The sequence below is a fragment of the Citrobacter sp. S46_ASV_140 genome, assembly GCF_018919545.1.
GTDB classification, from domain to species: Bacteria; Pseudomonadota; Gammaproteobacteria; order Enterobacterales; family Enterobacteriaceae; genus Citrobacter; species Citrobacter braakii.
This window is the reverse complement of the sequence record NZ_JAHLRC010000029.1, coordinates 1-45,691: the sequence shown is the minus strand read 5'-3', so window position 1 is coordinate 45,691 and position 45,691 is coordinate 1. Positions and strand designations below refer to the sequence as shown.

The window sequence follows — 45,691 nt, the reverse complement described above, 5'->3', positions numbered from 1 at the left end:
GTGTGAGCATCACTGGGAAAATCAGGCTGATCTTGCCAATCTGAGTAGAAAATAGGCAGCGACATGAAGGACATGGGAGATAAAGCACGACATAGTCTGAAAATTATCTCACAAGGAAATATTGCTATGTCTGTCAACATCGCCCTTTTTGGTATCGGCCTCGACACATACTGGCCCCAGTTTACAGGCCTGGAGTCACGTCTTCAGGGCTATCTGCAATCAATTGATGAGCGCCTGACGGCGCAACAAGCCAGCGTGATTAATGGCGGCCTGATTGATAACGTCGATAAAGCCGATGCCCTTATCAGACGGTTGCAGCAACAGCCGATCGATGCTGTCTGTCTTTACATCAGCACCTATGCGCTCAGCTCAACGGTGCTACCGCTTGTGCAGAGTATCAATAAACCGGTCATTATTCTGGCCCTGCAGCCAGAGCCAGGGCTGCCTTATTCAACAATCCGTCAAATTCCCGATCGGGGAGGCCGTACTGGAGAGTGGCTGGCGCACTGTCAGGCCTGCAGCGCCCCCGAACTGGCAAACGTGTTTAACCGTGCGAATATCCGCTTTCAGTTGATTGTTGGCGCATTACAGGGCGATGAGTATGTCTGGCAACAAACGGCGCAGTGGCTACAGGCACTTAACGCTCGTCAAATGCTGGCAAATTGTCAGGTCGGCGTCCTCGGGCACTATTATGACGGCATGGTAGACGTTTACAGCAATATGACGAACTTGTCCGCCAAAATGGGCGTACGCTTTAAGCCACTGGAAATGTGTGAGTTGGCGGAATATCGCGAGCAGGTCAGCGAGGCAGACCTCAACGCCAAACGACAGGAAATGCACCGTGTACTTCAGTTGGATGCGGCATGCGAACCTGCAGAGCTCAACCGCGCACTCACCACTGCCTGCGCCATGGATAAACTAATTGCCCAGAATAAACTCGGTGCACTAGCCTATTACTATGAAGGCCGTAACGGCAACGCTTACGAGAACATCATCACCTCAATCATTCTCGGCAACACGCTGCTTACCCACCGTGGTATTCCCGTAGCGGGAGAATATGAAATCAAAAATGTGCTGGCGATGAAAATTCAGCAACTTCTGGGGGCTGGCGGTTCATTCTCAGAACCATATGGCATTGAATTTAATGATGATGCTGTTTTGTGGGGACATGACGGTCCGGCACACCCGCTGATGGCGGATGGTCCGGTGAGTCTGGTGCCGCTGCCGGTTTATCATGGTAAACCCGGTAAAGGTGTATCTATCCAGATGACCGTAAAATCAGGTCCGGTGACCTTTCTTTCGGTAATTGAAGATGCCGAAAACGGGGTGCGTTTACAGTATGCCGAAGGTGAAGCTGTGCCAGGTGAAGTCCTGGATATTGGCAACACCAATAGCCGCTATCGCTTCCCGTTATCAGCTCGCGAGTTCACCACACAATGGTGCATGGGCGGCCCAGCTCATCATTGCAGCATTGGCCTGGGGCACCATGGCGAGGCACTGGAAAAACTCGCCTGGCTACTGGGTATTCAGGCAGTAAGAATTTGCTAATCCTCTATATTTCCGCCCTTCTCAAAAAAGAGGGGCGGGGCCGCATTTGTGATCAATATCCCTTTCATCCCCTGAATTTTGCCAGCATTACTGATCACACGGCAGCATGCTGAAGGTTAATCTATTGCTCACTCTTTAGACTTTTGAACATCAAAACGGGTGTTTTCATCCTGCCAAATCGATAATTCAAAAGGAAACAGAATGGGTAACGCAATTACGATGGGGATAATATGGCATCTAATCGGTGCCGCTAGTGCCGCTTGTTTCTATGCCCCTTTTAAAAAGGTACAACACTGGTCTTGGGAAACCATGTGGTCTATAGGTGGTTTTGTTTCATGGCTGATCCTTCCCTGGCTCGTCAGCGCGATCCTTCTGCCGGACTTCTGGGCCTATTACAGTTCATTCAGTGCGTCCACCCTGCTGCCGGTATTTTTATTCGGTGCCATGTGGGGGATTGGTAATATCAACTATGGCCTGACTATGCGCTATCTCGGTATGTCGATGGGGATCGGGATCGCTATCGGCATTACGCTAATTGTTGGTACCTTAATGACGCCAATCATTGCCGGTAAATTTGACGTGCTCATTGGCACACCAGGCGGACGTATGACCCTGCTCGGCGTGCTGGTCGCCCTGATCGGGGTGGCGATTGTCACCCGCGCCGGACAGTTAAAAGAGCGCAAGATGGGCATCAAGGCCGAAGAGTTCAATCTGAAAAAAGGTCTGATACTGGCGGTGATGTGCGGCTTTTTCTCCGCGGGGATGTCCTTTGCCATGGATGCGGCTAAACCAATGCACGAAGCCGCTGCAACACTCGGTATCGATCCGCTGTATGTCGCCCTGCCAAGCTACGTAGTCATCATGGGCGGTGGTGCGGTGATCAATCTGGGATACTGCTTCATTCGTCTGGCAAAAATGAAAAACCTGTCAGTAAAGGCCGACTTCTCTTTAGCAAAACCGCTGATTATCAGCAATATCCTGTTTTCTGCGCTTGCTGGCCTGATGTGGTATCTCCAGTTCTTCTTTTACGCCTGGGGCCATGCCAAAATTCCAGCACAGTATGACTACATGAGCTGGATGCTGCACATGAGCTTCTACGTCCTGTGCGGCGGTATCGTGGGCCTGATCATGAAAGAGTGGAGCAATGCAGGGAGACGTCCGGTCAGCGTGCTAAGTCTTGGCTGCGTAGTGATCATTGTCGCGGCAAACATTGTTGGTCTGGGAATGGCCAGCTAACGACACAACCCCCGACGACGATGACGCCACTGCGCTGGCGTCATCCCAACTTTACGGTTAAATACCACCGAAAATCAGTTTCCGTTGAACTACCTTAAATTAACCAAATAATGATGGCGTTACTCACAAAATAACTCCTTTCGAGCGTATAGCTTAAATCCGTTCAGCAATAAAAACAGATACCCGATAACCGGCACCCAAAAGCTCAAACGCAGGCCAATAGCATCAATAACCATCCCCTGGATAAAGGGCAGCACCCCGCCGCCAATGCCCGCCATAATCAAGCAAGCAGAAATAGATGCCGCATAGCGATCAAGGCCGGAGAGCGTGCGAGAGAAAATAATGGGATACATCACCGAGTTCATGAGTCCCGTCGCCAGCAGACAATAGCCGCCAAAACGGTTAGCGAAAACTATCGCGGCAACGGTTAGTAGTACCGCTTCCGAAGAACACAGGCAAAACAACAACTGAGGTCGGCAACAGTGAGCCAGCAAGCCATACAAAAACCGCCCCGCCAATGCACCGCCCCAGTACAACGCGATAAAGGAGGTCGCTTGTGCAAGCGAAAACCCGCCCAAAGATGGGTCGTGAAGATAGCTGAGAGCCGTAGTACCAATGCTGACTTCAACGCCAACGTAAACAAGAATGCCACTCACCCCAGTACGAAACTGCGCATAGCGCCTGAGCGCACGAATCGCAGAAAAAATATTCTCGTGCGCGTCACGAAAATCAGCAATTGAAAAACGGTATAACGCAACCAGCAGTATGCCTCCCACCAGCATCAAACCGAGATACACCCCTGGAACTGAAATGACAGAGCCAGCCAGAACAACCGCCAGGACGACAGGCGCCAGCGCCGCCCCGAGGGAGTTGATGGACGACGCCAGACTGAGGCGTCCAGCCGCACTTTGCGCCTCGCCAAGCCGATTAACATAAGGGTTTGCGACCACCTGCATCGCCGCAACCCCCATCGCCACAATGAAAATCCCCACCAGGCAACCGGCAAATGACGCCAGCCAGAGCGATACGGCAATCACCACCGAACCACTTGCGGCAAGTATCAACGCCAGTAAGAGTGCGCTGCGATACCCTAAACGCGCCATCCAGCCTGAACACGGTAAACAAATCACAAACGGTGCGAGATAAAACGCCACATTTACCAACATCGAGTCTCGCCATGAAAGCGAAAAAACTTGCCGGAAAAAGGGAATCGTGGCGCTATTAATTGCCGTCAGGACGCCCCAGTAAAAAAAGACAGCCGACAGCAGAATGAACGCCCGGCGAGGATTCTGTACCATGATTTATCCCGCCATTTCCTGTGCCAGATGCACGGCGACATCCTGCGGCGACATGCTGCCAAGCAACTGCTCACGGAACTCCACATGCATCAACTTACGCGCCAGACGGGAGAAGATTTTCATATGATCGCCCTTCTCCTGCTCACTCACCGTCAGCATGATAACCAGCGAGACATCCACCTCGTCGCTCCACGCCAGTGGCTCACTCAAACGCATCACCGACACGCTACTGTGCGCGACCGCCGCCGATTTGCAGTGCGGAAGCGCAATCGCAAATCCTAATGCGGTAGAGAAAATCGCCTCACGCTGCCAAATAGCCTCTTCAACGGCTGAGCCGGAAAAGACCCGCTGTTCGACCTCCAGATTATCGGTGAGCACCTTAATCGCCTCCGCTTTACGGGTAATCGCCCGATCGAGCAGGATCAGGGCGGGATCAAACACGGGTTTTGCTTGCGCCGCCACCTGTTGTGAAAGTAGTAGCGCCACGTCCTGACCACTTTCACAAGCTAATGCCCGTTCCAGCGTCTGCTCGCTGTGCGCGAGGGTTAAGGTCATTAAGCGCGCCTTGGCTGGCGCAATACGGCTTGAGGACATGCTGATCTGTCGTAAACCAACGCCCAACAGTAGCGCCAGCGCCGACGGGTCGCCGCCCATCTCGCCGCACAGGCTGATCTCAATACCGGCCCGCTGCGCGCGTGCCGTCATCTCCTTCAGTAACTGTAAAAACGCGGGGTCAAAATAATTGTAGAGATGTCGAACCTGCGCGTTGCCCCGGTCGCAGGCCAGGAAGTATTGCGTCAGGTCGTTGCTGCCAATCGAAACAAAGTCGATATACGCAGCGGCTTTCTCCAGCAGATAAAGCACTGATGGCACTTCCGCCATAATACCCAGCGACCACTGCCCAACCGCCGCCCCCTCGGCCAGCAGTTGCGCCGCTGTTTGCTGGAACTGTTCACGCAGCCACTTCACCTCAGCAAGCGTAGTCACCATCGGCGCCATAATGTGCAACGGTCCGGCGGCGCTGGCACGCAGTAGCGCACGTATCTGAGGACGGAAAATCGACATAAATTCGGGATACAGGCGGATGCCGCGCCAGCCAAGAAACGGGTTTTCCTCCGGCGGCATCGCCAGATAGTCACAGGGTTTATCGCCACCAATATCCAGCGTACGGATCACCACTTTACGCCCCCGCGCCTGTTCCAGCACATGACGATAGGCCTGGTACTGCTCCTCCTCGTCAGGCGGCGCGGCTCGTTCGCAGAACAGCATTTCAGTGCGGAACAGACCAATCCCCTCCGCCCCGGCGGCAAATGCCGCTTCCACTTCCGCAGCCAGCGCGATATTCGCCAGCACCGTCACCCGTTCGCCCTCTTGCGTCGCCCCAGGGCGTTGAATAAGCGGCTGTAAACGCGCCTCAAGGCGCTGACGTTTGTCCTCTTCCAGTTGATACCACCGCAGAGCCTGCTCATCCGGTGACACCACCACCACCCCGTGGCGAGCGTCGAGCAGCAGCGCTTCACCACCGCGAATACGCCCCGCTTCCGCCGCCTCTACGCTCAGCAGCGGAACCCCAAACGATCGCGCCAGAATGACGGTATGTGATGTTTCCCCGCCCGCGCCCATCACCACACCTTTCAGATGCGGGCCGCGCAGCGCCAGAAACTGGCCTGGCGTTATGGGAACCGGACTGATAACGATGGTATCTTGCGACAATGCCGTTTGCGGCATCAGCGGCTGCGCGGTGAGATGCGCCGCCAGACGCAGGCCCAAATCCTGTAAATCCAGCACCCGCTGTTGTAGGTAGAAGCTGCGACTTTCGCGCAGCGGCGCGCTCAGTTCATCCAGCGCCAGCGCCAATGCTGCCAGCGCATTGCGCGCTGTACGGTCGGTAAGTAGCGAGGTTTCGAAGAGCGCATCGTCCAGCAGTTTGACATGAGCCTGTAGCACCGCTGCGGCTTCTCCCTGTGCATGCGGTAATGCGTCGTGCAGCTCGCGGCGTACTTGCTCAAGTGCCGCTGTCAGCGCGGCTCGCTGTACAGCCGGTGCCGCCACCGCCTCTTGTTCTGCCAATTGATACAGATCCGGCACGCCCAGATGCATTGCCACCCCTTGCGCCAGCCCAGCGCTCACGCCGTTACCGCGTACCCACTCCGCGCGGGTCTGCGCCAGAAAAACCGGCAGAGGTTGCTCCACCCGTTCCGGCGTCTGGGCAACGGGTTCATCACACGCGGCAAACTCTTGCCTCACAAACTGAGTCAGCGCCTGATGCGCGGCAGATTCATCCTCGCCCTCAATCACCAGTTCACACGGGTCCTGATACAAAATATCGGTCCCAATCATCGCCAACACGCTACGGGCATCGGCCTGACGCTGGTTACGCAGATTGCCTATTTGAACGCGAGCCTGAAATGCGCTGACGCGCTGCTCTAACGCACTGGCGGGGCGGGCATGTAGACCATTTGGCAACGGGCAGGTAAAACGAATGTTTAACACAATATTATCCTCTGGCTGCAGGCGTAATACGCCATGAGATCGGCGTGCAGGCCGGTATCGTTTCATGCGATGAGTTCAGCGATTTTTCCGCCAGCGTAACTTCGCGCACTGTCGCATCAGCAACCGGCGTTGAGCTGATCTGCGGCTGCGAGCCGGGGTTCCAGCCGCGTAAAATCAGCGCATCTTCACGTTGCGCTTTTTTCAAGGTGCTGAAATGGAGTGGTGTCTCCCAGTGCAGCAGGCTGTAGGCTGTCGGGAATGTCAGCGCGTGTGGATTAGTTTTAAAACGCGCCCAGCCGGAATCCAGCCAGCCAACTGGCGGTGTGCGCCAGGCTTCGACTTCACGCCAGAAGTTCGGGCTTTCACCATCGCACAACGGGATGAGCGCGAAGCGGGCGCTAAATTCGCCTGGGATCTGTGAGTCTGGGGAAGGCAACGCCATACCGGATGCGCGTCCCGGACGCCACGGCATACCGGCACGTCCCAGCCAACCCACGCTACGTAGTAGCGTAATGGCGATAACCGATGGGCGTTCTGCGGGAATTTCATATTCTCGCAGCCCATCCGTCACCACACTGATGCCCTGCTTGCCATCATGCATCATTACCAGACTTTGCATTGGCCACAGCGATGCCGGGGCTTCACCCCAATTTTCCTGCTGCCAGACATCCAGCGTGGCCGGTCGGTTGGCGCGACGAATGAGACCAAACGGTTGATCGGCAAAATGGACATCGGTAAAGACATCAGCAGGAATTTCCACCTGTAAACGATGATCGTGCAAGGTGTTGTTGACGCTAACCTGGAGGTCCAGCGTCGGGCGCTGGTGATCCAGCATGACCACCATGCTGACATCCAGTCGTGCATTACAACGGTGCTCCTGCCTGTCGGCCAGCGTGTGCGGTGCTGCGATAGACCAGCTTAGCGACAACGTGTCCACCAGCGCGCCGCGCTGCCAGTCGGCGTGAAGCAGCGCCCCTGCGCCGGTAACGCGCCAGTCATCCTCTGGTGGAGAATAGTTATAGGTGTCACCGGCATCGCCGCCGTCCACCAGTTGAATAAGGTTCTCCCAGCGCTTACCGCTGCGCTTATCGACCAGAACGACCTGTTCACCTTCCAGCGTCAGGCGTAACCACGGGTTCTCCAGCGCCTCTTCTGTCGAGGACGGCACAGCAAATCCGGGGGCGCACTCATCTTGCAGATACAGGGTGGTATAGCCGCAGGCGGGGAGCGATGCGACCTCCAGTAAAATATCGCACCGCCGATAGAAGACCGGATCGGGGCTATTGGACAGTTCCTGAACAATGACGGACATATCTTGCGATGTCTCACGCATAATCTGCCAGCGGCAGGGTTGTCCCTGCTCGTCAACAATGCGGAACGCCTCACCGGGTAGGTAGAGCGTCAGCGCCACCAGGCCATCGCGCACCGACGGCAGCGCGTTAAAGACGATGATTTTTTTACCCTGTTGCTGCGCCGTAATGCCGTTTGCCAACATCTGCATATTCAGCTCGTACAGGCGCTCGGCTTTTTCCTGACCCGAGAGCAAACGCGCCTTAACCATTGCATTCACGCGATCGGCGTTACACCCACCGATACTATCGTGAGCGTGGGATTTCATCGCCTCGCGCCATATTGTCTCAACGGCTCGCTGCGGATAGGGCAACCCCAGCGTCCAGGCCACACTCAGCAACGGTTCTAGCTGACGGCTGACGAAGTTCTCCAGCCGGACGTTGGCCTGTTTAATATCCATGCGGGTAGAAAAAATACCGCGATGGATACGCATATATTTCGGGCTTAGCAGTTCGCCCTCAAAGATCGCCAGCGGCGTATCCGCCAGTGCGGCAAAGTAACGGCTAAAGTCGCTGCGAATAAAGCGGTACGCCGTTTGTTCCTGATTCAGCGTGTCGAGCATTGCCGGAACGCCGTACTCAAACGGTGACTGATCGTTACCGTTCGGCAGTAGTAGCTGCGTACTGCGGCTAAATGCCGCCTGCTTTTCCATAACCGCAGAGAGGCGCGGCCAGGCCTGGTTGGCATCCGTCGGCAACCACTTAGCGCACCCATAACCCTGCGGTAATACCGCCGTCGTCACCACGCTGCCCCCCTGGCTTCGCCAGCGGAACTCGGTAAACGGCGTGTCGTACTCGCTCCAGCCGCGCCAGATAATCGCGTGGTCGATGGCAAACTGATTAAGGAACATGGGCAACTGTGCGCTCTGGCCAAAGGAGTCCGGCACATAACCGACCGCCATTCTCGGCCCTATCTCGTCACAGTCAGCCTGCCCCAGCAGCAGATTGCGGGTGATGGACTCAGCGCCAACCACCAAAAAATCGGTCTGTGTATACCAGGGACCGATTAACAAACGTCCGGCTTTCACCAGCGCCTGCACGCGTTCGCGGTTTTCTGGTGCCAGTTGGAAATAATCTTCCAGCACCACCGTTTGGCCATCAAGCATAAATGGACCTAATGATTCATCCGCTTCAAGATGTTGGATAAGATCTGCCATAAAATAATAAAGCAGAGCCTGGGAATCATTCTCCGTAAAATACCATTCACGATCCCAGTGCGTATGCTGAATTAAATGAACCGTTTTCATTTCGTTTATTCCTGTTTTAAGGCGTAGGTAACCCGCACGGATATTTACCCGCGCTAAACATAGGGAAATATTAATTCAGTAGTACGTCTAACGGCTGGCTTTAAATTTCGGCGCCACCGTCTCTTTTCTCACCTCAGGCGTGGCTGTCGGGCCACGGAATATCAACAGTGAGCCGCAGGCGATAATCGCCGAGCCGCAGACAATCGAGAGCACATAAATCGGCCATTTTTCTACCGCCAGCCAGCCGTAAAAACCGGAGATCGGCGCATGGTTTACCGCCCCTAATCCTACCGCCATCGCCGCCCCCACCGCCGAGCCAATCACGTTGACGACAATAATTCTTGGGTTTGACAGCGCAAACGGAATGGCGCCTTCAGAAACACCAATCAGCCCCATCAACGTAGAGGCTTTACCCGCCTCACGCAGGGATTCCGGGAAGCGTGACGACCACAGCAGCGTAGCGACACCCAGACCAATTGGCGGCACGATAATCGCCACCTGCGCGGCGGTGTTTGGGTCATAAATACCGGAGGCCAGTAACGCCATTGCCGTCGTCACCGCCGCCTTGTTAATCGGGCCGCCGAGATCAAACCCAACCATGCCGCCAATGACCGCCGCCAGCAGCACTTTGTTCGTGCCGGACATGGATAACAGCCAGCTTTCCATGCCGTGATTCAACGCCGCCAGCGGCGTACCGATAATAAATGCCATCACCACGCAGGTCAGCAGCGTACCGCCGACTGGCAGAATGAAAATAGGCACAGCAGAGGAGAGCGCCTTCGGCAATTTGATGTAGCGGTTCAGGGCGCGAACGATATAGCCCGCGACAAAACCGGCCGCCAGCGCGCCGAGAAAACCCGTTCCCAGGTTACTCGCCAGCAGTCCGCCAATCATCCCCGGCGCAAGACCCGGTTTGTTCGCCAGCGCAAAGCTGATATAGCCGGCCACCACCGGCAACATCAGGGACAGCGCCAGCCCGCCGAAACCATCAAATTTGTGCAGCAACTGCACCACCATGCCGGCCTGCTCGTAGCTGGCATCCCAGATGTTATCAATACCGTAGAGAGAAGCGCCGATACGGGCGATCCCCATTAGCACCGCTCCAGCAATGACAAACGGCAGCATCCATGAAACGCCGGTCATAATGGCGTTCTTGACCTCTATCCCGGTAGACGGTTTGTCTCCCCCCTGAAACTTAGCCATTTGCAACCTCCTGCTCTACTGCTTCAAACACCGCATCGCCAAATTTGATGGGATCAGAGACGCTGCATTCGAGCTTCACCATGCCATCGAAACGCTCTTTCCCGCTAATCGCAACGTCGGCAGCAATGATGACCGCGTCAGCGCGCGCCAGATCCTCTGGCGTAATTTCATTCTCAGCGCCAATGCTCCCCTGCGTTTCCACTTTAACTTCATGCCCACGGTTTTTCCCCGTGATTTCAAGCGATTCCGCAGCCATGTAGGTATGAGCAACGCCGGTCGGACAAGCTGCAACACAAACAATGTACATAATGATTCCTCGTAGATTCAGGCAATAAAAAAAGCACAATGGCGAAAGTGCGCATTGTGCTTTGTGTAGGACTAACAAATTGATAAACCTGGCTTTCACCGTCAGCGCCGCTGGCATGGCGGCAAACTAACAGTTGGTGCAGGCTGGAGTTACGGAAACTGAAGGCCAGCTCGTCACGTTTGCGACGGCACAGCAGCGCCTGCGGGAAATGCAGGCCAAAACGGGCAGGACGATGACAGCGTTGACGTACGCTCGCGCCGATAGCTTCGCTGGCGCAGTCCCACAGGCTGGACCATTCGCGCGCCATTTGCGTATCCATACACTCCTGCTCGGCGATATCATTTTCAGCCAGATCGTTAACGGAATTAAACCAGCAAAAATAATCAAGCATACGTTTAATTTTGCGATCGCAAGATAGCAAAATTAAAAGCAGACTTTTGATGATTATAGAGTTGGTCAACACAAACGTTACTCCGATAAATAAGTTTGCTGAGAATAAAACAAAAATAAAAGAGCAACTGTGATTTATTGCACAGAGCATTCACTCATTATGTCTGATTTAGTCCGAATATGTATCAAAACGCCACTGCAATATATAAACCAGATTTATATATTATGGTGTCACCCGACTACGATGGCGCCATTGCCCTGGCGTCATCCCGACTTCGCGGTTAAATACCACCGAAAAATAGTTACTGTCTTCAAAACCGCACTGCATAGCAACTTCACCAATCAGCTTTTCAGTATGCGATAACAGATACTGAGCATGGCAAATGCGCAGTTGCCGCAGGTAATGGTTGATAGTCATCCCGGTCTGGCTGCGGAACTGCTGGCGCAAAACGCGTTCGCTGCACCGTTCACGCTCGCAAAACGTATCCAGTTCGAACGCATGCTCATGGCTACCGGCTAACGCGGTGATCAGTTTATCCAGCAGCGTTTCACTTGACGTCGCCGGGAGCGTATCCGTGGCATAACGATGACGTTTAAGGTGAGTTACCAGTTGACCAAACAGCAGCTCAGCCATGGTAAAGGCCTGCGCATCGCGCTGATTACTTTCATGCTCAAGCTGGCTTATCACCTGTCTGGCCTGGGTCATGCCAACGCTGCCAAGTCGCCAGTGCGGCTGCCTTGGCGTACCGTCAAATCCGGGGATCGCCCCTTGCCAGTCAACATTCAGCGTTAACCGCTCCGGGCAGTAGATGATATTTTGCAACACAAGGTCGTTAACGGAGGTATAGGAGTGTTTATCTTCGGCGCGAATGTAAAACAGATCGCCACGGGTTATCCGGTACGGACGATCGTTAAGGACATGCAGACCATTGCCGCGCCAGACCAGAACCAGCTCGCAAAACTCGTGGGTATGCTCAGCAAAGACATCCTGCGGATAACGATCGGCCACGGCGACAGCCTGCTGCTCATGCGCAAAAAAGTCTGATTTCAAAAGAACCAGATGATTCGCCATCACATCACCTCAACCTGTACGCTTGCCGGATAAGCGCAGCGCATCCGGCATGAAAGGGTATGATTATCAGCAAACGGACGGTAAAAAACGTTGATAGCTTTCGCGTTACTGAAGGCTGCTTCCCGCTATAAGGTCACGCCCCTGACGAATATCGCGTGGCGACCACTCGAACTCACGGCGAAAAAGCGTCGAAAAGTGGTTACTGTCACCGAAACCGCAGAGATAAGCGATATCAGTCACGCTGTCATCACTGTGGCGGAGCAGATGTCGGGCTTTAATCAGTCGCAGACGGTTAAGGTAGCGCTGCGGCGTCAATCCTGTTTGCTGTTTAAGCTGGCGATGCAGAGTGCGTAAAGAGAGCGAAAACTTCTCGGCCAGCGCCTCCCAACACACCTCTTCGGCAAAGTTATCCTCCAGCCATGCCATCAAAAGGTTAAGCCGTGCATCGTTATCGGTCGCCGCTTCCATCAGGCTGCTTTTACGTAGCAGTACCAGCAACTGCATAAACAAGATCTCGCGATTTGCCGCCGTGGGCGTATCCATCTCCTCGCCGAGCGTCTCCATCTGCCCCACCAGGTGACGAACCTGCTGCAGTACGCCCTGGTTTACGCGCCAGTGGGAGGGATACTGCCCATTTTGTTCCTGAGGCAAAAGCTGATTCAGCCCGGCCAGAAATTGAAACGCATCCGGAGAGCGATACAACACATTGGTCAGACACAGATTGTCAGTATGTTCATATAAATGCCTGTCATGATCGCGGACGAAACACACCGTACCGCCGCTGATGGTGTAAGGCTGTCCGTTGAACACATGGATCCCCGTTCCATGTTCGACCACCACAATTTCATGAAAATCATGATGATGTTCAGGAAACGCGGGCTGAGGAAGCCGCGGTTCAATAGCCACAGGTGCTTTACCTGTCGGAAAAAAATCCACGCAATGCAGTACGGTCATGACGGCTCCCCCTGATTAACGAATATGGCTGAATAGTAATTAAGGGTTCCTACCCTCACCTTAATTTTTTGACGCCAAAGTGCGTAAACACGGTTAATTCTTCAAGAAATGGCGGGAAAGATCGGGAAATGCGGAAGGCGTCACATCCGCCAAAATCCGCGCTATTAGTGGAAACTGTGAACAACATCACGTTCACCTTTGCCATGTTGCCAGCCGCTAATTGGGGCTGTCACTGTCAAGAAGGTACGCTTTATTCGGGGTTCTTAGACTGAGTGCAATAAAACTCAGAAGGACCTCGCCATGACTTTTCGCCATTGTGTCGCTGTCGATCTCGGCGCATCCAGTGGGCGCGTAATGCTCGCACGTTACGACAGTAAACACCGCACCCTGACGCTGCGTGAAATCCACCGCTTCGTTAACTGTCTGCAAAAAACGGACGGTTTTGACACCTGGGACATCGACAGCCTGGAAAACGACATTCGCCTTGGCCTGAAAAAAGTCTGTGATGAAGGCATTCGGATAGACAGCATTGGCATTGATACCTGGGGCGTGGATTACGTATTGATCGATAACGCCGGCCAACGTGTTGGTCTGCCGGTCTCTTACCGTGACAGCCGCACGACCGGCATTATGTCACAGGCGATGGCGCAGCCAGGTAAAGGTGAAATCTACCGCCGTAGCGGCATTCAGTTTCTGCCGTTTAACACCTTGTATCAGCTACGTGCGCTGGTTGAACAGCAGCCAGAACTGCTTGCGCAGGTGGTACATGCCCTGCTGATCCCCGACTACTTCAGCTTTCGCCTGACCGGCAAATTGAACTGGGAATACACCAACGCCACCACCACCCAGTTAGTCAATATCAACACCGACGACTGGGATGACACGCTGCTGGCGTGGACCGGGGCAGACAAAGCCTGGTTTGGTCGCCCGACGCATCCGGGGAACGTCATTGGTCACTGGATTTGCCCGCAGAAAAACCAAATTCCGGTTGTGGCCGTCGCCAGTCACGACACCGCCAGCGCGGTCATCGCTTCACCGCTGGCCGATAAAAATAGTGCGTATCTCTCTTCCGGTACCTGGTCGCTGATGGGCTTTGAGAGCAGAACGCCGTATACCAACGATGCGGCGCTGGCAGCGAACATCACCAACGAAGGGGGCGCGGAAGGGCGCTACCGCGTACTGAAAAACATCATGGGACTGTGGCTGCTCCAGCGCGTTTTAAAAGAGCGCCAGATTACCGACCTGCCAACGCTTATTGCCCAAACGCAAGCGCTGCCGGCCTGCCAATTCCTGATAAACCCGAACGACGATCGCTTTATCAACCCCGACGATATGAGCGCGGAAATTCAGGCGGCCTGTCGTGAATCGGGTCAACCCGTTCCCCAGCAAAACGCTGAACTGGCGCGCTGTATCTTCGACAGCCTGGCATTGCTATACGCTGACATTCTGCAAGAGCTGGCACAGCTGCGTGGTGCAGCATTTAGCCAACTGCACATCGTTGGCGGCGGCTGCCAGAACGCCCTACTGAACCAGCTGTGCGCGGATGCCTGCGGTATTCGCGTGATGTCCGGGCCGATTGAGGCCTCCACGCTCGGCAATATTGGCATCCAGTTGATGACGCTGGACGAGCTTAACAACGTTGATGATTTCCGTCAGGTGGTGCGTGCCAACTACGACCTGACCACCTTCATTCCAAATCCTGAAAGTGAAATTGCCCGCTACCAGGCGCAGTTTCCATCACTACGACAGACAAAGGAGCTTTGCGCATGACCACTCAACTTGAACAAGCCTGGGAACTGGCAAAACTACGTTTCGCCGCGGTAGGCATTGATGTCGAGGCGGCCTTACGCCAGCTCGATCGTCTGCCGGTCTCCATGCACTGCTGGCAGGGCGATGATGTCGCCGGTTTCGAGAATCCGGAAGGCTCGCTCACAGGCGGTATTCAGGCTACCGGCAACTATCCGGGCAAAGCGCGTAACGCCACCGAACTGCGCGCCGATCTGGAGCAGGCACTGAGCCTGATCCCGGGTCCAAAGCGTCTGAATTTGCACGCGATCTATCTGGAGTCCGATACGCCGGTTGCACGCGACCAAATCAAACCTGAACACTTTAAAAACTGGGTTGAGTGGGCGAAAGCAAACCAGTTAGGGCTGGATTTCAACCCATCCTGCTTCTCTCACCCGCTGAGCGCCGGCGGCTTCACGCTGGCCCACGCCGATGACACCATTCGCCAGTTTTGGATTGACCACTGCAAAGCCAGCCGTCGCGTCTCAGCGTATTTTGGCGAGCAGTTGGGTACGCCGTCAGTGATGAATATCTGGATCCCGGATGGCATGAAAGACATTACCGTTGACCGGTTAGCGCCGCGCCAACGTCTGCTTGAAGCACTGGATGAAGTGATCAGCGAAAAACTCGACCCGGCGCACCATATCGACGCCGTCGAGAGCAAGCTGTTTGGCATCGGCGCCGAAAGCTACACCGTGGGCTCCAACGAGTTCTATATGGGTTACGCCACCAGCCGTCAGACTGCGCTGTGCCTGGATGCGGGTCACTTCCATCCGACTGAAGTGATTTCCGACAAAATCTCCGCCGCCATGCTGTACGTACCGCGTCTGCTGCTGCACGTCAGCCGTCCGGTGCGCTGGGACAGCGATCACGTGGTGCTGCTGGATGACGAAACGCAGGCGATTGCCAGCGAGATCGTCCGCCACAACCTGTTTGACCGCGTACACATCGGCCTCGACTTCTTCGACGCCTCTATTAACCGCATCGCCGCGTGGGTTATCGGCACCCGCAATATGAAAAAAGCCCTGCTGCGCGCGCTGTTAGAACCGACCGAGCAACTACGTCAGCTTGAAGCCAGCGGCGACTACACCGCTCGTCTGGCCCTGCTGGAAGAGCAAAAATCGCTGCCGTGGCAGGCCGTCTGGGAGATGTATTGCCAGCGTCACGACACGCCAGCAGGAAGCCAGTGGCTGGACAGCGTGCGCACCTATGAGAAAGAGATTTTGAGCAAACGTAGCTAACCGTGACACCAGGCTTACAGGCCGGATAAGACGCCCCACGTCGCTATCCGGCAATGAATGAAAGACGATTGCCGGATGGATCTTCACTTATCCGGCCTACGTAAGACCCGATAACGATCGGGCAATCAACAGGATCACCGAATATGCAAAACATGACTAATTCCTGGTTCGTCCAGGGGATGATCAAAGCCACTTCCGACGCGTGGCTGAAAGGCTGGGACGAACGTAACGGCGGCAATCTGACGCTGCGTCTGGATGAGGCTGACATTGCGCCATTTAGCGCCGATTTCCACGAAAAACCGCGCTATATCGCGCTAAGTCAGCCAATGCCTTTGTTGGCTAACACACCGTTTATCGTCACCGGTTCCGGTAAATTTTTCCGTAACGTTCAGCTCGATCCCGCGGCAAATTTGGGCGTGGTGAAAGTAGACAGCGACGGCGCGGGCTACCACATCCTCTGGGGCCTGACCCACGAAGCGGTGCCAACCTCCGAGTTGCCGGCTCACTTCCTCTCCCATTGCGAGCGTATTAAAGCGACGAACGGCAAAGACCGCGTGATCATGCACTGCCATGCTACCAACCTGATCGCCCTGACCTACGTGCTGGAAAACAACACCCCGCTGATTACCCGCAAACTGTGGGAAGGCAGCACCGAGTGTCTGGTGGTGTTCCCGGATGGCGTCGGCATTCTGCCGTGGATGGTGCCGGGTACGGATGAAATCGGCCAGGCAACCGCCGAGGAAATGCAGAAACACTCGCTGGTACTGTGGCCGTTCCATGGCGTGTTCGGCAGCGGTCCCTCCCTCGACGAAGCATTTGGCTTGATAGATACCGCAGAAAAATCCGCCGAAGTTTTAGTCAAAATCTATTCGATGGGCGGTATGAAGCAGACCATCACGCGTGAAGAGCTGGTAGCACTGGCTAAACGCTTTGGCGTGACTCCGCTGGCAAGCGCCGTAGAGCTGTACTGATACCTGCCAACTCAACGCCGGATGCGGCTTCGCTTTATCCGGCCTACATGACGATGCACGTTTCACCGTCGGCCCGATAAGCGTAATGCCATCGGGCACCAGGGATTTTTTTTAAGGAGAATAGTGATGAGCTTTATGTTGGCACTGCCAAAAATTAGCCTGCATGGCGCCGGCGCGATTGCCGATATGGTGAATCTCGTGGCGAATAAACAATGGGGCAAAGCGCTGATCGTCACCGATGGTCAACTGGTGAAGCTGGGCCTGCTGGATAGCCTGTTTGCCGCACTGGATGAACATCAAATGTCTTACCACCTGTTTGATGAGGTGTTCCCGAATCCGACAGAAGAGCTGGTACAGAAAGGTTTTACGGCATATCAGGGGGCAGAATGTGACTATATTATCGCCTTCGGCGGCGGCAGCCCGATCGATACCGCCAAAGCGGTGAAGATCCTGACCGCCAACCCTGGCCCTTCTACCGCTTACTCCGGCGTGGGCAAAGTGAAAAATGCGGGCGTGCCGCTGGTTGCCATCAATACCACTGCTGGTACAGCAGCAGAGATGACCAGCAACGCGGTCATTATCGACTCAGCCCGCAAGGTCAAAGAGGTGATCATCGACCCGAACATCATCCCGGATATCGCCGTGGATGACGCCAGCGTGATGCTGGAAATCCCAGCCTCCGTTACCGCCGCAACCGGCATGGACGCCCTGACTCACGCGGTGGAAGCCTATGTTTCCGTTGGCGCGCATCCGCTCACCGACGCCAACGCCCTGGAAGCAATTCGCCTGATCAACCTGTGGCTACCGAAAGCGGTCGACGATGGTCATAACCTCGAGGCCCGTGAGCAAATGGCGTTTGGTCAGTATCTGGCGGGTATGGCATTCAACAGTGCTGGCCTGGGTCTGGTGCATGCGCTGGCTCACCAGCCAGGCGCGACCCACAACCTGCCGCACGGCGTCTGCAATGCCATCCTGCTGCCGATTATCGAAAACTTTAACCGCCCGAACGCCGTGGCGCGTTTTGCCCGAGTGGCGCAGGCGATGGGAGTGGACACCCGCGGGATGAGCGACGAAGCGGCAAGCATGGAGGCCATCACCGCGATTCGTGCCCTGAGCAAGCGTGTAGGTATTCCGGCTGGTTTTAGTTCCCTTGGCGTGACGAAAGAGGATATTGAAGGCTGGCTGGATAAAGCGTTGGCCGATCCATGTGCGCCGTGTAACCCGCGCACTGCCAGCCGCGATGAGGTCCGCGAGCTGTATCTGGAGGCGTTATGATCCGCAAGGCCTTTGTGATGCAGGTGAATGCCGACGCGCACGTTGAGTATCAACGTCGGCACAATCCCATCTGGCCAGAACTGGAAGCGGTGCTGAAAGAGCACGGTGCCCATCACTACGCGATTTATCTCGATCAGGAACGCAACCTGCTGTTCGCCACCGTCGAGATTGAGTCAGAAGAGCGCTGGAACGCCGTTGCCAACACCGATGTTTGCCAGCGTTGGTGGAAACATATGCGTGACGTTATGCCCGCCAATCCGGACAACAGCCCGGTCAGCGCTGAGCTAAAAGAAGTGTTTTATCTGCCTTAACCGCTCTGTTTCCTCCCCTGACGGGGGAGGAAACTTTTTCTCCCGTCAGCAGCATTGCGTTCGTTTTATCATCCACGCCATTTCCCCACGACCCGGCACCTGCTCAGGCGTGCCGATGCTGAAAGTCTCCGGCGTCACCAAACTGGAAGATGGGACGGCATTTAACTACTCGTGTAGCTACAACCGCGCCGACAAGTTCAAAATCAAAAATAACTGGGTGGGAAAATAAAAAGCCTGATGACCAGGCTCTAAGAAAAAAGCGCCTGAATCCAGGCGCCTGAGAACGGAAAATCAGAAGAAGTATTTGAAACGGAGACGCGCGCCGTAACGGTCGTCGTCGTCGGTATAATTCTCCGGATTGCTGTTATCGCTGTTAATCATCGAATAATAAGCGCCGAGATAAATATTAAAGTTCTGCATATCCATCACATTCGGAATTAAATAAGACGCGTGAATGGTATGAATATCGTAAGTGCCCTCATTGTAGAACCAGTCATTATCATCGTGATCGATCAGACCGTTAAATTCGTCGATCTTGTTATGAGCATAGATATAGCCCAGTTCAAAGCGCTTCCACAGAGCGTTGGCCGCCGCCGTAAAATCTTTTTCGTTATCCGCATCGAGATAAGCGGTGTTCAGGTTAAACACCAGGCCATTTTCCGGATCGGCTTTCAGACCGTTCCAGGTCATCGTCATACCGTAACCGGTACGATCGGACTGATCGACAAAGTTGCCCTGAGCATCGGTATATCCATAGGCGTTATTGATAACGTTCGATTCCATGGCCGCAGAAATCGTCAGCGCATCCACCGGCGTCCAGGCGACGACCGGGCGCAGATAAGCCACGTTTTTCTCCTGCTCCATTTCACGACCATGATAGCGGCTATCCTGATAAAGCGAGGTACCATCTTCCAGCAGGGTATTTAACTCGAAATACCAGTTATCGAGCTGTTTGCTCATCAGGAAGCTGCCGCCGGAATCAGAACGGCCACGACCTTCTTTCATCATGTAGATGTAGCCGCTACCGTCATCATACAAATCGTTGGCGGTATGCCCTGAATGCTCAACAAAGGTATCCTGATTCAGCGGGAACATATCGTAAGCTTCGAAACGACCGACTTTTACTTTCCAGTCATTTTCCTGACCGAAGAAGAAAGCGGCGTCATCAAGATTGACCGAACCCGTCATGTCAGCCAGCGGTTGCGCTGAGAAACCGGCGAAATAGCCGTTATCCAGCTTACGCATACCGTCAAAGCCCAGCAGGATGCGTCCGTTCAGATCCCAGCGTTCATTGGTTGGGTCGCCCACATTCGAATTGGTTGCCGCCAGCACGCCTTTGTTGCTTTCCGCATCCATGTTGAATTCCACGTCGCCGTAGATTTTCAGATCGCCATAGCCGGAGAGCACCAGGTTAGGGGCGGTGGCGTTCTTTTTGGTCTCTTGCGCGGGCGTAGTGCCGTTGACTGGCGTATTCCCCTGAGCAACTTTAATTTCCTGGATCTCCGCAGCCTGCTGTACCTGCAATTGCTGCACCTGATTTTCCGCTTTTGCCGCGCGGTTTTCCGCAGCTTCCAGCCGAGCCTCCAGTTGTTCGAGCCGCTGTTCCAGAGTCATTTTTTGCGTTTTAGCAAAGCCATTATTTGCCACTAATAATAGACCTATTGCTAAAGCTAACGTCGATTTCTTCATTATTTGCTTTCCTTGAAATAAAGATCGTCCAACGTCTTCCGACCGGAAGACGCGCAACATGCAAATCCAAAAAATATTTTTATAGGTAATACGATACCGATGACTGAAATAAATTCAGAACATTAAAACGTGGCACCAGTGCAGGCTAATATTTATTATCATACTGATTTTATTATGTGTAACGTAGATATAAGTAAGAATGTGAGGGATATAACAATAGTGCTGAAATTAACTAAAAATAATAAAAACAATTTTATATGAATAACAATAAAACATAATTAAAAATAATAAAGGCGCGAACGATAATCGCCGCACCTTTATTTAATAAGCGTTCAATTAACTCTGCTCAGAAACCAGAATCGCCTGAGTGTCAGGCTCCAGTGCTTTAAAGATATGCGCTTGATCGGCGGGGTAACAAATATAATCGCCCTCACCTAACTCTTCCGGCGCTTCCGTCAATCCCACCATCGCCTTACCCTGCGTTACGATAATATGTTCAATCGATCCCGGTGGATGCGGTTGTGAAATACGATCCGCGCCCGGCTGCGTCAGCAGCAGATAGATATCCCGCCGCGCACCCGGTGGGCAAGCGGCCAGTAAAATGGCCTGATAGTGGGCCTGCTCAGCCACGACTTTTGTCCCTTCGCCGCGGCGAATCACCTGCGTTTTTTGCTCCTGCGGTTCCAGCAGGCGCGCAAAGGGAATATCTAACGCCACACACAGCGACCAGAGCGTTTCCAGGCTAGGATTTCCATTGCCCGCTTCCAATTGCGAGAGTGTCGATTTTGCAATCCCCGCGCGACGGGCAATCTCCGCCAGCGACAAACCGGTGCGCTGACGTTCACGCACCAGACTTTTCGCGATCATACTGATGGGCTGGGTCATTCACGACTCCATGTTTTTTATATCGAACGAATTGTTCGACTTGTAAAGCCAATTAGTCACGTTCATTATAATGGAAACTCGTTCGATATGGCTAAAACGGTATGAAACATTATTTTTCCAGTCTCAAAGGCGACACGATAAAAGCAATATTTTTAGTCTGTCTGGCCGTCGGTGTAGTCGGCATGTCATACGGCTCGCTGGCGATGGCCTACGGCTTCCCGCTGTGGGTACCGTTTGTACTCTCTATTACAGTGCTGGCGGGCGCGTCCGAGTTTATGTTTATCGGCATTATCGCCAGCGGTGGTAATCCACTGGCGGCTGCGGCTGCGGGTTTACTGGTTAACGCCCGACACGTGCCGTTCGGCGTCACCGTGCGCGATCTGGTAGGCACCCGGGCTGCCAGTTTCCTCGGCTGTCATATTATGAACGACGAAAGCGTGGTCTTTGGCCTGTCGCAAAAAACGCCTGAGCAACGTAAAGCCGCCTACTGGCTGTGTGGTCTGGGCGTCGCAATTTTCTGGCCTGTTGGCACCCTGATCGGCGCAGGCGTCGGCAAACTGCTCCCTGCCCCGGAAACCATCGGTCTGGATGCCGTCTTCCCTGCCATTCTGCTGGCTCTGGTCGTCCCGGCATTCAAAAACCGCACTACGCTGATTCGTGCCTGTAGCGGCGCCACGTTGTCGCTTGCCGCCATTCCCTTTGCGCCGGTCGGTTTACCGGTTTTGCTCTCACTCTTTGGCTTACTGACGAGGAAAAAATAATGGGCAATATGACGCTGTTTATCGTCGGTATCGCCATGTTATCTGTGGGAACGTATTTAATGCGTTTAGGGGGAGCTAAGCTTGGAAGCCGTTTAGCGTTCTCAGAACGCTCGCAGGCGCTGCTTTCCGACGCCGCAACGGTATTACTGTTCTCCGTTGCGCTGGCGACCACCTTTTACGAAGGCGAACACTTTGCCGGGATGGCGCGCGTACTCGGCGTGGCTTTTGCGGTATTTCTCGCCTGGCGTAAGATGCCGCTGATCGTGGTGATCGTTGCCGCCGCAGTGGTAACCGCGCTGTTACGAATGGTGGGTATACACTAACTATATAATTACCCTGGCGAAATATTCATCAGGGTAATCACCTGTAGCGTTATGTGTTTTACCCCACAAAACCAGGCGCTAACTCTGCCTCAAATTGTCACTTCCCGCTGACATATTGCTGCTCATCTCTTCACCATCTCACCGTTAAAATCAAATCAAACAGTTTTTAACGGAGTCCCACCATGACAGCCCTTACAGCTAACTGCATTGACCTGAATATTCAGGGGAATAGCGTTTATGCCATCCTCAAGCAACTGGCGAATATGGCGCTTCAAAATGGCTACGTCTCTGACCGCAGCGCCTTCCTGCAAACGCTGCTGATACGCGAAAAGCTGCATTCCACCGGCTTTGGTTCGGGCATTGCCGTCCCACACGGTAAAAGCGCCTGTATCACACGCCCCTTCGTCTTGTTCGCGCGCAAATCAGAAAAAGTGGACTGGAAAGCCAGCGACGGCGAGGACGTTAACTGCTGGATCTGCCTCGGCGTGCCACAAACGGGCGAGGACGATCAGGTCAAAATTATCGGCACCCTGTGCCGCAAAATTATCCATCAAGATTTCATCAACCAACTGAAGCAAGGCGACACCGACCAGGTACTCGCCCTGCTCAATCAGACCTTAACCTCATAAGGAAGCGGCTATGGAGTCATCCTTGCGTTTAGTGGCGATTACCAACTGTCCGGCGGGTATCGCCCACACTTATATGGTGGCAGAAGCGCTGGAGCAAAAAGCGCGCTCGCTCGGCCATACGATTAAAGTCGAAACCCAGGGCTCAAGCGGCATCGAAAACCGACTGACCAGTGAAGAAATTGCCGCTGCCGATTACGTTATTCTGGCTACAGGTCGCGGCCTGAGCGGTGAAGACCGGGCGCGTTTCGCCGGGAAAAAAGTCTATGAAATAGCCATTTCCCAGGCGCTGAAAAATATCGACCTGATTTTTACGCAGTTACCGACTCATTCACAACTTTTTGCCACTGATAGCAGCGTGAAGCTGGGAAAACAGGAGGTCCAGCACGGTAGCGTGATGAGCCACCTGATGGCTGGCGTTTCCGCCGCGCTGCCGTTTGTTATTGGCGGCGGTATTCTGGTTGCCATCGCTAATATGCTGGTACAGTTCGGTTTGCCCTATGCCGATATGTCGAAAGGTGCGCCGTCGTTCACCTGGGTTGTTGAATCCATCGGCTATCTGGGTTTCACCTTTATGATCCCCATTATGGGGGCATACATCGCGTGGTCGATTGCCGATAAGCCCGCTTTTGCCCCGGCGTTTCTGGTGTGTTACCTGGCGAACGATAAAGGCCTACTCGGCACCCAGTCCGGCGCGGGGTTTCTCGGCGCGGTCGTACTCGGGCTGGCAATTGGCTACTTTGTGCTTTGGTTTCGCAAGGTTCGGCTCGGCAAAGCGTTGCAGCCGCTGCTCGGCTCCATGCTGATCCCGTTTGTCACTTTGCTGGTGTTTGGCGTGCTGACCTATTACGTCATCGGCCCGGTGATGTCCGACATCATGGGGGGGCTGCTGCACTTCCTGAACACCATTCCGCCATCAATGAAAATGGGCGCAGCCTTCCTCGTTGGCGCAATGCTGGCATTTGATATGGGCGGGCCAATCAATAAAACGGCCTGGTTCTTCTGCTTCTCACTGCTGGAAAAACATATCTATGACTGGTACGCCATCGTCGGCGTGGTGGCGCTGATGCCGCCCGTCGCGGCAGGTATCGCTACCTATTTAGCGCCAAAACTGTTTACCCAGCAGGAGAAGGCCGCCGCCAGCAGTGCGATTGTGGTGGGTGCCACCGTCGCCACCGAACCGGCAATCCCCTATGCGCTGGCCGCGCCGCTGCCGATGATTACCGCCAATACGCTCTCCGGTGGTATTACCGGCATGCTGGTCATCGCCTTTGGAATCAAACGTCTCGCGCCGGGTTTAGGTATCTTTGATCCGCTGATTGGCCTGATGTCTCCGGTGGGGTCATTTTACCTGGTGCTGGCTATCGGTCTGGCGCTGAACATTTCGTTAATTATCATCCTGAAAGGATTGTGGCTGAAACGTAAAGCCGCGCAGCAGGAGCTTGCCCATGAACATTGAGTTACTTCAGCAGTTATGCGAAGCCAGCGCCGTCAGCGGTGATGAGCAGGAAGTTCGCACTCTTCTCATTAATGCGCTGGATTCCAGCGTCGATGAAATCACTTTTGACGGCCTCGGCAGCTTTGTCGCACGCAAGGGCAACCGTGGGCCGAAGGTTGCCATCGTCGGTCACATGGATGAAGTGGGCTTTATGGTCACGCATATCGACGAAAGCGGCTTTTTGCGCTTCACCACCATTGGCGGTTGGTGGAGCCAGTCGATGCTGAACCACCGGGTCGCCATCCGCACCCGCAAGGGCGTCAAAATCCCTGGCATAATCGGCTCCGTGGCACCGCACGCCTTAACGGAAAAGCAGAAACAGCAACCTCTGACATTTGACGAAATGTTCATCGATATTGGTGCCAACAGCCGCGAAGAAGTAGAAAACCGCGGAATTGCGATCGGTGACTTCGTTAGCCCGGAAGCCAATTTCGCTCGCTGGGGCGAAGATAAGATCGTCGGCAAAGCGCTGGATAATCGCGTCGGCTGCGCCCTGATGGCCGAGCTTTTACAAACCGTGGATAACCCTGAAATTACCCTGTACGGCGTGGGCAGCGTGGAAGAAGAAGTGGGTTTACGCGGGGCGCAAACCTCAGCGGAGCATATCAAGCCCGATGTGGTGATCGTGCTGGATACTGCGGTTGCGGGCGATGTGCCCGGAATCGACAGCATTAAATACCCACTCAAGCTTGGCGAGGGCCCAGGGCTGATGCTGTTCGATAAGCGCTATTTCCCTAATCAGCAGTTGGTTGCCACATTAAAAGCGTGTGCAGAAAACAGCGGTGCGTCATTGCAGTTTTGCACCATGAAAACCGGGGCGACGGACGGTGGACGCTATAACGTTATGGGCGGCGGTCGTCCGGTGGCGGCGCTATGCCTGCCGACTCGCTATCTCCACGCCAACAGCGGCATGATTTCCGCATCGGATTACGACGCGCTGTTTACGCTGGTGCGCGAACTGCTCACCTCGCTGTCGACCGAAAAGGTCCGCGCGCTTACTGACTTTCGCCGGGAGAGTTAATGCTTTCGGAACGCCAGTTAAAATTGGTGGATCTTCTTGAACAGCAGCCGTGTTTGCTGGGCGACCTGGCGCGGCAAACTGGCGTTTCAGGCAGAACCATCCTGCGCGATATTGACTACCTCAATTTTACCCTCAGCGGTAAGGCCCGCATTCAGCCCGGTGGCAGTGCGGGCTATCAGTTGGAAATTGTCGACAGACGCGGTTATTTTCAGCTTCTGCAACGCCATGATAATGATGACCGGTTGCTGGCCTTTCTTCTGCTCAATACCTTTACACCGCGTGTACAGCTGGCTTCGGCGCTCAATTTACCTGAAACCTGGGTGGCCGATCGTCTCCCACGGTTGAAGCAGCGCTATGAGCGGGCCTTTTGTCTTGCCAGCCGCCCGGGCGTCGGTCATTTCATTGATGAACCAGAAGAAAAGCGCATTATCCTGTTGGCGAATCTGCTTAAAAAAGATCCCCTCTTAATTCCACTGCCGGGTATTACCCGGGACAATATCGACAGGCTCAATGCAGCATGTGAAAAACTTAATGAATTCCCGCTCATCTCGGGAGAGTACCTGGCAAGTCTGGTGCTGGCCGTCTATGCCCTGCGTAACCAGCTCTCCGGGTCATGGCCGGAGTGTCGGTATGTATCACTGAAAAACGCGGTGGAACAAGGAGGAGTCTACCTGGGCGAGAACGCCTTCAGAACATTGATCGGCCTTCTGGAAATCAGACAACGGCAGGCAATGACAATCTCTGCCGATGCGGTGACCTTGTTGTTAAAAAGCGTTCCCGGCATCGCTGCGTTGAACGTTATCGATACCCAACTGGTTGATAATATTACCGGCCACCTGCTGAGATGCGTCTCTGCCCCGGTTTGGGTACCAGAACATCGCCAGAGCAGTATGCACAACCTGAAGTCGACCTGGCCTGCCGCCTTCGATTTGAGTCTGCGTTTTATTGCCCTGTTGCGTGAAAAACTGGATATCCCACTGTTCGATAGCGACCTCATCGGGCTTTACTTCGCCTGCGCCCTGGAGCGCCATCAAAACGAGCGCCAGCCGGTCATTTTGTTATCCGACCAGAATGCTATCGCCACCATCAACCAACAGGCCATTGAGCGAGATGTTCTGAATTGTCGGGTGATCATTGCGCGAAATACGAGTGAAGTCAGCGCCATCAGTGAAGAAATCACCCCACTGTTAATCATCAACAATAGTCACTATTTACTTGATGAATCTATAAAAAACACCTTAACCATCAAGAATATCATCACCGCTGCAGGTACCGAGCAGATTAAACACTTCCTCGCGACGGCCTTTATCCGCCAGCAGCCCGAACGTTTCTTTTTACAGCCGGGCAGCTTCCATTACGCCAATATGAAGGCCGAAAGCTGGCAGAGTATCATCGGCCGGATCTGCGGCCAGCTTGTGGCACAGAGCCATATCACCGAGGACGAAGCGCTGCGCATTTGCGCCCGGGAGCATGAAGGTGAAAACCTGATCGTGAATCGCCTGGCGATTCCTCATTGCTGGAGCGAACAGGAGCGCCGCTTTCGTGGTTTCTTTATTACCCTCGCACACCCTATTCTGGTGAATAACGAACCGGTCAGCCATGTCCTGATCGCCTGTGCCGCCGCCGAGGCGCGGCATGAGCTAAAAATCTTCAGTTATTTATCCAGCGTGCTGAGCAGCCATCCGGCAGAAACTATTGCGGGATTGAAAGACTATAACGCGTTTATCGAATTGCTCAGGCAGTGAATACCGGAAATGAAAAAAGCGCCTCAAGGGCGCTCTTTCGACAGTACTGAGGTATCTTATTTCAGCAGTTCAGCGGTCATGTGCACGCGGTTGCCGGTGTATGCCTGAGTGATTTTATAATCGCTGGCACCTGCACGTTCAGCCTGAGCGGCAATTTTTGCTTCAGCGCTTTCCAGTGTAGAACCGGTTGCGGTAACTGTCTGAGCAGCGAAAGAACCGAAAGAAGTAGCCAGAGCGATAACTGCGACAAAAGTTTTGATGCTTTTCATGATATAAACCCTTTAACTTAGTTGTTTGATTAAGGCACCGTGCCTTGATGTGATAAATAATAGCCATCTCATCGCACAACTAAAAGCGGAAGGATTTGCCAGTCTTATTCAAATTAATTGAACACTGGTTACTCAGTTATCAGACGCTCGGGATGTGTATAAATCGTCGCCCGGCCCGGTTTGCAAAAACCCACCAGCGTCAGGTTACAGCGTTCGGCAACTTCCACAGCGAGCGTTGTCGCCGCAGAAACAGCAAACAGGATTTCCACGCCGCACATTGCCGACTTCTGCACCATCTCGTAGCTGGCGCGGCTGGAGACTAATACCGCGCCCTGCTGCCAGGTTTCCCCTTCGATCGCACGTCGTCCCAGCAGTTTATCCAGCGCAACATGACGTCCAACATCTTCATGCCCGCCCGCCAGATGACCTGACGGCTGTACCCAGGCAGCCGCGTGCGTGCAGCCTGTCAGTTGCCCAACAGGCTGGAAATCAGGGAGATGCCTTAAGGCGTTATCGAGATGCGCCAGATTGAATGTCTGGGTAAACGGCAGCGGCTGGACCGGTTTGCCAATATCATTAAGTTGTTCCACGCCACAAACACCGCAGCCAGTCCGACCGGCCAGTGCGCGACGACGCTCTTTCAGCCCCATAAAGCGCCGGCTGGACAGCTCAACCTGCACTTCTAATCCGTTGCAGGAAGGCACCACGTCCATCCCGTAAATATCTTGCGAGGACTCAATAATGCCTTCAGAAAGTGAAAAACCCATCGCGAAGTGCTCAAGATCTTTCGGTGATGCCATCATCACCACGTGTGAAATCCCGTTGTATACCAGCGCCACAGGCACTTCTTCAGCTACCTCATCTGGCTGAGGATGTTGCAAGTCCTCGCGCTTCCAGAGGGTCAACTGACGAGATCCTGTCGGAGATGTCACATTCTTGATGTTTTCTTGAATAATCTTATTCACTTTCTTTTAACCGTATTGGAACACGCATACCAACATTGTGGTATTCTTTACAAATCCCTCCTGGACGGAGGGAAATTCACCCAATTCTGGACCTTTGCGGTCCCGTCCGCAAAGAAAAATAACAACCACTTCCCTCGCGTTCGCGTTATAGGAAAACGAAGGGAACGTGACAATGTCGAAACAAGGAGCGAACCATGCAGGTCAGCAGAAGGCAGTTCTTTAAGATCTGCGCTGGCGGTATGGCAGGCACCACGGCAGCGGCACTGGGCTTTGCACCCGGCGTAGCGCTAGCGGAAACACGGCAATATAAATTGCTGCGCACCCGCGAAACCCGTAACACCTGCACTTACTGTTCCGTTGGCTGTGGACTGTTAATGTACAGTCTCGGTGACGGAGCAAAAAACGCCAAAGCATCCATCTTCCATATCGAAGGGGACCCGGATCACCCGGTGAACCGTGGCGCACTGTGCCCGAAAGGGGCAGGACTTGTGGACTTCATCCACTCTGAAAGCCGCCTGAAATTCCCGGAATACCGCGCACCTGGCTCTGATAAGTGGCAACAGATTAGCTGGGATGAGGCATTTGACCGCATCGCTAAGCTGATGAAAGAAGATCGCGACGCTAACTACGTTGCACAAAACGCCGAAGGCGTAACCGTTAACCGCTGGCTTTCCACCGGGATGCTGTGTGCTTCCGCTTCCAGTAACGAAACCGGCTATTTAACACAAAAATTCTCCCGCGCGCTTGGTATGCTCGCGGTCGACAACCAGGCACGCGTCTGACACGGACCAACGGTAGCAAGTCTTGCTCCAACATTTGGTCGCGGTGCGATGACCAACCACTGGGTCGACATTAAAAACGCCAACCTCGTTGTGGTAATGGGCGGTAACGCCGCTGAAGCTCACCCGGTCGGGTTCCGCTGGGCGATGGAAGCCAAAATTCACAACGGCGCGAAGCTGATTGTTATCGATCCGCGCTTTACGCGAACCGCGGCGGTGGCTGATTTCTATGCTCCGATTCGTTCCGGTACTGACATTGCTTTCCTGTCAGGCGTTTTGCTGTACCTGCTGAACAACGAAAAATTCAACCGCGAATACACTGAAGCCTATACCAACGCAAGCCTGATCGTGCGTGAGGATTACGGTTTCGAAGATGGCCTGTTTACCGGCTACGACGCGGACAAACGCAAGTATGACAAAACCAGTTGGAACTACGAACTGGATGAAAAAGGCTTCGCCAAACGCGATGTCACCCTGCAACACCCGCGCTGCGTATGGAACCTGCTGAAACAGCACGTCTCCCGCTACACGCCGGACGTCGTAGAAAATATCTGCGGTACGCCAAAGGCCGACTTCCTGAAGGTCTGTGAGTACATCGCAGAAACAAGCCGCCCAGATAAAACCGCGTCGTTCCTGTACGCACTGGGCTGGACGCAACACTCCGTTGGTGCGCAGAACATCCGTACCATGGCGATGATCCAGTTGCTGCTGGGTAATATGGGGATGGCAGGCGGCGGCGTTAACGCCCTGCGCGGACACTCTAACATTCAGGGTCTGACCGACTTAGGTCTGCTGTCACAAAGCCTGCCGGGCTATATGACGCTGCCAAGCGAGAAGCAAACTGACCTGCAAACTTACCTTGCCGCCAACACGCCAAAACCGTTGCTGGAAGGCCAGGTGAACTACTGGGGCAACTACCCGAAATTCTTCGTTTCGATGATGAAAGCCTTCTTTGGCGATAAAGCGACAGCGGAAAACAGCTGGGGCTTCGACTGGCTGCCGAAGTGGGATAAAGGGTACGACGTCCTGCAGTACTTCGAGATGATGAACCAGGGCAAAGTGAATGGCTATATCTGCCAGGGCTTTAACCCGGTCGCATCATTCCCGAATAAAAACAAGGTGGTGGCTTCGCTATCCAAACTGAAGTTCCTGGTCACCATCGACCCGCTCAACACAGAGACCTCCACCTTCTGGCAGAACCACGGTGAGTCGAACGATGTTGACCCGTCGAAAATCCAGACCGAAGTCTTCCGTCTGCCGTCCACCTGCTTCGCCGAAGAGAACGGTTCTATCGTCAACTCCGGTCGCTGGCTGCAGTGGCACTGGAAAGGTGCGGATGCCCCGGGGATTGCCGTTACCGATGGTGAAATCCTCGCAGGTATCTTCCTGCGTCTGCGCAAAATGTATGCCGAACAGGGTGGCGCGAACCCGGAACAGGTGCTGAGCATGACCTGGAACTACTCCACACCACACGAACCGGCTTCGGAAGAAGTGGCGATGGAGAGCAACGGTAAAGCCCTGGCCGACATTATCGACCCGGCCACCGGTGCCGTTATCGTCAAGAAAGGCCAACAGCTTAGCTCGTTCGCCCAACTGCGTGACGACGGTACCACCTCCAGCGGCTGCTGGATTTTTGCCGGTAGCTGGACGCCGGAAGGCAACCAAATGGCACGTCGCGATAACGCCGATCCGTCAGGCCTTGGCAATACGCTGGGCTGGGCATGGGCGTGGCCGCTCAACCGCCGCATTCTGTATAACCGCGCCTCCGCTGACCCGCAGGGAAATCCGTGGGATCCAAAACGTCAGATCCTGAAATGGGACGGGGCGAAATGGAGCGGGATGGATATTCCAGACTACAGTGCCGCCGCGCCGGGCAGCAACGTTGGGCCGTTCATCATGCAGCCGGAAGGGATGGGACGCCTGTTTGCTATCGATAAGATGGCAGAAGGTCCGTTCCCGGAACACTACGAGCCGTTTGAAACGCCGCTGGGGACTAACCCGCTGCACCCGAACGTTATCTCTAACCCTGCCGCACGTATCTTTAAAGGTGACGCGGAAGCACTGGGTAAAGCGGATAAGTTCCCTTACGTCGGTACGACCTACCGTCTGACCGAGCACTTCCACTACTGGACTAAGCATGCGTTGCTTAACGCTATCGCCCAGCCGGAGCAGTTTGTGGAAATTGGCGAGAAGCTGGCGAATAAGCTCGGTATCTCTCATGGCGATACCGTCAAAGTCTCCTCTAACCGTGGCTACATTAAAGCCAAAGCGGTGGTGACTAAACGTATTCGCACGTTGAAGGCCAACGGTCAGGATATCGACACTATCGGTATTCCGATTCACTGGGGCTACGAAGGTGTGGCAAAAAAAGGCTTTATCGCTAACACGTTAACGCCATTCGTCGGTGATGCGAACACGCAGACGCCGGAATTTAAGTCCTTCCTCGTGAACGTGGAAAAGGTGTAACGGAGACGACCTATGGCTTATCAATCGCAAGACATCATTCGTCGTTCCGCCACTAACGGTTTCACCCCCGCGCCTCAGGCGCGGGACCATCAGGAAGAGGTGGCGAAGCTTATCGACGTCACCACCTGTATCGGCTGTAAAGCGTGTCAGGTGGCGTGTTCAGAATGGAACGACATCCGTGATGAAGTGGGCAACAACGTTGGAGTGTACGACAACCCGGCTGATTTGACCGCTAAATCCTGGACGGTAATGCGCTTCTCGGAAGTGGAACAAAACGACAAACTGGAGTGGCTTATCCGCAAGGATGGCTGTATGCACTGCGCCGATCCGGGCTGCCTGAAGGCGTGTCCGGCCGAAGGAGCAATCATTCAGTATGCCAACGGTATCGTCGACTTCCAGTCCGAGCAGTGCATCGGCTGTGGCTACTGTATCGCGGGCTGCCCGTTCGACGTGCCGCGCCTCAACCCGGAAGACAACCGCGTTTACAAATGTACGCTGTGCGTTGACCGTGTAGTGGTTGGACAAGAACCAGCCTGCGTGAAAACGTGTCCAACCGGCGCTATTCATTTCGGCACTAAAGAGTCGATGAAAACGCTGGCCGGTGAGCGCGTGGCGGAGCTGAAAACGCGTGGTTACGAAAACGCGGGTCTGTACGATCCGGCAGGCGTTGGCGGTACGCACGTGATGTACGTATTGCACCATGCGGACAAGCCGAATCTGTACCACGGTCTGCCGGAGAACCCGGAAATCAGCGCCACCGTGAAGTTCTGGAAAGGCATCTGGAAACCTCTCGCAGCCGTCGGCTTTGCAGCGACATTTGCGGCCAGTATCTTCCACTACGTCGGCGTAGGCCCGAACCGTGCGGAAGAGGAAGAAGACAATCTGCATGAAGAAAAAGACGAGGTGCGCAAATGAAACGACGTGACACCATCGTGCGCTACACGGCGCCGGAACGCATCAACCACTGGATCACCGCCTTCTGTTTCATTCTGGCGGCAGTGAGCGGGATGGGTTTTCTCTTCCCGTCTTTTAACTGGCTGATGCACATCATGGGCACGCCGCAACTGGCGCGAATTGTGCACCCGTTTGTCGGCGTGATCATGTTTGCCTCGTTTATCATCATGTTTTTCCGTTACTGGCACCACAATCTAATCAATCGGGATGATATCTTTTGGGCGAAGAATATTCGTAAGATTGTCGTCAACGAGGAAGTAGGTGACACGGGACGTTATAACTTCGGCCAGAAATGCGTATTCTGGGCGGCGATTATCTTCCTGGTCCTGTTGCTGGTGAGCGGAGTGGTCATCTGGCGTCCGTATTTTGCGCCTGCTTTCTCAATCCCGGTGATCCGATTCGCGTTAATGCTGCATTCATTTGCCGCAGTAGCGTTAATTGTGGTTATCATGGTGCACATTTACGCCGCCCTTTGGGTGAAAGGCACCATTACCGCGATGGTGGAAGGATGGGTTACCAGCTCATGGGCGAAGAAACATCACCCGCGCTGGTACCGTGAAGTCCGCCAGAAACAGGAAAAGTCATCTGAATGAGTATTCGCATAATCCCGCAAGATGAGCTGGAGAAGAGCGAGAAACGCACGGCGGATATGATTCCGCCGTTATTATTCCCCAGACTCAAAAATTTGTATAACCGCCGCGCTGAACGTCTGCGCGAGCTGGCCGAGAACAACCCGCTGGGTGATTACCTGCGTTTTGCCGCGCTGATCGCTCACGCGCAGGAAGTGGTGTTGTACGACCATCCGCTGCAGATGGATCTGACCGCTCGCATCAAAGAAGCGAACGATCAGGGCAAACCGCCACTGGATATCCACGTTCTGCCACGCGACAAGCACTGGCAAAAACTGCTGCAATCGCTAATTGCTGAGCTGAAGCCGGAAATGAGCGGCCCTGCGTTGGCCGTAATCGAGAATCTGGAAAAAGCCTCGGAGCAGGAGCTGGAACTGATGGCCAGCGCGCTGTTTGCCTCCGATTTCGCCTCCGTCAGCAGCGACAAAGCACCGTTCATTTGGGCTGCCCTGTCGCTCTACTGGGCGCAGATGGCGAGCCTGATCCCCGGCAAAGCCCGTGCGGAATACGGCGAACAGCGTCAGTACTGCCCGGTGTGTGGTTCAATGCCGGTCTCCAGCATGGTGCAAATCGGTACCACTCAGGGGCTGCGCTATTTGCACTGCAACCTGTGCGAAACCGAGTGGCACGTGGTGCGCGTGAAGTGCAGCAACTGCGAGCAGAGCCGTGATTTGAACTACTGGTCGCTGGATAACGAACAGGCGGCAATTAAAGCTGAAAGCTGCGGCGATTGCGGGACTTACCTGAAGATTCTCTATCAGGAAAAAGACCCGAAAGTCGAGGCCGTAGCCGACGATCTCGCTTCACTGATGCTGGACGCACACATGGAGCAAGAGGGCTTTGCCCGCAGCTCCATCAACCCGTTCCTGTTCCCGGGTGAAGGGGAGTAAGTTCTTCGCACTACCGGGCGGCGCAGGTCGCCCGGGTTATAACGTATACGGTGTGACCACGCCGGATATGCCTGCAAAATCCCTGGTATTACGCGTAGCCAGTGTAAGACGATGAATCTGCGCAGTGGCCAAAATGATGGCATCCGGCAATTTCATCCCATATTCCTGCCTGATACTCACGCTTCGTTCAGCAATATCCTGTGAAACACCGATCACATTAAAAGCGCCTAGCGCAACGCGTGTGCGAGATTCCTGATGATATTTTTTTGCGCCCACCATCAACTCCATCCATGTAATGAGGCTGATTGCGTTCTGCGGCGGCCATGTTTCTATCGCTAGTTTTGCTTCACTTCGCCCGCTAAACAGGTCGATGAGGATGTTGGTATCAAAAAGCGCAGATCCTGTGACCATTACCATTCCTCACGGAGTTTACGCTGATAATCAACGCCATCTTCCTCACAACCTTGCCATAGCCCAAGAGCACGTGAAATTGTCGTTTCAGCTTGATCCTGCCTCTCAAGATACTGTTCAACAGCCTCCCGCAAAAGCTCGGCCCGCGGCAGATTACGCTGCACCTTGAGATCATCAAGACGTTTGATCACTTCGTCTGATAAATCGAGTAAAATTCTGCCCATATCCATCCCAGCCATCATACTCACATATACCTCCAGTATATCATTGGCGATTAATTTCCACACAACATACACCCGAGAAAAGCGAGAAAATAGCCTTCACGCGAACGATTTTTACTTTTGCGAGCCGCTTTCCAGAATCGTACACCCGTCACTTTTCCCATTCTCATTCGTGGCTATCCAGGTTATAAAACTGTATATCCATACAGATAAGGAAAATAATAAATGGCACTGGAAAGCGGGATTGCACAGCTGGTTGAGGCATTTATCGCAGCGGGACGCCCTTCTTCGCGCGAGCAAAATATTGATGAACGGAGAGCAGGCTACATTGCCAGCACGGTACTGGCAGGAGAAACTGAAACCCGCGTACAGGTTGAAGATATTGAACTCGATGCAATGACATTTCGCGTTGTTTCGCCGCGGGACGCCACGGGAAATCGACCCTGCGTTATCTATTATCACGGCGGCTGCTTTGTCAGTGGTGGATTCGCGACGCATGATAACCAGCTAAGGCAGCTCGCCTGGTACAGCGGCTGTCGGGTCATTGCGGTGCAGTATCGCCTTGCACCAGAGCATACTTTCCCGGCTGCACATAACGACGCTGAAACGGGAGCCAATATTATCTGGAAGTATGCCCAGAAACTGGGTGTCGATCGCGGCAGGATTACGCTTGCTGGCGACAGTGCGGGCGGGCATCTGGCGCTGATCACTGCACTGCGCCTGAAAGCTGCCAATCAATGGCAACCTGCGCAGCTAATGCTGATTTACCCGATGCTGGACGCGACCGCCAGGTTTGAGAGCTACGACCGAAATGGGCAGGATTACATTATCACACGTGACACGTTGCTTTCGGGCTACGAGATGTATTTGCCGCAAACCGATCTGCGGCATCCCGAAGCCAGCCCAGTCTGGCGTGAAGACTTCAACGGTCTGCCGCCCACGCACATCATTACAGCCGAATTCGACCCACTGCGCGATGAGGGTGAGGCCCTGTATCAACGGTTCCTGGAGCAGGGCGTGGAGTGCACCTGCCAACGCTATCTTGGCGTTATCCACGGATTTTTCCAGCTGGCAGGAGTGAGCCAGGCGGCACGAAATGTTATGCGAGATGTGGCCTGGCGCGTCGTTAATCCTATAGCAGGAAGACATGCTTGATTAATCTTTTGTTTTCATCTTGAAAACTTAATTGCCTTGCGTTATTTTGTTTTCAGGTTGAAAACCTTGTAATGGAACTACACCATGCATGTTATCAGCCGAAAACCTTTCAACGAGGCAATACTCCGTTTTCCAAATCACATGGCAGCACTCGTTGATTTGCTGAATATTTTAGAGAAAAAAATGTTCCACACTCCTGAAGAGATGAAGCAGTACATACCTTCACTGGATAATTTTAAATACAGAAATAAATGGTGGGTGATTAATGTTTCAGGTAACTGCTTGAGACTTATTGCCTATATTGATTTCAAACTGCAAAAGGTATTTGTGAAGCATATCGTTCACCATGCCGAGTATGACAGACTAACCACATACTATCGGGGTCAAAAAGAATGAGAACGCATGAAAGCCATCAGATAGACACAGCCAGTGTAAAATTGATGATCGATACCTTTACCGATGCAGTGAAAAAAATCCCCCTGTTAGGCAAAGAACAAAATGAGACAGAGTACCGAAAAGCACTCGCTTTGGTGGAGTTTCTGGTTGATCGTGACGACCTGGAAAACCCGTTGTTTGAGCTGCTTTCAGCTCGGATCCGCGACTACGAAAAACATGCGCCTGAGTTCAGTGCCCTCAACCAACAACTGGAACATACTCCTCATGGCGTTGCGTTACTGCGTACGCTCATGGATCAATATGGTCTCAAAGCAGCAGATCTTGCCAACGAACTTGGTTCAAAATCCAATGTCAGCAACATCTTGAATGGTCGCAGAGCACTGACTGTAAGTCATATTAAAATGCTCGCAGAACGCTTTAACCTTCCGGCAGACGCATTCATCGAGTAAAGAGGATCCCCTCTGACCTACTCTTCCTCATTCCCGCCCTCTTCATATGCGCCAAACGGTTTCGCGGGTAGCACAATGTAGGTACCTTCAAACACGACGCCCGGCGTGTCATCGCCAAACACCCCGACCTGCATCTGAACGCGCGCCTTGCGGCCTCTTGCCAGACGGTCCAGGTCACCGCTCAGCGAGCCCAGATCGGCAATAGCGGTAGGTTTCCCGGTAATTGGCCTGCTATATCGGATATGCGCGTCGGCGAGGATTATCGTCCCCCCCAGATGACGCTCGCGCAGCATCAGCCAGATAAGCCCCCAGCCCGTTAACGTCGCCAGTGAAAACAGGCTTCCGGCAAACAGCGTATGGTGCGGGTTCTGATTGCCAGTCTCTGGCATCGTCGTAATAAATTTCTGCCCGGTGTACTGCTGAATGCGCACGCCCATTTTCTCACTCAATGGAATATGTTCGTACCAGGCTTGCTGTAGCTGTCCGCACCAGTCCCCGCGATGGAGAATGTCGTCCAGCGTTGCGATGGGTTTAATCATCAAAAAATGGCGCACCGGCGTGGTTTGTGGCGTGGTAATTTCGCCCTGACTCACAAACCCCAGTTTGGCGAAAAATTCGACCGCATCTTCACGGGCGCTACAGGTTACGCGCTTTACCCCTTCCTGACGCGCCACAGACTCCAGGGTCATCGCCATCAGCGTGCCCAACCCTTTCTCCTGCACTGAGGGGTCAACGGCCATAAAGCGTATGGAGGCTTCGTTATCCGCATTGATATACAGACGCCCGACCGCGACCAGATTTCCCTCTTCGTCCATCACCATCTGGTGATGCGCCATCGCGTCCCAGGCATCCCGTTCGGAGCCTTTGGGCTGGTGCAACGGTTTACGCAACATCTCCCAGCGAAACTGGTAGTAACGCTCCAACTCTTCTTCTGTTTGCGGTACTCGAAGGTGATACATAGTCGTATTCTCTCTTGTTGCCCGCGGCCACACCGGTAGCTGGTTCATACTTGTAACCAGAACGTCACGGGGCCATCATTAACCAGTGAAACCTGCATATCCGCAGCGAATCGACCGGTTTGCGTATTCATTTCCTGTTGGCGGCAACGCTCAACAAAGTATTCATACAGCGCTTCTGCCCGCTCGGGCGAAGCGCCTTTCGAAAACCCCGGGCGCATGCCACGTTCGGTATCTGCCGCCAGCGTGAACTGTGAAACCACCAGCACACTGCCACCTGATTGCTGCACGTTGAGGTTCATTTTTCCTTCGGCATCGCTAAAGATTCGATAGCCGAGTACGCGCTCGCACAGACGGTTTGCTTTCTGTTCGTCATCATCCCTTTCGACACCTAACAGGACCAAAAGTCCTGGGCCAATTTCACCCGTCACCTCGCCCTCCACGGTGACGCTGGCACGGGTTACGCGCTGAATTAATGCAATCATGGTTGATCTGCTTCTTCTTGTTCTGCGGCTTGTTTAAGTTTGCGGTATTCCCCGAGAGTGACAGTTATTTCCGCGCCAAGCAAGACGATACACCACGTCCAGTATACCCAGACAAATAAAATAGGGATCACCGCCAGGACACCGTAAATGAGCTGATACGACGGGAACATCGTGATGTAGAGCGCAAATCCTTTCTTTCCGGCCTCGAACAACACGGCGGCCACAAAGGCGCCAATAACCGCATCACGATTGGGCACACGCGTAGTCGGTACAATGCTGTAAAGCAGCCAGAACGAGAGCCAGGAAAGCACCAGAGGGAAAATACGCAAGACGTCATCAATCACCGAGTTGAGATCGCTGGCCCAGCGCAATGACAACAAATAAGAGCTGATCGCCAGACTGGCCCCCGCCAGCAGCGGCCCCAGCGTTAAGATCATCCAGTAGACGGCGAAAGAGTAAACTTTGGGACGAGTGCGCTTACTGCGCCAGATAGTATTCAGAGCATTATCAATGGCATACATCAGCAATAACGCCGTGACAATCAGCCCACATGCCCCAACGGCCGTCATTTTGTTCGAGTTGGCGACAAACTGTTCGATATAACGCTGGATGACGTCTCCCGTCGCCGGGATAAAATTTGCGAAAATAAAATGACGTAGCTGGGCACTGACGTCGGAAAACATCGGAAATGCGGCGAAAAGAGCAAACACAACGGCGATAAGCGGCACTAATGAGAGCAGTGAAACGTAGGCAAGATTCCCTGCCAGCGTCGTCATGTTGTCCTCATCAATCCGCTGCCATAGTAGCTTCAGCCAGGCCCGTACAGGACGCGTATGGTGCCTGGCTTGTTGCTGAACATTTTTTAGCATAACAACTTCGCGAAATAGTCAGGAATGGTCGTTTTATCGACGACCTGGATACTGGTAATCCCTAACCGGTTAGCTCCTTCAATATTATCGGCGTTGTCGTCAAAAAAGACCGCATCTTCCGCAGAAAAACCTTCAGACTGCAGGACATGCTGGTAAATCCGCGCTTCCGGTTTTCGCATGCCCAGATCCTGGGAAAGATAAATATGGTCAGCAGCCTGACGAATTTCAGGATATTCATCCGGCCAAAATGTTGTGTGCAGACGGTTAGTATTCGACAAGACGACCACCCGATGCCCCTGCTCACGCAGCTTATGCATGATGTCGATGACTTCAGGGCGCAATGCCACAAAAACGGCCTGCCAGCCGTGAGAGAACTGCTCGTAACTTAGCGGCAGCGCCATGTCATGACATAGCGCCTCGGCAAAGGCTTCATCCGTTATTTCACCTCGCTCGTGCTGGTGAAAAGCCTCCCCCATGGTGAAACTTTGCTTCAGCGAGGCCAGCGGTACACGGCTCAGATCGCTCCATGTGCCCAACACGCGGTTGAAGTCGATATCGACAATCACATTACCTAAATCAAAGATATAGAGCATGCCCTTCTCCTTATTCGCCGTGGATGAATAACTGTAGCGGGAAAGGAGAAGTTTGACTATGTGAGAGTGATGGCTTCGAACTTATCGAGCCATCATCTGAGGAATTACACGGCCAAAGCATCATCTTGTGAAGGACTCACCTGCACAATTTCAACCTGTTGTGACTGGAGTAAATTATGCAATGCGGGACCTGGGTATTCATCGGTAAACAGCGCGGTCACCTGAGAGACGTTACCAATTTCTACCGCGGCAGAAGCCGTATATTTCGTATGATCCGCTGCCAGCAGAATGTGTCTTGAGTGCGACATCATCGTTTTCACTACGCTGGCTTCATTGACATCAAACTCCAGCAGCGCGCCATCACTTTCGATCGCGCCAACGCTGGTTACCAGGTAGTCGGCCCGAAAATCAGCGACAAATGCCGAGGCAGAAGGACCAATGATGCCACTGTTGTGCGGGCGTAACGTTCCCCCCGGCACCATGACTTCAAAACGTGGATTGTTATAAAGAATGTGCGCCACGCGCAGACTGTTGGTGATAATGCGCAAATGATTATGGTTTAACAGCGAGCGGGCCACCTGCTCAACGGTGGTGCCAATGGTAATAAACACCGTTGACCCATCGGGAATGTAGTCCGCCACCGCTTCCGCGATGGCTTTTTTCTCCTCCGTCCAGGAGACTTCACGCTGCTCAAACGCCGTATTCACCACGCTGGAGGCTCTACCCGCGCCACCATGATGACGCGTAATTAATCCCTGCTCGCTGAGTTTACGAATATCACGACGCACGGTCTGCGTGGACACGTCCAGCAGGCTGGCCAGCTCGTCGATATTCATATAACCGCGCTCGCTAATCAGCATAAGCAGTTGATCGTGTCGCGGGTTACCGGTCAGTTCGGTAAGACTCATGAAATTTCCTCGAAAAACCATTGCCCTGGCATTTTATACAAAAAGTGACAGAAAAGATCGGGTTTGATCACAGTCAGGGATTCCAGCCCTTCCTCCCGGACGCGTACATTTTAGCGCAGCAACTCCGCTGGCGAACCTGACGGCCTCTTCCGGGAGGCCGCCGCCGGCCAGGCTAAACGCGAGCGCACCGTGGAAAACATCCCCCGCCCCCGTTGTGTCAACAACGTCGACTTTAAATCCAGATTGATGCTGCAACGTATTATTTTTTATCCAGTTGCAGCCTGCACTGCCCCGCGTTACATACACGTGACCATTTGTGAGCGTTTGTGCTTGTTTCAGTCCGGCTTCAGGATCGTTTATCCCGGTTAAACGCGCCAGACCGGGTTCAGAAAACGCAGCATGATCGCTTAATGCCACCAACTCGCGGATATCTTGTGGCGTTACGTCACCATCCAGTACCGTCATCACTCCCGCCCGACGTGCCAATGTGAACGCCTGCCTGGCCCCTTCGTGCCAGCGAACATCCGCCAACACCACATCCCACTGGGTAAAATCGATCTCATTGAGCCAGTCAGCATCATGCAGTAAATCCGGGCTGGGATAGTTAACGATAATCCTTTCCCCTTGCGCATCAACCATAATTGCCGATTGTGAAGACTTCGCCCCCGCGTAGCGCCGGGAATAGCGGGTATTTACCCCCAGGGACTCCAGCTCCGCCAGCAAGCTATTTCCGGTATCGTCATCGCCCACACGGCCAATAAAGTCCACCTTAGCGCCCAGCTTCGCTGCAGCCACTGCGGCCGTTGCAGCAGGCCCGCCGCCCACTTCCGTATAACGCTTCGCCACATACTTACCTCCTTCAGTCGGTAAACCTTCCACGTAATAGATGCGATCCATCACGGCAATACCTACACAAGCAATACGAATCATGGTCGTTCCTTAGGCGTTTCAAGATGGGATCATTTTAATTTCACAAAATGTTTAAAAAGTGACGGCTGTCAATTTTTTGACCATAAATTACAAATACGATCAAAAACAGACAGAAACAAACGACCTTAAATGACAAAAAATGACATCCACGTCTCAGGAGAACGTTATGGCAGTTATAGCATTTATCGGATTAGGTCAGATGGGTTCACCCATGGCGAGCAACTTGCTGAAGCAGGGTCATCAACTCAGCGTCTTTGACGTTAACCCGGATGCCGTTCAGCGCCTGGTGGAAAAAGGAGCACAGCCTGCCAGTAGCCCAGCTCAGGCAGCACAAGGTGCAGAATTTGTCATCACCATGCTGCCAAACGGCGATCTGGTGCGCAGCGTATTGTTCGGCGAGCAGGGTATTTGCGAAAGCCTCTCCCAGCAGGCGTTAGTAATTGATATGTCGACTATTCACCCACTGCAAACCGATAAACTCATCGCCGATATGCGTGCCAAAGGCTTCGATATGATGGATTGCCCGGTTGGACGCACCTCCGATCACGCCATAGCGGGAACGCTGTTGCTGCTGGCAGGTGGAACGGCACAGCAGGTAGAACGCGCCACACCGGTTCTGATGGCGATGGGTAATGAATTGATCAATGCAGGTGGTCCCGGCATGGGGATCCGCGTGAAGCTCATCAACAACTACATGAGTATCGCGCTAAACGCCCTCTCTGCCGAAGCCACCGTGTTGTGCGAGGCACTTGGTCTCTCCTTCGATGTGGCTTTGCAAGTCATGAGCGGCACCCCCGCCGGAAAAGGCCACTTTACTACCTCCTGGCCGAACAAAGTGCTGAAAGGCGATCTTTCCCCGGCTTTCATGATCGATTTAGCTCACAAGGATCTTGGCATCGCCCTGGACGTTGCCAACCAATTGCACGTGCCGATGCCGCTCGGCGCCGCTTCCCGCGAAGTTTATAACCAGGCACGCGCCGCTGGCCGTGGCCGGGAAGACTGGACCGCAATACTCGAGCAGGTTCGGGCATCTGCCGGACTGAATTCCCAACTTTGATAAGTAAAAGGACTGAACAATGACCAAGTACACCCTGAAAGATATCACCCGAGCTTCCGGCGGGTTTGCCATGCTGGCGGTCGATCAGCGCGAAGCCATGCGCTTAATGTTTGCCGCCGCGGGTGCAAAATCCCCGGTCAATGACAGCGTGCTGACCGATTTCAAAGTCAATGCGGCGAAGATCCTTTCCCCCTATGCCTCCGCCATTCTGGTCGATCAGCAGTTCTGCTACCGCCAGGTTGTAGAGCAAAACGCGGTCGCCAAAAACTGCGCCATGATTGTGGCCGCTGATGAGTTCATTCCGGGTAACGGTATTCCGGTCGATAGCGTGGTGATTGATAAAAAAATCGACCCGCAGACCGTGAAGCAAGATGGTGCCAAGGCCCTCAAACTGCTGGTGCTGTGGCGTAGCGATGAAGATGCCCAACAACGTCTTGATATGGTGGGAGAATTCAATGAACTGTGCCATTCCAATGGCCTGCTGAGCATCATCGAGCCGGTTGTTCGCCCACCACGTCGTGGCGATAAGTTCGATCGTGAACAGGCCATTATCGATGCCGCGAAAGAACTGGGTGATAGCGGTGCCGATCTCTACAAGGTCGAAATGCCTCTGTACGGCAAAGGAACCCAACAAGAGCTGCTTAGCGCCTCTCAGCGCCTGAATGAAAACATCAACATGCCGTGGGTCATTCTCTCCTCCGGTGTGGATGAAAAACTGTTCCCACGCGCGGTCAGCGTAGCAATGACCGCTGGCGCATCCGGCTTCCTGGCCGGACGTGCGGTCTGGTCATCCGTGGTTGGCCTGCCGGATACCGAACTGATGCTGCGTGATGTTTCCGCACCTAAGTTGCAGCGTCTGGGCGATATCGTCGATGAAATGATGGCCCGGCGCTAAGAGGATCTCAGAATGAAATGGTTTAACACCCTAAGCCACAACCGCTGGCTGGAGCAGGAAACAGATCGCATCTTTAACTTTGGTAAGAACGCTGCGGTACCTACCGGATTTGGCTGGCTGGGAAACAGTGGTCAGGTCAGAGCAGATATGGGGACACATCTGTGGATCACCGCCCGCATGCTGCACGTCTACTCCGTTGCCGCGTCAATGGGTCGGCCTGGCGCATACCAACTGGTCGATCACGGCATTAAAGCGCTGAACGGTGCGCTACGCGACACACGCTACGGCGGTTGGTACGCCTGCGTAAATGACGAAGGCGTGATGGACGCCTCCAAGCAGGGTTATCAGCATTTCTTCGTCTTGCTCGGCGCGGCAAGCGCGGTCACTACCGGTCATCCACAGGCCAGACAATTGTTGGATGATGCCATCGAGGTGATTGAAAAGTACTTCTGGAGCGAAGACGAGCAGATGTGCCTGGAGTCCTGGGACGAAGCCTTCAGCCAGACGGAAGATTACCGTGGCGGTAACGCCAACATGCACGCGGTCGAGGCTTTCCTGATCGTTTATGACGTTACCCATGACCGTAAATGGCTCGATCGCGCACTGCGAATTGCTTCGGTGATTATTCACGACGTGGCCCGCAGCGGGGAGTATCGCGTCAACGAGCACTTCGATTCACAGTGGAACCCAATCCGCGATTACAACAAGGATAACCCTGCTCACCGTTTCCGCGCATACGGCGGCACGCCGGGCCACTGGATCGAATGGGGCCGTCTGATGCTGCATCTGCATGCCGCGTTGGAAGCCCGCTTCGAAACGCCTCCCGCCTGGCTGCTGGAAGATGCCAAAGGCTTGTTCCACGCCACCATCCGTGATGCCTGGGCACCGGACGGTGCGGATGGTTTTGTCTATTCGGTGGACTGGGACGGTAAACCAATCGTTCGCGAAAGAGTGCGTTGGCCGATAGTCGAAGCCATGGGTACCGCCTATGCCTTGTATACCCTCACCGGCGACAGCCAGTACGAAGCCTGGTACCAGAAGTGGTGGGATTACTGCATCACCTATCTGATGGACTACGAGACCGGTTCATGGTGGCAGGAGTTGGACACCGATAACAAAGTGACCACCAAAGTCTGGGACGGTAAGCAGGACATTTATCACCTGCTGCACTGCCTGGTAATCCCGCGTCTACCGCTGGCTCCGGGCCTTGCTCCGGCGGTTGCTGCCGGTCTTCTGGATATCAACGCCAAATAAGTCACAAGGATAGCAGCCATGCATAGTGGTGGAAAAACCATTCATCTTCAGGCCGGACACTACCAGGCGAAAATCGTCACGGTTGGCGCTGGGCTAGCAGAATTGATGCATCGTGGGCGTCACATCGTTATTCCACATAAGCCGGAAGAGATGCCGCAGGCGCATTTAGGAAAAGTGTTAGTCCCATGGCCAAACCGCGTTGCAGACGGCTGCTATCAACATAACGGCAAGACCTTCCAGCTTGCCGTTAACGACCCTATTTCGCATACCGCCATTCACGGGCTGTTGGCCTGGCGGGACTGGCAGATTAACCAGCAGTCGGCATCGGAAGTGTCGCTGATGATTTTTCTGCCGCCCTCTTATGGTTATCCCTTTGCGCTGGTTTCAGAGGTGATTTACCGACTCGGGGCAGACTGTGGATTGCACGTGTTTATTCGTACACAGAATGTGGGTGATGAAATCGCACCGTATGGCGCGGGAGCACATCCTTACTTGACCTGCAATCTACACCCCATCGATGGCTGTGAATTAACGCTTCCGGCGAGTGAAGAAACATGTGGTGAACGGGATTTCACCACGCCGCGACTCATTGCGCAGACCACTATCGATCATACGTTCAGGACGTTGCCACCTGATGCAGAGTGGGAAGTCAGGATAACCAGTCAATCGCAAAACATGTCCACCTTTTTACGCAGCCACCAGCCCTGGCTGCAGATATATACCGGCGAGAAATTAGCAAGGCGCGGCCTGGCAGTTGAACCGATGACCTGCCCGCCAGACGCCTTTAACTCCGGAATTAGCCTGATTCATCTCGCGCCCGGAGAAGCGCATCAGATGCATTTTTTAATCGGCAGTGAATAACAGTTTTCCGACAAATTACCGAATTACCCTATTTTTACGGAGACGATAATGAATTCGCTACAACAACGGTC

General features: G+C 53.8%; 44 protein-coding genes. 24 read left to right on the top strand and 20 right to left on the bottom strand.

Translation table 11 applies throughout. The features are described from left to right. Positions 1-126: 126 nt before the first annotated feature. Positions 127-1,548 carry an L-fucose/L-arabinose isomerase family protein gene (locus tag KQJ19_RS10400; protein WP_049282360.1) on the top strand — a complete coding sequence of 474 codons (1,422 nt, stop codon included), beginning with the start codon at positions 127-129 and terminating at the stop codon, positions 1,546-1,548. Positions 1,549-1,749: 201 nt separating this feature from the next. Further along, complete coding sequence (gene rhaT / locus KQJ19_RS10395) at positions 1,750-2,784, top strand: L-rhamnose/proton symporter RhaT (protein WP_016157897.1); 1,035 nt, start codon at positions 1,750-1,752, stop codon at positions 2,782-2,784. Positions 2,785-2,903: 119 nt separating this feature from the next. Here the strand turns inward: rhaT and KQJ19_RS10390 are convergent, their stop codons facing one another. The 8 genes from KQJ19_RS10390 to rhaS form a co-directional block, all read right to left on the bottom strand. Next, positions 2,904-4,082 carry an MFS transporter gene (locus KQJ19_RS10390; protein ID WP_216403629.1) on the bottom strand — a complete coding sequence of 393 codons (1,179 nt, stop codon included), beginning with the start codon at positions 4,080-4,082 and terminating at the stop codon, positions 2,904-2,906. Positions 4,083-4,085: 3 nt separating this feature from the next. Further along, entirely contained in the window at positions 4,086-6,575 is a 2,490-nt protein-coding gene (ptsP, locus tag KQJ19_RS10385) for a phosphoenolpyruvate--protein phosphotransferase (RefSeq protein WP_216403628.1), read from the bottom strand. A 4-nt stretch (positions 6,576-6,579) separates the two neighbouring features. Beyond that, positions 6,580-9,171 (bottom strand): glycoside hydrolase family 38 C-terminal domain-containing protein, encoded by a 2,592-nt coding sequence (locus KQJ19_RS10380; protein ID WP_216403627.1) that lies wholly within the window; start codon positions 9,169-9,171, stop codon positions 6,580-6,582. Positions 9,172-9,258: 87 nt separating this feature from the next. Then, positions 9,259-10,374, bottom strand: a complete 1,116-nt coding sequence (locus KQJ19_RS10375; RefSeq protein ID WP_047415600.1) for a PTS fructose transporter subunit IIC — start codon at positions 10,372-10,374, stop codon at positions 9,259-9,261. Next, positions 10,367-10,681, bottom strand: a complete 315-nt coding sequence (locus KQJ19_RS10370) for a PTS fructose transporter subunit IIB (RefSeq protein ID WP_016157892.1) — start codon at positions 10,679-10,681, stop codon at positions 10,367-10,369. The genes KQJ19_RS10375 and KQJ19_RS10370 overlap by 8 nt, the downstream gene beginning before the upstream one ends. Further along, the gene (locus tag KQJ19_RS10365; protein ID WP_131341564.1) at positions 10,611-11,072 is read right to left on the bottom strand and encodes a hypothetical protein; all 462 of its coding nucleotides are present in this window, start codon (positions 11,070-11,072) and stop codon (positions 10,611-10,613) included. The genes KQJ19_RS10370 and KQJ19_RS10365 overlap by 71 nt, the downstream gene beginning before the upstream one ends. A 222-nt stretch (positions 11,073-11,294) precedes the next feature. Beyond that, a complete protein-coding gene (gene rhaR, locus KQJ19_RS10360; RefSeq protein ID WP_049040553.1) occupies positions 11,295-12,143 on the bottom strand; it encodes an HTH-type transcriptional activator RhaR in 849 nt (282 codons plus the stop codon). A 105-nt stretch (positions 12,144-12,248) separates the two neighbouring features. Beyond that, the gene (gene rhaS, locus KQJ19_RS10355) at positions 12,249-13,097 is read right to left on the bottom strand and encodes an HTH-type transcriptional activator RhaS (RefSeq protein WP_016157890.1); all 849 of its coding nucleotides are present in this window, start codon (positions 13,095-13,097) and stop codon (positions 12,249-12,251) included. Between the two features lie 300 nt (positions 13,098-13,397). Between rhaS and rhaB the strand changes: the two genes are divergently transcribed. The 5 genes from rhaB to rhaM all read left to right on the top strand — a co-directional run bounded on the left by rhaB (position 13,398) and on the right by rhaM (position 18,680). Next, positions 13,398-14,867 (top strand): rhamnulokinase, encoded by a 1,470-nt coding sequence (gene rhaB / locus KQJ19_RS10350; RefSeq protein WP_216403626.1) that lies wholly within the window; start codon positions 13,398-13,400, stop codon positions 14,865-14,867. Beyond that, on the top strand, positions 14,864-16,123 hold the full coding sequence (gene rhaA, locus KQJ19_RS10345; RefSeq protein ID WP_216403625.1) for an L-rhamnose isomerase: 1,260 nt from the start codon (positions 14,864-14,866) through the stop codon (positions 16,121-16,123). Before rhaB ends, rhaA begins: the two co-directional genes overlap by 4 nt. A gap of 143 nt (positions 16,124-16,266) precedes the next feature. After that, the gene (gene rhaD / locus KQJ19_RS10340) at positions 16,267-17,094 is read left to right on the top strand and encodes a rhamnulose-1-phosphate aldolase (RefSeq protein WP_016155197.1); all 828 of its coding nucleotides are present in this window, start codon (positions 16,267-16,269) and stop codon (positions 17,092-17,094) included. A gap of 126 nt (positions 17,095-17,220) precedes the next feature. Further along, positions 17,221-18,369: a lactaldehyde reductase gene (gene fucO, locus KQJ19_RS10335; RefSeq protein WP_016155196.1), complete on the top strand. Its 1,149-nt coding sequence runs from the start codon at positions 17,221-17,223 to the stop codon at positions 18,367-18,369. Further along, positions 18,366-18,680, top strand: a complete 315-nt coding sequence (gene rhaM / locus KQJ19_RS10330; RefSeq protein WP_103767188.1) for an L-rhamnose mutarotase — start codon at positions 18,366-18,368, stop codon at positions 18,678-18,680. Before fucO ends, rhaM begins: the two co-directional genes overlap by 4 nt. A 291-nt stretch (positions 18,681-18,971) precedes the next feature. Here rhaM and KQJ19_RS10325 read toward each other — a convergent pair whose 3' ends face one another. Both KQJ19_RS10325 and KQJ19_RS10320 read right to left on the bottom strand, forming a co-directional pair. After that, the gene (locus tag KQJ19_RS10325; protein ID WP_216403624.1) at positions 18,972-20,369 is read right to left on the bottom strand and encodes a carbohydrate porin; all 1,398 of its coding nucleotides are present in this window, start codon (positions 20,367-20,369) and stop codon (positions 18,972-18,974) included. Between the two features lie 336 nt (positions 20,370-20,705). Next, positions 20,706-21,254, bottom strand: a complete 549-nt coding sequence (locus KQJ19_RS10320) for an XRE family transcriptional regulator (protein WP_049282352.1) — start codon at positions 21,252-21,254, stop codon at positions 20,706-20,708. Positions 21,255-21,355: 101 nt separating this feature from the next. Between KQJ19_RS10320 and KQJ19_RS10315 the strand changes: the two genes are divergently transcribed. The 6 genes from KQJ19_RS10315 (at position 21,356) to KQJ19_RS10290 (ending at position 27,228) form a co-directional block, all read left to right on the top strand. Next, a complete protein-coding gene (locus KQJ19_RS10315) occupies positions 21,356-22,015 on the top strand; it encodes an AzlC family ABC transporter permease (RefSeq protein WP_016155191.1) in 660 nt (219 codons plus the stop codon). Then, entirely contained in the window at positions 22,015-22,338 is a 324-nt protein-coding gene (locus KQJ19_RS10310) for an AzlD domain-containing protein (protein ID WP_016157884.1), read from the top strand. Before KQJ19_RS10315 ends, KQJ19_RS10310 begins: the two co-directional genes overlap by 1 nt. Before the next feature lie 182 nt (positions 22,339-22,520). After that, the gene (locus KQJ19_RS10305) at positions 22,521-22,967 is read left to right on the top strand and encodes a PTS fructose transporter subunit IIA (protein ID WP_049282350.1); all 447 of its coding nucleotides are present in this window, start codon (positions 22,521-22,523) and stop codon (positions 22,965-22,967) included. A gap of 10 nt (positions 22,968-22,977) precedes the next feature. Then, positions 22,978-24,423, top strand: a complete 1,446-nt coding sequence (locus KQJ19_RS10300) for a PTS fructose-like transporter subunit IIBC (RefSeq protein ID WP_049282349.1) — start codon at positions 22,978-22,980, stop codon at positions 24,421-24,423. Next, a complete protein-coding gene (locus KQJ19_RS10295) occupies positions 24,413-25,483 on the top strand; it encodes an aminopeptidase (RefSeq protein WP_016155187.1) in 1,071 nt (356 codons plus the stop codon). Before KQJ19_RS10300 ends, KQJ19_RS10295 begins: the two co-directional genes overlap by 11 nt. Next, complete coding sequence (locus KQJ19_RS10290; RefSeq protein WP_047497513.1) at positions 25,483-27,228, top strand: putative frv operon regulatory protein; 1,746 nt, start codon at positions 25,483-25,485, stop codon at positions 27,226-27,228. The genes KQJ19_RS10295 and KQJ19_RS10290 overlap by 1 nt, the downstream gene beginning before the upstream one ends. A 56-nt stretch (positions 27,229-27,284) precedes the next feature. On the opposite strand, the gene KQJ19_RS10285 is transcribed toward KQJ19_RS10290, so the two are convergent. Together KQJ19_RS10285 and fdhD are read right to left on the bottom strand one after the other, a co-directional pair. Continuing rightward, positions 27,285-27,497 carry a DUF1471 domain-containing protein gene (locus tag KQJ19_RS10285; RefSeq protein WP_003825262.1) on the bottom strand — a complete coding sequence of 71 codons (213 nt, stop codon included), beginning with the start codon at positions 27,495-27,497 and terminating at the stop codon, positions 27,285-27,287. Between the two features lie 128 nt (positions 27,498-27,625). Continuing rightward, positions 27,626-28,462 (bottom strand): formate dehydrogenase accessory sulfurtransferase FdhD, encoded by an 837-nt coding sequence (gene fdhD, locus KQJ19_RS10280; RefSeq protein WP_049040549.1) that lies wholly within the window; start codon positions 28,460-28,462, stop codon positions 27,626-27,628. 194 nt (positions 28,463-28,656) lie between these two features. Here fdhD and fdnG point away from each other — a divergent pair, with 194 nt between their 5' ends. The 4 genes from fdnG to fdhE are packed head-to-tail and all read left to right on the top strand — an operon-like array spanning position 28,657 to position 34,180. After that, positions 28,657-31,707, top strand: coding sequence for a formate dehydrogenase-N subunit alpha (gene fdnG, locus KQJ19_RS10275; RefSeq protein ID WP_088583081.1), 3,051 nt, complete (start codon positions 28,657-28,659; stop codon positions 31,705-31,707). A gap of 12 nt (positions 31,708-31,719) precedes the next feature. Beyond that, entirely contained in the window at positions 31,720-32,622 is a 903-nt protein-coding gene (gene fdoH, locus KQJ19_RS10270) for a formate dehydrogenase O subunit beta (RefSeq protein WP_003028691.1), read from the top strand. Next, the gene (gene fdoI, locus KQJ19_RS10265) at positions 32,619-33,254 is read left to right on the top strand and encodes a formate dehydrogenase cytochrome b556 subunit (RefSeq protein WP_003028686.1); all 636 of its coding nucleotides are present in this window, start codon (positions 32,619-32,621) and stop codon (positions 33,252-33,254) included. Before fdoH ends, fdoI begins: the two co-directional genes overlap by 4 nt. Continuing rightward, complete coding sequence (gene fdhE, locus KQJ19_RS10260) at positions 33,251-34,180, top strand: formate dehydrogenase accessory protein FdhE (RefSeq protein ID WP_003028685.1); 930 nt, start codon at positions 33,251-33,253, stop codon at positions 34,178-34,180. Before fdoI ends, fdhE begins: the two co-directional genes overlap by 4 nt. A 36-nt stretch (positions 34,181-34,216) precedes the next feature. Here fdhE and KQJ19_RS10255 read toward each other — a convergent pair whose 3' ends face one another. Beyond that, positions 34,217-34,591, bottom strand: coding sequence for a type II toxin-antitoxin system VapC family toxin (locus KQJ19_RS10255; protein ID WP_216403623.1), 375 nt, complete (start codon positions 34,589-34,591; stop codon positions 34,217-34,219). After that, a complete protein-coding gene (locus KQJ19_RS10250; RefSeq protein ID WP_016155181.1) occupies positions 34,591-34,833 on the bottom strand; it encodes a CopG family transcriptional regulator in 243 nt (80 codons plus the stop codon). Before KQJ19_RS10250 ends, KQJ19_RS10255 begins: the two co-directional genes overlap by 1 nt. Positions 34,834-35,037: 204 nt before the next feature. Here KQJ19_RS10250 and KQJ19_RS10245 point away from each other — a divergent pair, with 204 nt between their 5' ends. The 3 genes from KQJ19_RS10245 to KQJ19_RS10235 all read left to right on the top strand — a co-directional run bounded on the left by KQJ19_RS10245 (position 35,038) and on the right by KQJ19_RS10235 (position 36,812). Beyond that, on the top strand, positions 35,038-35,967 hold the full coding sequence (locus tag KQJ19_RS10245) for an alpha/beta hydrolase (RefSeq protein WP_216403622.1): 930 nt from the start codon (positions 35,038-35,040) through the stop codon (positions 35,965-35,967). 84 nt (positions 35,968-36,051) lie between these two features. Beyond that, positions 36,052-36,363: a type II toxin-antitoxin system HigB family toxin gene (locus KQJ19_RS10240; RefSeq protein WP_216403621.1), complete on the top strand. Its 312-nt coding sequence runs from the start codon at positions 36,052-36,054 to the stop codon at positions 36,361-36,363. Next, a complete protein-coding gene (locus KQJ19_RS10235) occupies positions 36,360-36,812 on the top strand; it encodes a helix-turn-helix domain-containing protein (protein WP_141876133.1) in 453 nt (150 codons plus the stop codon). The genes KQJ19_RS10240 and KQJ19_RS10235 overlap by 4 nt, the downstream gene beginning before the upstream one ends. Before the next feature lie 17 nt (positions 36,813-36,829). Here KQJ19_RS10235 and fabY read toward each other — a convergent pair whose 3' ends face one another. The 6 genes from fabY to KQJ19_RS10205 form a co-directional block, all read right to left on the bottom strand. Next, entirely contained in the window at positions 36,830-37,771 is a 942-nt protein-coding gene (gene fabY, locus KQJ19_RS10230) for a fatty acid biosynthesis protein FabY (protein WP_049282313.1), read from the bottom strand. Between the two features lie 44 nt (positions 37,772-37,815). Continuing rightward, complete coding sequence (dtd, locus tag KQJ19_RS10225) at positions 37,816-38,253, bottom strand: D-aminoacyl-tRNA deacylase (RefSeq protein WP_016157874.1); 438 nt, start codon at positions 38,251-38,253, stop codon at positions 37,816-37,818. After that, positions 38,250-39,122 carry a virulence factor BrkB family protein gene (locus KQJ19_RS10220; protein ID WP_019077938.1) on the bottom strand — a complete coding sequence of 291 codons (873 nt, stop codon included), beginning with the start codon at positions 39,120-39,122 and terminating at the stop codon, positions 38,250-38,252. Before KQJ19_RS10220 ends, dtd begins: the two co-directional genes overlap by 4 nt. Next, the gene (yihX, locus tag KQJ19_RS10215; protein ID WP_016155174.1) at positions 39,116-39,715 is read right to left on the bottom strand and encodes a glucose-1-phosphatase; all 600 of its coding nucleotides are present in this window, start codon (positions 39,713-39,715) and stop codon (positions 39,116-39,118) included. The genes KQJ19_RS10220 and yihX overlap by 7 nt, the downstream gene beginning before the upstream one ends. 104 nt (positions 39,716-39,819) lie before the next feature. Then, a complete protein-coding gene (locus KQJ19_RS10210) occupies positions 39,820-40,623 on the bottom strand; it encodes a DeoR/GlpR family DNA-binding transcription regulator (protein ID WP_016155173.1) in 804 nt (267 codons plus the stop codon). A gap of 33 nt (positions 40,624-40,656) precedes the next feature. Continuing rightward, entirely contained in the window at positions 40,657-41,553 is an 897-nt protein-coding gene (locus KQJ19_RS10205) for a sugar kinase (RefSeq protein WP_216403620.1), read from the bottom strand. Between the two features lie 166 nt (positions 41,554-41,719). Between KQJ19_RS10205 and yihU the strand changes: the two genes are divergently transcribed. The 4 genes from yihU to KQJ19_RS10185 are packed head-to-tail and all read left to right on the top strand — an operon-like array spanning position 41,720 to position 45,620. Beyond that, a complete protein-coding gene (yihU, locus tag KQJ19_RS10200) occupies positions 41,720-42,610 on the top strand; it encodes a sulfolactaldehyde 3-reductase (protein WP_216403619.1) in 891 nt (296 codons plus the stop codon). A 19-nt stretch (positions 42,611-42,629) separates the two neighbouring features. Beyond that, the gene (gene yihT, locus KQJ19_RS10195) at positions 42,630-43,505 is read left to right on the top strand and encodes a sulfofructosephosphate aldolase (protein ID WP_016155170.1); all 876 of its coding nucleotides are present in this window, start codon (positions 42,630-42,632) and stop codon (positions 43,503-43,505) included. A 12-nt stretch (positions 43,506-43,517) separates the two neighbouring features. Then, the gene (yihS, locus tag KQJ19_RS10190) at positions 43,518-44,759 is read left to right on the top strand and encodes a sulfoquinovose isomerase (protein WP_016155169.1); all 1,242 of its coding nucleotides are present in this window, start codon (positions 43,518-43,520) and stop codon (positions 44,757-44,759) included. Between the two features lie 18 nt (positions 44,760-44,777). Next, a complete protein-coding gene (locus KQJ19_RS10185; protein WP_047497486.1) occupies positions 44,778-45,620 on the top strand; it encodes an aldose-1-epimerase in 843 nt (280 codons plus the stop codon). The last annotated feature ends 71 nt before the right edge of the window (positions 45,621-45,691 follow it).

Excerpts from the sequence above, each read along its gene's own strand:
- KQJ19_RS10210 (WP_016155173.1), bottom strand. The coding sequence starts at position 40,623 with ATGAGTCTTACCGAACTGACCGGTAACCCGCGACACGATCAACTGCTT.
- rhaB (WP_216403626.1), top strand. The coding sequence starts at position 13,398 with ATGACTTTTCGCCATTGTGTCGCTGTCGATCTCGGCGCATCCAGTGGG.
- KQJ19_RS10255 (WP_216403623.1), bottom strand. The coding sequence starts at position 34,591 with ATGGTCACAGGATCTGCGCTTTTTGATACCAACATCCTCATCGACCTG.
- KQJ19_RS10245 (WP_216403622.1), top strand. The coding sequence starts at position 35,038 with ATGGCACTGGAAAGCGGGATTGCACAGCTGGTTGAGGCATTTATCGCA.
- KQJ19_RS10310 (WP_016157884.1), top strand. The coding sequence starts at position 22,015 with ATGGGCAATATGACGCTGTTTATCGTCGGTATCGCCATGTTATCTGTG.
- yihU (WP_216403619.1), top strand. The coding sequence starts at position 41,720 with ATGGCAGTTATAGCATTTATCGGATTAGGTCAGATGGGTTCACCCATG.
- fdoH (WP_003028691.1), top strand. The coding sequence starts at position 31,720 with ATGGCTTATCAATCGCAAGACATCATTCGTCGTTCCGCCACTAACGGT.
- KQJ19_RS10290 (WP_047497513.1), top strand. The coding sequence starts at position 25,483 with ATGCTTTCGGAACGCCAGTTAAAATTGGTGGATCTTCTTGAACAGCAG.
- KQJ19_RS10295 (WP_016155187.1), top strand. The coding sequence starts at position 24,413 with ATGAACATTGAGTTACTTCAGCAGTTATGCGAAGCCAGCGCCGTCAGC.
- fdoI (WP_003028686.1), top strand. The coding sequence starts at position 32,619 with ATGAAACGACGTGACACCATCGTGCGCTACACGGCGCCGGAACGCATC.
- KQJ19_RS10320 (WP_049282352.1), bottom strand. The coding sequence starts at position 21,254 with ATGACCCAGCCCATCAGTATGATCGCGAAAAGTCTGGTGCGTGAACGT.
- KQJ19_RS10300 (WP_049282349.1), top strand. The coding sequence starts at position 22,978 with ATGGAGTCATCCTTGCGTTTAGTGGCGATTACCAACTGTCCGGCGGGT.
- rhaS (WP_016157890.1), bottom strand. The coding sequence starts at position 13,097 with ATGACCGTACTGCATTGCGTGGATTTTTTTCCGACAGGTAAAGCACCT.
- yihS (WP_016155169.1), top strand. The coding sequence starts at position 43,518 with ATGAAATGGTTTAACACCCTAAGCCACAACCGCTGGCTGGAGCAGGAA.
- KQJ19_RS10325 (WP_216403624.1), bottom strand. The coding sequence starts at position 20,369 with ATGAAGAAATCGACGTTAGCTTTAGCAATAGGTCTATTATTAGTGGCA.
- dtd (WP_016157874.1), bottom strand. The coding sequence starts at position 38,253 with ATGATTGCATTAATTCAGCGCGTAACCCGTGCCAGCGTCACCGTGGAG.
- yihX (WP_016155174.1), bottom strand. The coding sequence starts at position 39,715 with ATGCTCTATATCTTTGATTTAGGTAATGTGATTGTCGATATCGACTTC.
- fucO (WP_016155196.1), top strand. The coding sequence starts at position 17,221 with ATGAGCTTTATGTTGGCACTGCCAAAAATTAGCCTGCATGGCGCCGGC.
- rhaA (WP_216403625.1), top strand. The coding sequence starts at position 14,864 with ATGACCACTCAACTTGAACAAGCCTGGGAACTGGCAAAACTACGTTTC.
- KQJ19_RS10235 (WP_141876133.1), top strand. The coding sequence starts at position 36,360 with ATGAGAACGCATGAAAGCCATCAGATAGACACAGCCAGTGTAAAATTG.
- KQJ19_RS10220 (WP_019077938.1), bottom strand. The coding sequence starts at position 39,122 with ATGCTAAAAAATGTTCAGCAACAAGCCAGGCACCATACGCGTCCTGTA.
- KQJ19_RS10250 (WP_016155181.1), bottom strand. The coding sequence starts at position 34,833 with ATGATGGCTGGGATGGATATGGGCAGAATTTTACTCGATTTATCAGAC.
- KQJ19_RS10380 (WP_216403627.1), bottom strand. The coding sequence starts at position 9,171 with ATGAAAACGGTTCATTTAATTCAGCATACGCACTGGGATCGTGAATGG.
- KQJ19_RS10370 (WP_016157892.1), bottom strand. The coding sequence starts at position 10,681 with ATGTACATTGTTTGTGTTGCAGCTTGTCCGACCGGCGTTGCTCATACC.
- KQJ19_RS10205 (WP_216403620.1), bottom strand. The coding sequence starts at position 41,553 with ATGATTCGTATTGCTTGTGTAGGTATTGCCGTGATGGATCGCATCTAT.
- rhaT (WP_016157897.1), top strand. The coding sequence starts at position 1,750 with ATGGGTAACGCAATTACGATGGGGATAATATGGCATCTAATCGGTGCC.
- KQJ19_RS10315 (WP_016155191.1), top strand. The coding sequence starts at position 21,356 with ATGAAACATTATTTTTCCAGTCTCAAAGGCGACACGATAAAAGCAATA.
- KQJ19_RS10365 (WP_131341564.1), bottom strand. The coding sequence starts at position 11,072 with ATGCTTGATTATTTTTGCTGGTTTAATTCCGTTAACGATCTGGCTGAA.
- KQJ19_RS10390 (WP_216403629.1), bottom strand. The coding sequence starts at position 4,082 with ATGGTACAGAATCCTCGCCGGGCGTTCATTCTGCTGTCGGCTGTCTTT.
- yihT (WP_016155170.1), top strand. The coding sequence starts at position 42,630 with ATGACCAAGTACACCCTGAAAGATATCACCCGAGCTTCCGGCGGGTTT.
- KQJ19_RS10400 (WP_049282360.1), top strand. The coding sequence starts at position 127 with ATGTCTGTCAACATCGCCCTTTTTGGTATCGGCCTCGACACATACTGG.
- fdhE (WP_003028685.1), top strand. The coding sequence starts at position 33,251 with ATGAGTATTCGCATAATCCCGCAAGATGAGCTGGAGAAGAGCGAGAAA.
- KQJ19_RS10375 (WP_047415600.1), bottom strand. The coding sequence starts at position 10,374 with ATGGCTAAGTTTCAGGGGGGAGACAAACCGTCTACCGGGATAGAGGTC.
- KQJ19_RS10185 (WP_047497486.1), top strand. The coding sequence starts at position 44,778 with ATGCATAGTGGTGGAAAAACCATTCATCTTCAGGCCGGACACTACCAG.
- rhaM (WP_103767188.1), top strand. The coding sequence starts at position 18,366 with ATGATCCGCAAGGCCTTTGTGATGCAGGTGAATGCCGACGCGCACGTT.
- fabY (WP_049282313.1), bottom strand. The coding sequence starts at position 37,771 with ATGTATCACCTTCGAGTACCGCAAACAGAAGAAGAGTTGGAGCGTTAC.
- KQJ19_RS10305 (WP_049282350.1), top strand. The coding sequence starts at position 22,521 with ATGACAGCCCTTACAGCTAACTGCATTGACCTGAATATTCAGGGGAAT.
- rhaR (WP_049040553.1), bottom strand. The coding sequence starts at position 12,143 with ATGGCGAATCATCTGGTTCTTTTGAAATCAGACTTTTTTGCGCATGAG.
- rhaD (WP_016155197.1), top strand. The coding sequence starts at position 16,267 with ATGCAAAACATGACTAATTCCTGGTTCGTCCAGGGGATGATCAAAGCC.
- KQJ19_RS10240 (WP_216403621.1), top strand. The coding sequence starts at position 36,052 with ATGCATGTTATCAGCCGAAAACCTTTCAACGAGGCAATACTCCGTTTT.
- KQJ19_RS10285 (WP_003825262.1), bottom strand. The coding sequence starts at position 27,497 with ATGAAAAGCATCAAAACTTTTGTCGCAGTTATCGCTCTGGCTACTTCT.